The organism is Citrobacter sp. Cpo069 (assembly GCF_030332785.1).
In the GTDB taxonomy this organism is placed as follows: Bacteria; Pseudomonadota; Gammaproteobacteria; order Enterobacterales; family Enterobacteriaceae; genus Citrobacter; species Citrobacter portucalensis.
Map to the genome: position 1 here is coordinate 115343 of NZ_JAOWHD010000061.1, position 57671 is coordinate 173013.

57 protein-coding genes (2 of these 57 running past the window's edge) are annotated in these 57671 nt (G+C 52.7%); 29 read left to right on the forward strand and 28 right to left on the reverse strand.

Translation table 11 applies throughout. From position 1 onward, the window contains the following. The 7 genes in view from OGY08_RS20835 to OGY08_RS20865 are tightly spaced (at most 22 nt apart) and all read left to right on the forward strand, a layout consistent with a single transcriptional unit that may run on beyond the window. Positions 1–126, forward strand: partial view of a chemotaxis protein CheB gene (locus OGY08_RS20835; RefSeq protein WP_284884466.1) — the end only. Its footprint begins 942 nt before the window's first position; 126 of the gene's 1068 nt are visible here — the last part of the coding sequence; its start codon lies beyond the left edge, outside the window; it ends in the stop codon at positions 124–126. Continuing rightward, positions 123–1535, forward strand: coding sequence for a CheR family methyltransferase (locus OGY08_RS20840; RefSeq protein WP_008785650.1), 1413 nt, complete (start codon positions 123–125; stop codon positions 1533–1535). Before OGY08_RS20835 ends, OGY08_RS20840 begins: the two co-directional genes overlap by 4 nt. 11 nt (positions 1536–1546) lie before the next feature. Next, positions 1547–3679, forward strand: a complete 2133-nt coding sequence (locus OGY08_RS20845) for a hybrid sensor histidine kinase/response regulator (RefSeq protein WP_008785649.1) — start codon at positions 1547–1549, stop codon at positions 3677–3679. Between the two features lie 22 nt (positions 3680–3701). Further along, positions 3702–4061, forward strand: coding sequence for a response regulator (locus tag OGY08_RS20850; protein WP_284884465.1), 360 nt, complete (start codon positions 3702–3704; stop codon positions 4059–4061). A 17-nt stretch (positions 4062–4078) separates the two neighbouring features. Further along, positions 4079–5755 carry a diguanylate cyclase gene (locus OGY08_RS20855; protein ID WP_286566476.1) on the forward strand — a complete coding sequence of 559 codons (1677 nt, stop codon included), beginning with the start codon at positions 4079–4081 and terminating at the stop codon, positions 5753–5755. A gap of 11 nt (positions 5756–5766) precedes the next feature. Then, complete coding sequence (locus OGY08_RS20860) at positions 5767–6291, forward strand: chemotaxis protein CheW (protein WP_286566478.1); 525 nt, start codon at positions 5767–5769, stop codon at positions 6289–6291. Further along, the gene (locus tag OGY08_RS20865; RefSeq protein WP_003825861.1) at positions 6275–6634 is read left to right on the forward strand and encodes a hypothetical protein; all 360 of its coding nucleotides are present in this window, start codon (positions 6275–6277) and stop codon (positions 6632–6634) included. Before OGY08_RS20860 ends, OGY08_RS20865 begins: the two co-directional genes overlap by 17 nt. A gap of 59 nt (positions 6635–6693) precedes the next feature. Here the strand turns inward: OGY08_RS20865 and OGY08_RS20870 are convergent, their stop codons facing one another. From OGY08_RS20870 to OGY08_RS20905, 8 genes are all read right to left on the reverse strand, one after another. Beyond that, positions 6694–8316 (reverse strand): serine hydrolase, encoded by a 1623-nt coding sequence (locus OGY08_RS20870; protein WP_286566480.1) that lies wholly within the window; start codon positions 8314–8316, stop codon positions 6694–6696. 94 nt (positions 8317–8410) lie between these two features. After that, positions 8411–9133 carry a cysteine hydrolase family protein gene (locus OGY08_RS20875; protein WP_008785644.1) on the reverse strand — a complete coding sequence of 241 codons (723 nt, stop codon included), beginning with the start codon at positions 9131–9133 and terminating at the stop codon, positions 8411–8413. A 163-nt stretch (positions 9134–9296) separates the two neighbouring features. After that, positions 9297–10148 (reverse strand): iron/manganese ABC transporter permease subunit SitD, encoded by an 852-nt coding sequence (sitD, locus tag OGY08_RS20880; RefSeq protein ID WP_032944764.1) that lies wholly within the window; start codon positions 10146–10148, stop codon positions 9297–9299. Then, entirely contained in the window at positions 10145–11002 is an 858-nt protein-coding gene (gene sitC / locus OGY08_RS20885) for an iron/manganese ABC transporter permease subunit SitC (protein ID WP_008785642.1), read from the reverse strand. Before sitC ends, sitD begins: the two co-directional genes overlap by 4 nt. A gap of 2 nt (positions 11003–11004) precedes the next feature. Beyond that, positions 11005–11820 (reverse strand): iron/manganese ABC transporter ATP-binding protein SitB, encoded by an 816-nt coding sequence (gene sitB / locus OGY08_RS20890; RefSeq protein WP_003825870.1) that lies wholly within the window; start codon positions 11818–11820, stop codon positions 11005–11007. After that, the gene (locus OGY08_RS20895) at positions 11817–12734 is read right to left on the reverse strand and encodes a metal ABC transporter substrate-binding protein (RefSeq protein WP_008785641.1); all 918 of its coding nucleotides are present in this window, start codon (positions 12732–12734) and stop codon (positions 11817–11819) included. The genes sitB and OGY08_RS20895 overlap by 4 nt, the downstream gene beginning before the upstream one ends. Before the next feature lie 182 nt (positions 12735–12916). Next, complete coding sequence (locus tag OGY08_RS20900) at positions 12917–13690, reverse strand: SGNH/GDSL hydrolase family protein (protein ID WP_003825874.1); 774 nt, start codon at positions 13688–13690, stop codon at positions 12917–12919. A 10-nt stretch (positions 13691–13700) separates the two neighbouring features. After that, positions 13701–14741, reverse strand: a complete 1041-nt coding sequence (locus tag OGY08_RS20905; RefSeq protein WP_032944758.1) for a porin — start codon at positions 14739–14741, stop codon at positions 13701–13703. Between the two features lie 405 nt (positions 14742–15146). Between OGY08_RS20905 and OGY08_RS20910 the strand changes: the two genes are divergently transcribed. After that, entirely contained in the window at positions 15147–16517 is a 1371-nt protein-coding gene (locus OGY08_RS20910) for a class-II fumarase/aspartase family protein (RefSeq protein ID WP_125363118.1), read from the forward strand. Between the two features lie 46 nt (positions 16518–16563). Here the strand turns inward: OGY08_RS20910 and OGY08_RS20915 are convergent, their stop codons facing one another. Continuing rightward, on the reverse strand, positions 16564–17457 hold the full coding sequence (locus OGY08_RS20915) for a MurR/RpiR family transcriptional regulator (RefSeq protein WP_125363117.1): 894 nt from the start codon (positions 17455–17457) through the stop codon (positions 16564–16566). Positions 17458–17811: 354 nt separating this feature from the next. On the opposite strand from OGY08_RS20915, the gene dcuC reads away from it, so the two are divergent. The 3 genes from dcuC to OGY08_RS20930 all read left to right on the forward strand — a co-directional run bounded on the left by dcuC (position 17812) and on the right by OGY08_RS20930 (position 21356). Next, positions 17812–19179 (forward strand): C4-dicarboxylate transporter DcuC, encoded by a 1368-nt coding sequence (gene dcuC, locus OGY08_RS20920; protein WP_125363116.1) that lies wholly within the window; start codon positions 17812–17814, stop codon positions 19177–19179. A 51-nt stretch (positions 19180–19230) separates the two neighbouring features. Beyond that, positions 19231–20925 carry an NAD-dependent malic enzyme gene (locus tag OGY08_RS20925; RefSeq protein ID WP_286566485.1) on the forward strand — a complete coding sequence of 565 codons (1695 nt, stop codon included), beginning with the start codon at positions 19231–19233 and terminating at the stop codon, positions 20923–20925. Between the two features lie 86 nt (positions 20926–21011). Beyond that, positions 21012–21356, forward strand: coding sequence for a nitrous oxide-stimulated promoter family protein (locus tag OGY08_RS20930; RefSeq protein WP_003825888.1), 345 nt, complete (start codon positions 21012–21014; stop codon positions 21354–21356). A gap of 122 nt (positions 21357–21478) precedes the next feature. Here OGY08_RS20930 and OGY08_RS20935 read toward each other — a convergent pair whose 3' ends face one another. The 7 genes from OGY08_RS20935 to hypA form a co-directional block, all read right to left on the reverse strand. Next, positions 21479–21907 (reverse strand): TOBE domain-containing protein, encoded by a 429-nt coding sequence (locus tag OGY08_RS20935; RefSeq protein WP_003825890.1) that lies wholly within the window; start codon positions 21905–21907, stop codon positions 21479–21481. A gap of 44 nt (positions 21908–21951) precedes the next feature. Next, the gene (gene flhA / locus OGY08_RS20940; protein WP_032944751.1) at positions 21952–24030 is read right to left on the reverse strand and encodes a formate hydrogenlyase transcriptional activator FlhA; all 2079 of its coding nucleotides are present in this window, start codon (positions 24028–24030) and stop codon (positions 21952–21954) included. Between the two features lie 220 nt (positions 24031–24250). Beyond that, the gene (gene hypE, locus OGY08_RS20945; protein ID WP_125363114.1) at positions 24251–25261 is read right to left on the reverse strand and encodes a hydrogenase expression/formation protein HypE; all 1011 of its coding nucleotides are present in this window, start codon (positions 25259–25261) and stop codon (positions 24251–24253) included. Further along, a complete protein-coding gene (hypD, locus tag OGY08_RS20950) occupies positions 25258–26379 on the reverse strand; it encodes a hydrogenase formation protein HypD (protein ID WP_003825899.1) in 1122 nt (373 codons plus the stop codon). Before hypD ends, hypE begins: the two co-directional genes overlap by 4 nt. Further along, positions 26380–26652, reverse strand: a complete 273-nt coding sequence (gene hypC / locus OGY08_RS20955; protein WP_032944747.1) for a hydrogenase 3 maturation protein HypC — start codon at positions 26650–26652, stop codon at positions 26380–26382. Beyond that, complete coding sequence (gene hypB / locus OGY08_RS20960) at positions 26643–27515, reverse strand: hydrogenase nickel incorporation protein HypB (protein ID WP_003037409.1); 873 nt, start codon at positions 27513–27515, stop codon at positions 26643–26645. The genes hypC and hypB overlap by 10 nt, the downstream gene beginning before the upstream one ends. 103 nt (positions 27516–27618) lie before the next feature. After that, on the reverse strand, positions 27619–27990 hold the full coding sequence (gene hypA / locus OGY08_RS20965; protein ID WP_008785634.1) for a hydrogenase maturation nickel metallochaperone HypA: 372 nt from the start codon (positions 27988–27990) through the stop codon (positions 27619–27621). Positions 27991–28188: 198 nt separating this feature from the next. Between hypA and hycA the strand changes: the two genes are divergently transcribed. The 9 genes from hycA (at position 28189) to hycI (ending at position 36067) form a co-directional block, all read left to right on the forward strand. Further along, entirely contained in the window at positions 28189–28647 is a 459-nt protein-coding gene (gene hycA, locus OGY08_RS20970; protein ID WP_008785633.1) for a formate hydrogenlyase regulator HycA, read from the forward strand. A 143-nt stretch (positions 28648–28790) separates the two neighbouring features. Beyond that, on the forward strand, positions 28791–29402 hold the full coding sequence (hycB, locus tag OGY08_RS20975) for a formate hydrogenlyase subunit HycB (protein ID WP_003825909.1): 612 nt from the start codon (positions 28791–28793) through the stop codon (positions 29400–29402). Next, entirely contained in the window at positions 29399–31225 is a 1827-nt protein-coding gene (gene hycC, locus OGY08_RS20980) for a formate hydrogenlyase subunit 3 (protein WP_003825912.1), read from the forward strand. The genes hycB and hycC overlap by 4 nt, the downstream gene beginning before the upstream one ends. 2 nt (positions 31226–31227) lie before the next feature. Then, entirely contained in the window at positions 31228–32151 is a 924-nt protein-coding gene (locus OGY08_RS20985) for a respiratory chain complex I subunit 1 family protein (protein ID WP_003825914.1), read from the forward strand. Between the two features lie 17 nt (positions 32152–32168). Next, positions 32169–33878, forward strand: coding sequence for a formate hydrogenlyase subunit HycE (gene hycE / locus OGY08_RS20990; protein WP_003037393.1), 1710 nt, complete (start codon positions 32169–32171; stop codon positions 33876–33878). 9 nt (positions 33879–33887) lie between these two features. After that, positions 33888–34430: a formate hydrogenlyase subunit HycF gene (gene hycF, locus OGY08_RS20995; protein WP_125363113.1), complete on the forward strand. Its 543-nt coding sequence runs from the start codon at positions 33888–33890 to the stop codon at positions 34428–34430. Beyond that, positions 34430–35197 carry a formate hydrogenlyase subunit HycG gene (hycG, locus tag OGY08_RS21000; RefSeq protein WP_003037388.1) on the forward strand — a complete coding sequence of 256 codons (768 nt, stop codon included), beginning with the start codon at positions 34430–34432 and terminating at the stop codon, positions 35195–35197. The genes hycF and hycG overlap by 1 nt, the downstream gene beginning before the upstream one ends. Beyond that, positions 35194–35604, forward strand: a complete 411-nt coding sequence (locus tag OGY08_RS21005; protein WP_003037385.1) for a formate hydrogenlyase maturation HycH family protein — start codon at positions 35194–35196, stop codon at positions 35602–35604. Before hycG ends, OGY08_RS21005 begins: the two co-directional genes overlap by 4 nt. Continuing rightward, a complete protein-coding gene (hycI, locus tag OGY08_RS21010; protein ID WP_003037382.1) occupies positions 35597–36067 on the forward strand; it encodes a hydrogenase maturation peptidase HycI in 471 nt (156 codons plus the stop codon). Before OGY08_RS21005 ends, hycI begins: the two co-directional genes overlap by 8 nt. Before the next feature lie 56 nt (positions 36068–36123). On the opposite strand, the gene OGY08_RS21015 is transcribed toward hycI, so the two are convergent. From OGY08_RS21015 to ascF, 3 genes are all read right to left on the reverse strand, one after another. Then, entirely contained in the window at positions 36124–36363 is a 240-nt protein-coding gene (locus OGY08_RS21015; protein WP_008785630.1) for a SymE family type I addiction module toxin, read from the reverse strand. 172 nt (positions 36364–36535) lie between these two features. Beyond that, positions 36536–37960, reverse strand: a complete 1425-nt coding sequence (locus tag OGY08_RS21020; protein WP_008785629.1) for a 6-phospho-beta-glucosidase — start codon at positions 37958–37960, stop codon at positions 36536–36538. Positions 37961–37982: 22 nt separating this feature from the next. Continuing rightward, positions 37983–39437, reverse strand: a complete 1455-nt coding sequence (gene ascF / locus OGY08_RS21025; RefSeq protein ID WP_125363112.1) for a PTS cellobiose/arbutin/salicin transporter subunit IIBC — start codon at positions 39435–39437, stop codon at positions 37983–37985. 264 nt (positions 39438–39701) lie between these two features. Here ascF and OGY08_RS21030 point away from each other — a divergent pair, with 264 nt between their 5' ends. The 3 genes from OGY08_RS21030 (at position 39702) to hypF (ending at position 43790) form a co-directional block, all read left to right on the forward strand. Then, a complete protein-coding gene (locus OGY08_RS21030; protein WP_125363111.1) occupies positions 39702–40715 on the forward strand; it encodes a LacI family DNA-binding transcriptional regulator in 1014 nt (337 codons plus the stop codon). Positions 40716–40860: 145 nt separating this feature from the next. Then, positions 40861–41406, forward strand: coding sequence for an electron transport protein HydN (hydN, locus tag OGY08_RS21035; RefSeq protein ID WP_003037366.1), 546 nt, complete (start codon positions 40861–40863; stop codon positions 41404–41406). Between the two features lie 143 nt (positions 41407–41549). Beyond that, positions 41550–43790: a carbamoyltransferase HypF gene (hypF, locus tag OGY08_RS21040; protein WP_125363110.1), complete on the forward strand. Its 2241-nt coding sequence runs from the start codon at positions 41550–41552 to the stop codon at positions 43788–43790. A 161-nt stretch (positions 43791–43951) separates the two neighbouring features. On the opposite strand, the gene norW is transcribed toward hypF, so the two are convergent. Next, positions 43952–45085: an NADH:flavorubredoxin reductase NorW gene (norW, locus tag OGY08_RS21045; RefSeq protein WP_048215690.1), complete on the reverse strand. Its 1134-nt coding sequence runs from the start codon at positions 45083–45085 to the stop codon at positions 43952–43954. Further along, complete coding sequence (gene norV / locus OGY08_RS21050) at positions 45082–46530, reverse strand: anaerobic nitric oxide reductase flavorubredoxin (protein ID WP_008785624.1); 1449 nt, start codon at positions 46528–46530, stop codon at positions 45082–45084. Before norV ends, norW begins: the two co-directional genes overlap by 4 nt. A gap of 212 nt (positions 46531–46742) precedes the next feature. On the opposite strand from norV, the gene norR reads away from it, so the two are divergent. Continuing rightward, positions 46743–48263, forward strand: coding sequence for a nitric oxide reductase transcriptional regulator NorR (gene norR / locus OGY08_RS21055; RefSeq protein ID WP_048215691.1), 1521 nt, complete (start codon positions 46743–46745; stop codon positions 48261–48263). On the opposite strand, the gene gutQ is transcribed toward norR, so the two are convergent. The 7 genes from gutQ to srlA form a co-directional block, all read right to left on the reverse strand. Next, a complete protein-coding gene (gene gutQ, locus OGY08_RS21060; protein ID WP_003825938.1) occupies positions 48260–49225 on the reverse strand; it encodes an arabinose-5-phosphate isomerase GutQ in 966 nt (321 codons plus the stop codon). The two genes, norR and gutQ, sit on opposite strands and share 4 nt — an antisense overlap. Then, entirely contained in the window at positions 49218–49991 is a 774-nt protein-coding gene (srlR, locus tag OGY08_RS21065; protein WP_003037350.1) for a glucitol operon DNA-binding transcriptional repressor SrlR, read from the reverse strand. Before srlR ends, gutQ begins: the two co-directional genes overlap by 8 nt. 70 nt (positions 49992–50061) lie before the next feature. Continuing rightward, on the reverse strand, positions 50062–50421 hold the full coding sequence (gene gutM / locus OGY08_RS21070; RefSeq protein WP_008785622.1) for a transcriptional regulator GutM: 360 nt from the start codon (positions 50419–50421) through the stop codon (positions 50062–50064). Positions 50422–50476: 55 nt separating this feature from the next. Then, a complete protein-coding gene (gene srlD / locus OGY08_RS21075) occupies positions 50477–51256 on the reverse strand; it encodes a sorbitol-6-phosphate dehydrogenase (protein ID WP_003037345.1) in 780 nt (259 codons plus the stop codon). 17 nt (positions 51257–51273) lie between these two features. Then, complete coding sequence (gene srlB, locus OGY08_RS21080; protein ID WP_008785621.1) at positions 51274–51636, reverse strand: PTS glucitol/sorbitol transporter subunit IIA; 363 nt, start codon at positions 51634–51636, stop codon at positions 51274–51276. 13 nt (positions 51637–51649) lie between these two features. Continuing rightward, positions 51650–52621 (reverse strand): PTS glucitol/sorbitol transporter subunit IIB, encoded by a 972-nt coding sequence (gene srlE, locus OGY08_RS21085; RefSeq protein WP_125363109.1) that lies wholly within the window; start codon positions 52619–52621, stop codon positions 51650–51652. Then, complete coding sequence (srlA, locus tag OGY08_RS21090) at positions 52618–53181, reverse strand: PTS glucitol/sorbitol transporter subunit IIC (RefSeq protein WP_125363108.1); 564 nt, start codon at positions 53179–53181, stop codon at positions 52618–52620. Before srlA ends, srlE begins: the two co-directional genes overlap by 4 nt. Positions 53182–53445: 264 nt before the next feature. On the opposite strand from srlA, the gene mltB reads away from it, so the two are divergent. From mltB to alaS, 5 genes are all read left to right on the forward strand, one after another. Then, entirely contained in the window at positions 53446–54525 is a 1080-nt protein-coding gene (gene mltB, locus OGY08_RS21095; protein WP_286566494.1) for a lytic murein transglycosylase B, read from the forward strand. Positions 54526–54716: 191 nt separating this feature from the next. Then, positions 54717–55214, forward strand: coding sequence for a nicotinamide-nucleotide amidase (gene pncC / locus OGY08_RS21100; RefSeq protein ID WP_048225249.1), 498 nt, complete (start codon positions 54717–54719; stop codon positions 55212–55214). A gap of 92 nt (positions 55215–55306) precedes the next feature. After that, positions 55307–56371, forward strand: a complete 1065-nt coding sequence (gene recA / locus OGY08_RS21105) for a recombinase RecA (RefSeq protein ID WP_003037330.1) — start codon at positions 55307–55309, stop codon at positions 56369–56371. 86 nt (positions 56372–56457) lie between these two features. After that, the gene (recX, locus tag OGY08_RS21110; protein WP_125363106.1) at positions 56458–56958 is read left to right on the forward strand and encodes a recombination regulator RecX; all 501 of its coding nucleotides are present in this window, start codon (positions 56458–56460) and stop codon (positions 56956–56958) included. A gap of 128 nt (positions 56959–57086) precedes the next feature. Next, a protein-coding gene (alaS, locus tag OGY08_RS21115) for an alanine--tRNA ligase (RefSeq protein WP_103285682.1) crosses the window boundary here: on the forward strand, positions 57087–57671 show its beginning. Its footprint extends 2043 nt past the window's final position; 585 of the gene's 2628 nt are visible here — the first part of the coding sequence; it begins with the start codon at positions 57087–57089; the stop codon falls past the right edge of the window.

Sequence of the window (57671 nt, forward strand, 5' to 3'; positions counted from 1 at the left end):
GTATTCGGTATGAATAAGAACGCGATCGACAAGCAACTAATACACCGCACGATCCCTCTGAATGGTCTTGCTGCGGTACTGCTTTCGATGGCTTGCCACGGGCATGTTGAGAGTAAATTGCCATGATCCCTAATCTTCCTGACTATGCGCGCCTGATCAAAGAACGGGTCGGTTTGCACTTCGATAACGCCATGGAAGCATTGCTGAAAACGGCGCTGGGTCGGCGAATGGCCGAGCGAAAAATCAATGATTACTATGAATACTATGAACAACTGCGTAGCTCGCAGAATGAGTTTGATAGTTTCATCACGCTGATTACGATTAACGAAACCTATTTTTTCCGTGAAAGCGATACGCTGGATTTAATCTGCGATAAATGGATCCCGCGTCTGTTGCAACAGCGCAGCGGCCCGGTGCGAATTCTGAGTGCCGGATGCTCTTCCGGAGAGGAAGCCTACTCGTTGGCGATCAAGCTGCATGAGAAATACCTCGGCGGAATGGCCCAGCGCATTGAAATTTACGGCTGTGATATTGACCCGGCAATCCTGGCAAAAGCCCGCAACGCCTGCTATTCAAGCTACTCGTTTCGTGGCGTCGACCCGAGTATTCAGCAACGCTATTTTACCCGCTCGGGAAACCTCTACCGACTGCATGATGAGATCCGTGAGAAGGTCTCCTTCCATCGCACCAACATTATAAAAGAACAGTTACTGCCGGAAGTGGACATCATTTTGCTGCGCAATGTGTCCATCTATTTTGATACGCCAACGCGTCGCGAGCTGCACGGTAATTTGCTGAAGATGTTGCAACCGCAGGGAGCCTTATTTTTTGGCAATGCGGAAACGCTGGCTAACAATTTCGACATTCTGAAGCTGGAGCAGGAAGAGGGGATTTTCTATTTTTGCCACCATCGTGAAGCGGCAAGGGTTGTGCCTGTCCCCAGAGTTGCGGTGCGCATTCCGCAGTCGAGAGTGGTGGTTGAACAGGTTCCTCTGGTGCCCACGGCGCAGCAGAGTAATGACTGGCTGAAGAAAGCGCGCGCCAGTCTCGATGAAAAATGTTTTTCTGAAGCTGAAAAGTGTATCGCCTGTGTATTACGCGACGATCCCCGTAATCAGGATGCGCTTTTGATCCAGGGCGTTATTGCCCTCGAACAGCGTGAGTTTTCTCAAACAGCCGGAAACGCACAGCAGATCCTCGCCCAGGATGAGTGGTCGGCAGAGGCCAAAATGCTGCTCGGCCTGGCGATGATGTGGCAACACCAGACCCAGCAGGCCATCGCCTGGTTCAAACAGGTGGTTTATCAGGAACCTGGCTACTGGCCTGCACACTATTATCTGGCTGAAATGTACCGGCAAAGCGAGTTATACCAGCCTGCTCAACGGACTTATCGTGTGGTGATGCAGTTACTGAACGACGAGATAAACAATCCGTCCTCGGTTTGTCGTCTGCGTTTGCCAATGGTATTTCCTGGCAATACGTTTCGTTTCTTGTGTGAACATCAACTGGCGCAATTCGCCCACCAAAGTGGCTAATAAGAGCGATTATGGCTATCGATCTGAAAAAATTCGTTCTGCGCTTTATTGATGAAGGGAGAGGTCATTTGCAGACGATCAGCGAAGGGGCGTTTCTCCTCTCCGCTGATGAACATACCGACGCCTGGATAGGTGAGATGTTTCGCGCTGCGCATACCCTGAAAGGGGGCGCGCGGATGCTGAAGCTGCAAAGTATTGCCGATGTCACTCATCATCTTGAAGATGTATTGAGTGAACTGCGTGATAACAAACTGACGCCGGACAGGTCGCTGGGCAATCTGATCCATGAGTCTGTGGAGTATCTTTCTGGTCAGCTTACCCAGCTTTTTGTCAGCGAAGGGGATAATCAGTTGCCACCGGCGGATGCCGGGCTGTGCGAACGCCTTGCCCGCGCCAGTCGGGGAGAGGATATCACGCTGACTGTCGAAACTGCCGGGGCAACAGAAAAACCGGTAGTCCCTGCGCCCGCGACGCCAGCCAGCATGGATGCCGGTATTAAGCAGGCGGATTTCGTTCGGGTAAAGCTGAACAAGCTCGATGGACTGATCGACATTCTGGGGGAGGTGCTCGCCGGACATGATCGCCTGGAACAGCAGATACAAAACCTGAGTCAACTGGTACCACGGTTACCGGGATTAAGCGCTGAACAGCTTCGCCAGCAGATCCACGACTTTAGCGCCCAGCTAAAAGAAAGCGTTCAGCTCCAGCATTTGCAGATGTTTGAACTATACGATGTGGCGGCGCGGATCCGTATGCTGCCACTTTCAACATTGTTTGAACCCATTTCGCTGCAGGTCAGCGAACTGGCTTCCACACTGAACAAGCAGGTGGTGTGCCGCTTTGTTGGCGGAGAAGTGGAAATCGACCGCCAGCTCATTGATCGGCTTTCGGAGTCGCTGACGCATCTACTGCGTAATGCCGTCGATCACGGGATTGGTGAGATCGACGAACGTCTGGCGCTCGGTAAATCCACTCGCGGCACGATTACCATCACTACTCAGCAGGACGGCAGCGGGATACTACTGCGTATCGAAGATGATGGCCGTGGTCTGAACTATGAGGCCATCAGCGCGAAGGCGGTCAGTAAAGGTCTTGTTCCCGCTTCAATGGTCGGGCAGCTCTCCGAGCAAGAATGTAATGAGCTGATTTTTCATCCCGGCTTTTCGACCAGCAAGATAGTCTCCGAGCTTTCTGGTCGCGGCGTTGGTCTTGATGTGGTGCGCAAAACGGTGGTGACCGACCTGCAAGGCGATTTGCAGGTTTATAGCCGTCCGGGAGTCGGAACCAGCTTTAACCTGCGGTTGCCTGTTTCGTTAACCATGATGCGGATTTTGCAATTTGAAGAGCAGGGGCACCTGTTTGGACTGGCTGCGCAGTATGTGGTTGAGGTAGTGGAATGCACGCCACAGGGGATCAGCGATATCGCCGGACGTCCAGCCATTATCTTGCATAACGAGTTTATCCCGGTGGTTTGCGTAGGTAGCTTGCTGGGCATTCATGAACGCCAGAGCAGCTTTTCAACGCCTGGACAGCGATTAATCGTGGTGCAGAACCAGTACAGCAAAATGGCGCTGCAAGTGGATAAGCTGCTCGATGAACGCAAGATGATGATCAAACCGCTACCGAAGCATATGCAACAGCAGTCGCTGGTCTCCGGGATGGTACAAACACCGGATAACCAACTGGTCAGCATCCTGCACGTTCCTGCGTTGATGGCGATGGCGCAACAATCACGGCAAACCAGTACACCAGCGCCCGCCACGAGCGTAACGCAGGATGCCTGGCATGTGTTGGTGGTCGATGACTCACTGAATACCCGTGAGATAGAAAAGAACGTGCTGGAAGCGCACGGCTATCAGGTGACTCTGGCAGAAGACGGGCTGTCGGGGCTGCAAAAAGCGAAACTGACCCAGTTTGATGCCGTACTGACGGATGTCGAAATGCCGTTTATGGATGGTTTCACCTTCACCAAATCGTTGCGTGGGGAGAAAAACTACCAGCATACGCCAATCATCATCGTGACGTCCCGCGCGAAGGAAGAGGACCGGCGACGGGGGATTCAGGTGGGTGCGGATGCCTACATCGCCAAGGGCGATTTCGAGCAGGACAGTTTGATAAAAACATTAAAAATGCTTTTGTGCTGATGGCGCAAAATCGAGAGAGAAAATGCGAATTTTATTAGTTGATGATGATCTTTTTGCGGCTGAACTGGCATCCATATTTTTGCAAATGGACGGCTACGATGTGGTGATTGTGGAAAGCGCGATTTCCGCCCTGGCGTGCCTGGACTCGGATAACAACATCGACCTGGTGATTAGCGATCTGCATATGCCAGAGATCAGTGGGTTGGATTTGCTGGCGCTGTTACGCGCTCAGGATTGGGCTAAGCCTTTTATTTTACTGAGTGCCAATGAAGTAACGCGCAGCGACGCTCTGTACGACCGTTGGGTGAAAAAAGATGAAAACCTCGCGGAAAATCTGGGGGCTGCTGTCAATGCGCTACTGCAACCATCTGCGATTAACTGAATAAGCCTACGTGTTTGATGAAACAAGAAAATAAGCATATAGCGATGGCGGCAGCGCAGGAAAAAATAGCGCGTTTACGGCAGGGGTTTCTACGCCGAATTCCCGACATGCTGGCACAAGCGGAAAGATTACTCGTTCAACTGGTCGCAGAGCCTAGCGAAGCCTGTCGCAAACAGCTACATATCCTGCTGCACAGTATTCACGGTTCGGCAGGGTCCTTTGGCTTTAGCCCGCTGGCGAATGCCTCAGCAGAAGGTGAGCGTTTACTAACAGAACCGGAAACAGAGCAAAGCACATTGCATTACGATGAGCTGCGGCGAATCATCAGGTGGTTGTACACCCTGACTCAGGAGCAGCTCAATCTTGAACATCGTATCAGCGATACGGAGTTCACATTACCGATCGCCGCACAGCGCCCGGAAGAGAGATATGTTCGGCGGGCCAGTAAGCCTATCTACCTGTGTGATGATGATATTGACCAGGTCGAGCTGCTCGCGACCCAACTGCGCTGTTTTGGTTTTACCTGCCATGTGTTCGCGAACACGCAGGATTTCACTCAGGCCGTATTGTCGCAACCGCCCGCCGTGGTGATTATGGATGTTAGCTTTCCGGACAACGCCTACGGTGGACCGCTGGCGATGTCGGATTTGAAACAAAAAGTGGGCAAACCTTTCCCTGTGCTGTTCCTCTCGTGTCATAGCGATTTCAATGCCCGCGTCAACGCCATCAAATCTGGCTGCGATGGCTACTACGTAAAACCTGCGTCTATCACCGATTTAGTCCAGGAACTTCATCGCCTGACTCAACCGTCGCTGAAAAAGCCTTACCAGGTATTGTTGATTGATGACGAACCCGCGGTGGCGGAATATAACGCGGAGATGCTGCGCATGGCGGGCATGGAAGTGCATGTGCTGGAAAAACCTCACTATCTACTGCATGTACTGAATGCGCAGCCGATCGATTTGGTGTTGATGGATTACCACATGCCGGAGTTCAGCGGTGAGGAACTGACAAAACTGATTCGCCAAATACCGCAGCATATTGGCCTGCCTATCGCCTATCTCTCCAGCGAGACCAACAAGCATGCGCAGTTGGGAGCAATGAGCATCGGCGCGGAGGATTTTATCCTCAAACAGAGCGACCCTGAGGAGCTGATCCGCGCCGTATCGATTCGCGCGGAAAGAATGCGCGTCCTGCGTGCCCGTATGTCGCAGGACAGTCTGAGCGGGTTATATAACCACTCAACGACCACCCATTTTCTCAAAAGCGCGATTGCCGAGTCGAACTACAGCGGCAACCCATTTTGTATGGTAATGGTGGACCTGGATCGCTTCAAAAGCGTTAACGATACCTACGGTCATGCGGTCGGTGACCAGGTAATTGTCGGTATTTCGCAGTTGTTCTCCCATCGCTTACGCAGCACCGATATCGTTGGCCGTTATGGTGGTGAAGAGTTTGTCATCATTATGCCCAACACCAGCAGTGACAAGGCCGCGCGTGTGGTCGAACGATTGCGCAGGGATTACGAGCAGGTCACATTTTCCGTTAACGACGCCAGTTTTCACAGTACCTTCAGCGCGGGTATTGCCCAGTGGCAGTTTGGCGATCGGATTGAAACGCTACGCGAACGCGCCGATCAGGCGCTGTATGCCGCGAAACAAAATGGCCGTAACACTTTCTGCATTGCCGAGTAAAAGGAGTCAATATGAGCCAACAGCTGGAGCAGATTCTTGCGCTGAACCATGGTGAAAAGCCGGAGTGTGAAAACGTTGATGAACCCCAGCGTACGCTGGTGTTATTTCAACTGACGGGTAAAAATTTTGCCTTCTATGGGGCGCAAATTAAAGAGATCCTTGCAGAGCGCCCGATCTCCTGGGTTCCCTGTTGCGCGCCAATGCTTGAAGGGGTCATCAACTATCGTGGACGGGTGGAATCGGTAATGAGACTGGACAGCCTGATCGATAAACCTACCGTTAATTCGGCAGGTAAGCGCACTATTCTGATTGGTTGCGCCGAGAAAATGCAAAGTGGGATCCTGATAGATAAACTGATTGATGTGTTGGAAGTCGCCGAAAGCCAGATTCATTTGCCAGGAGATTCATTGCCCCCGGCGTTACAAAGCATCGCTGTGGGGGTGGTTAACGTGATAGAAACCTGGTACACGCTGCTCGATCTGAATCTGGTCTTTGAGCGTTATCAGGAGACCAGCGGTTATGACGGCACCCACTAATCTGGCGGCGGTACGTATTACTTTGGGAGCGCTAACGTTGTATATACCGGCAAACCAGGTTGGTGTGTGTTCGTTAGTGACTCAGGTTGTGCCTGAAATCCCCCGATTTAGCCAGTGGCTGGGGATTGCTGATGAGCCGCAGGAGGGATGGCATTTGCATTTGCGCGTCCCGGACAGTGGCGTTGAAACCGGCTGGTACCTATGGGGACAACTTGAGAATGTGATGCTCTCCGGCGACATTATTTTTGCCGTACCTCCGCTTCTGGCGCGTAACTGTCATCTGCCTGCGCTTCGTGCCCTGGTGGGACGTGAGGCGTTTAGCCCGCTATTAAGCTGGCGCTGACACGCTGCGGGAGCTTTAACGGTCCCGCAGCATGAGAAGGCTGGAAGTGCTATATCCCGTTACTGGATATAAGCATCAACAGCCCGACTGACCAGCTTAGTCATAAAGTTGTCAATCTTATCAATGGTCTGCTTGTCCTGAAGATCGTAGGTTTTTGCTACGTCATCCAGGTTTTCATAACCGACCCAAACTCGCCCGATCTTATCCTGCCATACGGAGACGCGTAACGGCAGATCCAGCGCGACCCCCTGTTTATCCTGCATCAGTTTTGTGCCGACTTTAGGGTTACCAAATACCAGGACTTTCGTTGGCCTGAGGTTCATTCCCGCGCCCTCGGCATTTTTCTCGTGATCAATTTCAGTGAATACCGGAACGCCTTCGCTTTTCAGAATGGCTTTCAGTCGGGAGACCGTTTCATCGACAGAGAATTTACTTTCCTGATTTTTGATTTTCTCTGAATTTAACCCAGAACCCAGCCCGGTTTTATAGGCTTCAGCGATATCACGAGCCACCTGAGTCATGTCTACGCCTTCTTTGTTGGTCAGCATTGTCACGCAAACCAGTTCATCACCGGCGGTAAAGCGGCTCAGATAGGCACTAAAGCCACCTGTGGTTCCTTTGATTTCCAGAAAACCAGGATGGCGGGTAAATTCCCAGCCGGCCATGGCAGGCACGACTTTGCCATTTTTCAGTTTTGCCGGGCTATAGATAATGTCGCGTAGCTTTTTGTCTTTAACCAGCGTGCTGCCGGCAAGACCGATATCCCACTTACTGATGTCTTCCGCTGACGACCACAGACCACCGTAGGCGAACAGATTATCAGTGGCGATCGCGCTGACAGGCGCCAGTTTGTCACCCGCTGCGACGTAACCTGTTGCAGGCTCAACAGGGTTGATCCAGTCAATTTCTGACTTAAATTTCGAATGCTGATTGTGTTGCTTATCAGGCGTCGGGCGATCAAGGAATGCTTTCGTTGGCATGTCTTTTGCGAACATGGTGCTTTGCAGACCTAACGGCGCAATTTGGTATTTGTTGACGAAGTCTACGTAACTCATTCCGCTGACTTTCTCGATAGCCAAACCTAACAGGATAAAGTCAGTTGCGCTGGAGTTGATATCCGTGCCGTTTTTAAATTCGAGCGGTTTATCTTTAACAAGATCCACCAGCTGCGCAGGTGTATATTTTTGCTCTTGTTTATAGCCGAAAGATCTGAAATCAGGGATCCCGGATGAGTGCTGCATTAATTCCAGAATCGTAATGTTATGCCAGCTTTCCGGCAGGCCAGGCAAATAAACACTCACAGGAGTATTAAGATCCAATTTACCTTGCTCTACCAGTTGCATTACTGCGACTGCAGTAAAAGCTTGCGTGATAGGGCCAATTCCCCACATGGTTTTGGTGGAAGCAAGCTCATCATTGGCAGCCGTTGCCAGACCGTATCCCGCTGAACGCGGAATATAAGGCGCCTGAACAATCGCCATGGATAAACCCGGCAGATTATTTTTCGCCATTACCTCGGCAATGATCTGATCGATATATTTGCCGTTGACCTTTAATTGTGGATCACCACGGTTAACTAAGTAAGTTGTCTCATTTGTACTGGCAGCGGCCAATACCTGAGTAGCTGAAACAGACATGGAAAGTAAAATACATGCCGAAATAACCTTTAACTTAAGATTCATGGAAAAGCTCCGCGCTTAATGAAATTTATTTTGATGGCTAATGGATGAGCGATGTTGTACATATAATTACCCTCGGTAACCGTACTCATAGCTATTACTTAGCTGCTGCCTTTACCTTTTCAACCGTGGTGTCGGTGTCCCATAAATCATTGGCAATGATGCGGTAGTTGGTTAGAGCGGCGAGATAACCGTCACCTTCTGGAATGCGCGGACCCGCTGTCGCATCTTTAACGACGACAACTTCAAAACCTTGCTCAATCAATTCACGCATATGGGATTCAATACACAGATTGGCAGCCATACCGGCGAGAATGACCTGTGAGACACCGCGTTTTCTTAATTGCAGTACCAGGTCGTTGGTTTCTGGTCCGAAAATCTTATGCGGTGAGGCAATGACCGTTTCGCCATCATAAATATATGGCTTAAACTGCGGTAAAAAGTCTGCGCCGGAATTTTCAAAATTCTCCATCGTCAGTGGACCTTTACGACTGAACATTCCAGTGCCGTGCATAAATGTTTCTCCCGGTGCGGTAGATTGCCATTTATGGTCGTGCGGAAAGTAATAATGTGGAGAAATAAAAACAGGCATTTGTGCTTCTTTTGCCATTTTGAACAACGTCTCGAGATTTTCTACAGTATTATTTTCAATAATGCTGTCTTTAAAAACCTCCCAGCCAATACCCTGAGGACTTAAAAAATCGATCTGTGGATCGACTACCACCAACGCAGCTTCCTTATTATTAAGTGTTATACCTTTGCGTGGTAAGCCATAGGCCTCTGGTTCAGAATAGATTTCTGACATGCTCATCTTGCTCATAAAATTTACCTGTATTTTTATCTAATGTGATAGTGACTATCTGATTATTAAATAGCGCTGGTAAATATGGCATGGTTTCAGAACGGGGCATTTGTTCAGGACGCTGGGAATATTGTCATTACGTATTCTAATAACGATAGTGGGCATATCACTGCCCACTCCGTTAGAGGTCGTATTGCTGGCGTCGCCGTTCTAAACGACGGTCGCGCAGGGTGGAATAAATAAAGGTCATCACAAACAGTAGTGAAAATAGTACGACGATGGTGGGGGCCGGTGCACTGTCGATGAAAAAAGACAGGTACACGCCCATAAACGAGGTAACGACCGACATAATCACCGCCAGCCACAAGGCGTGGGAAAATTTCCGCGTCATTAAAATCGCAATGGCGCCAGGCGCAATCAGTAAGGAGATCGACAAAATAATCCCTACTGATTTTAGCGTGGCGACAATCGTCAGGGCGATCATGCACAGCAGGCCGTAATGTAGCAGTGCAGTGTTAAGCCCACTGGCCTTTGCCTGATGCGGGTCGAACGCATGCAGCAGCAGATCTTTCCACTTAAGCCCAATAATAAGCGCTATCCCAAGCGTAATAACCGCGGTTTGTATGATGTCGCTGAACGATACGCCCAGCATGTCGCCGAACAGAATATGATCGAGATGGACCTCTGACTGGATAGAGACGTACAGCACCAGCCCTGCGCCAAACATGCCGGAAAAGACGATTCCCATCAGGGTATCGCGTTTGATGCGGCTGTTATCGTCGAGATAACCCGTCGCCACCGCACAGAACAGCCCGGCGATAAATGCGCCAATTGCCAGTGGGATGCCCGCAATCCACGCCAGTACAATTCCCGGGAAAACCGCGTGGCTCATTGCATCGCCCATCAGCGCCCAGCCTTTGAGTACTAAAAATACAGACAGCAGCGCGCAGGGCACGGCGACAATGGTGGAGATGACCAGCGCATTGACCATAAAACCAAACTGAAAGGGTTCCAGCAGCGTTGTTAAGATCATACTGACTCCTTGTTCACCAGACGGGCGCGGCGGCGATTCGCCAGCAGACCGTGTTTTGGCGCGAAGACAAATGCCAGCAGGAACAGCAGCGTTTGCAGAACGACAATAATTCCGCCGGTTGCACCGTCCAGCCAGTAGCTCAGCCAGGCGCCGAAAAAGCTGGTCAGGCTGCCAATAGCTACGGCGATAGTGAGCAGGCGTGGAAAACGATCGGTCAGCAGCCAGGCCGTTGCACCGGGCGTAACCACCAGGCATATCACCAGAAATGCCCCGACGGTTTGCAGCGCGGCGACCGTGGAAACGGAGAGCAGCGTAAAAAATAACAGCTTCAACCGGCCCGGATTCAGACCGATAGAGCGCGCGTGGTTTTCATCAAAAAAAACCACCATCAGATCTTTCCACTTCAAAAACAGGATGGTTAGCGAAATAACCCCGATGATGGCCAGTTGCAGAATATCTTCTGGCGCAATCGCCAGCACGTTGCCGAGAATAATGGTCTGAATATTCACCGACATCGGATTGAGCGACACCATAAACAGCCCGATACCGAAAAAAGACGAAAAAATCAGTCCGATAATCGCATCTTCCTTCAGGCGCGAACGTTGATTAAGAAACAGCATACTGCCCGCCGCCAGTCCGCCGGAAAGGAATGCGCCGAGCGCGAAGGGAAGCCCTAACATATAAGCGCCTGCCACGCCCGGCACGATAGAGTGCGACAGCGCATCGCCAATCAGCGACCAGCCTTTGAGCATCAGATAGCAGGAGAGAAACGCACACAGGCCGCCGACCATTGCCGAGACCCACATGGCGTTGAGCATGTACTGGTAGCCAAACGGCTCCGTTAGCCAGTTCATGGTTATTCCCCCTCGTTTGCCGTGCGTCGCGAAATAAACGGACGTTCATCATCGGTAATTACGTGCTGTTCACCGCCGCTCAGCGCAACGTGACGCAGTACACCGCTGAATGCCAGTTCGAGATTCTCGGGGGTAAAGGTGGTTTCGGTGGGTCCACTTGCCAGCACCGTGCCCTTAATCATCACCGTGTAATCACAAAACTCGGTGACGGATCCCAAATTATGGGTAGAGACCAGCATGGTTCGACCCTCATCACGCAGTTCACGCAGCAGGTCGATGATCCGGGCCTCGGTTTTTACATCCACACCGGTAAAGGGTTCATCCAGTAAAATAACCTGTCCGTCCTGTGCGATGGCCCTTGCCAGAAAAACACGCTTTTTCTGCCCACCGGACAGTTCACCTATCTGACGATGGCGATAATCCAGCATATCAACCCGCGCCAGCGCCGCATCTACGCAGGCGTGGTCAATTTGTTTTGGTCGACGCAGCCAGCCCATATGGCCAAAGCGTCCCATCATCACCACATCTTCCACCAGTACCGGAAACGACCAGTCCACCTCTTCTGACTGGGGGACATAGGCGATCAGATTCTGTTTGAGCGCCTTATTTACCGGCTGTTGCAGAATTGAGATTTCCCCCTGCGCCAGGCGGACAAAACCCATCAGCGCTTTAAAAAGCGTTGATTTTCCCGAACCGTTTACGCCGACCAGAGCGGCAATTGAGCCGCCCGGAACCTGAAAAGTGGCGTCCCGCAATGCGGTATGACCGTTGCGATACGTCACCGTAACCTGATTTACGGTAATCGCAGAGTGACTCATGGTTGGCTCTCCAGACCCTTGTTGATGCCGTTAACAATGGTTTGCGTGGTGACGCGCAGTAAATCCAGATAGGTCGGTACCGGACCGTCGGCTGCACTGAGCGAATCGACATACAGCACGCCGCCGTAATGTGCGCCAGACTCACGGGCAACCTGACGCGCTGGTTTGTCGGACACGGTGCTTTCGCTAAATACCGTCGGGATATGATGCTCTCTGATGGCATCGATAACCTTGCGTACCTGCTTGGGCGTACCCTGCTGATCGGCATTGATCGGCCACAGATACAGCTCCTTGAGATTGTTATCACGAGCTAAATAAGAGAATGCGCCTTCGCTGGTGACCAGCCAGCGTTTATCAGCAGGGAGCTTTGCCAGTTCTGTATGCAATGGCGCCAGGGTCTGCTGGATTTTCGCTTTATAATTCTGCGCATTATTCTGGTAGGTTGCGGCATTGTCCGGATCATATTTGATCAGCGCATCGCGAATGTTATCCACGTAGATAAGCGCGTTCTCCGCTGACATCCAGGCATGCGGGTTTGGTTTACCGTTGTACGGCCCTTCGCTGATGCCCATTGGCTGCACGCCGTTTGAGACCATCACTTCAGGTACGCCGGACAAATTTTGGTAGAAGCGGGAAAACCATAGTTCGAGGTTTAGACCGTTAGAGAGAATAAGCTGTGCGCCTTGCGCCCGTTTAATATCGCCTGGGGTTGGTTGATATTCGTGAATTTCAGCACCCGGTTTGGTGATAGAACTAACGTCCGCCGCGTCACCTGCTACATTGCTTGCCATATCGGCAATCACCGTAAAGGTGGTCACCACTTTGAATTTTTCTTTCGCCCAGGCGGGTGACAGCGTCAGCGCTGTTAACACGCTGGCAAGGAGAAATGACTTCAGATGGGGCAGATGCGGCATAGTATCCCTCGCAACAAAATGGTTAATTTATCATCGAATATAGCCTTTGCTATGTTATATAGCACATGGCATAAACAAATGAAAATAATTCTTATTTGCGTAGGTTGCTAAGGAATAGACGGGGGATAATGTATTTTACGCCGGCACGATTGCCGGCGTGTTGGGGATGAATAACCCGGTGATTATGACTTTTGGAACTCAGTAACGGTTTCCCATGCTACCTGTTGTAACGCTTTGGCGGTGGCAGGGGTCATGTCCGTATCAACAGGAAGCGCGCCGCCGACAGGAGACTGGTTGTACAGGGTGGCGAAGAATACGCAGGCGGCGAGATACGTACCAGAAATAGAAGGGTGTACACCATCATGATAATACAAGTTAATTTCCGGATGGGTCTTGCGCGCTTTCTCGAAAGCGAGACCTACCGGAGCCACATATCCCCCCGTTTTTTGCGCAATGGAGATATAAGCATCCGCCAGCTTTTGGCTATCTTCGGGTTTAGCTTTCTTCGGCCAGGTCATGAAATAGACAACTTTTGCACCTGCTTTATGCGCCATCTCAGCCATTTGGGTTGCAGAGTCAACGAAATTTTGCCGGGTACTTTCTTTCTTTGAAATTGTTTCTGTGGAGTTCCCCTGTAATACCACTACATCCCATTTCTGTAACGTGTTCTGGTAGCGCATATTCTCAATTTGCCAGCCTAAATGACCGCTGGAAATCGTGATCCCCCGATATTTATAGCCTTTGGCATGATCAGGCAGTAAAGACTGCGTCAAATCCCGTAATCGGGTATTGATATTATTGTTATAGAACGTGAACGAGTTTCCATAAAGCGCGACGATTTTATTCTCGCCATCCATTTTAGCATGTGCTGAAGGCGCTAATAACGTATCCGCGTGAGCGCAGATACTGCTCAGTGCCAGGGCCGTTGCGGCAGCAAGTAAAGTTATCTTTTTCATCGGTTATCTCTTAGAAGTCGTAACGGAGTCCAACGATGAGCGCATCATCATTGGTTTTTTTGTTCTTACTGGCGAATTCTTTATCGTAAGTAAATGATAACCACGTATCCTCAGCCAATGTTAATTGCGCTTCAGCACGCCAGTCTTCTTTTTCAGCAATATCTTTACCATCTTCATTTAAAAAACTATATCCGGTGAGAACCTTGACGGTGCCAAAATTGTAGGAAATGAGTGAATCCATCCCTTTATAATTATTATCACTTTTGTTATCGCGAGAAATAGAAGTACGCAATGCGGTTACCGCGACTTCATAGGCTTTATAACTGAGTTGTAATCCTCCCATAATTTGATCGTTTTGATTACGCCCATCGGTGGTCACTACGCCATCCTGTCGTTTGTAACGACTGGCCGCGAGTGCTGGTGTAATTCTAAAATCACCAAATTTGAAAGACTTGCGATAGCTGGCCATCGCGCCGTAATCCAGGGCTTCGTTATCGCTGTTGCCATTCCCAGAAACCCACGCCAGCTGAATCTCATTGCCAGCAAATTTGGCGTTCCACTGTACGGTGCCGTCCTGGCGGTTGAACTGGTATGAATCATCAATGGTTGTAATGCCATAGCTATAGATGTTAGGGGTGAAATTTTTGTACTTATCGGTCATTTTCATTACCTGATACAACGGATTTTTGGTTCTCCCGGTGATCAGTTCACCCCATGTTTTATTTGACAGACCGACATAAGAATAACGGGCCTCCATATCGCTTTCACCGGTATTGTTATCATTTTTTTCGGTACGTACCTGCCATTCCAGGCGACCCACGATTTTGGTATCTGGCAGAAGATCCAGATCTCGGGTGAGGTAAATACCTACACGGCCACCCAGATCGCTTCGGCTTTCACTGCCAGCAAATGAATTCTGGCCACTTGCTATTTTTCCCTCAACGCGGCCATAGATATCCAGAGTATTGCCATCCTTATTATAGACGTTTAAGGCGAACGCCGAGGAACTCATACCCATAAGTAATATTAGTGAATAATTTTTTAGCTTCATGTCATCCCTCAAACCAGCATTAGTTTCCTGACCATAAAATAAAGTTCACAGCGGGGTAATTGTTTGTGGAAAAGGAATGTCAGCGGTATGGGAATTATTTTTTCTCGTAATGAAATGTGATTATTCACGCATAAATATCACTAATTTCACTATTGTATTAATGGTTCTTATATTTAATGTACATTCCTGCTGAAATATTACGCCTTCTTGGAATGTAATTCACAAATTACTGTTAAGTACATCTCATTTCTACTTGGTGGAAAAACCGAAAATGGGAATATTGTATTCTCATAGCCGTTTTTGGGGTGGGAATACTATTTTCCCCTATAATCTGGAAAACAGATCCTGCAAAATTGATTAATCACATTTCGATTATGACGCATTCATTGGCCGGAGAGGCGCTGTATGTTCGGTAAGCAAACAACGGTATTTGATTCTGATCTTTATTCTTCATTGTTCACCCAGGGGCGGATGCGGGAAATATGGTCTGACGACAATCTGCTGCGGTGTTGGTTGCGGTTTGAGGCAACAGTCGCTCGCGTGCAAGGCGAGCTGGGCATTATCCCTGAGCAAGCCGCCGTCGAAATTGAAAAAACGTGCAGGGAAATACAGATAGATTGGCCAGCCCTTGCACAGGAAACGCAGACGGTTGGTATGGCGATAAAACCGCTGATCGATCAGATCTCTGCTTGCGGCACACCGTTAGTAAGTCAGTTTCTGCACTGGGGGTGTACTACTCAGGATCTGCTGGACTCTGGCATGGCGATGAGACTGCAACAAACGTTGCAGCTGCTGCGCGAGCAATTGCTCGATGTTGGCGAGGCAATGAAAGCGATGGCAATACGTCATACCCGAACGGTGATGGTTGCACGCACCAATTCAGTGGATGCTTCTGCGACAACGTGGGGACTGCATGTTTGCAGTTATCTGGCGGAGATTAACCGCCATCTGATAAGACTTCAGCAACTGTACCCGCGAGCTGTAACCGGGCTCTTTGGCGGTGCGGTAGGTAATTTGGCCTCCGTGGGCGAGCAGGGAATGGATACGCGTGAACGGCTGATGCGAGCACTGGGTCTGAACGTACCCTGCGGCATTAATAATGCCAGCCAGGATGCGGTTGTTGAAGTTGTGCAGTTTTTTGCCCTTGTTCACGGCACGCTATGTCGTCTGGCCAACGATGTCGAAACAATGGGACGCACGCCGATTGCTGAAGTGCTTGAGGGAGAAGGTGGTGGAGGGTCGAGCACGATGCCGCACAAGGTTAATCCGCGCGCCAGTAACATGATGCAAACGCTGGCAAGGATGGGATGGATGTATGCGTCTGGCGCCCCAGCAATGCTGGATCAACAGGATGTGCGAGCCGCCTCAATGAGGGTATTAAACTGGACAATCCTCCCGGAGGCCTCAAATGCTTTATCGACCAGCCTGACACGCGCAAAGAATCTGCTTTCGCATCTCATCATTAATGAAGAGAAGATGCGTGCTAATTTCGATTGCTCAAAGCACTTTATTATGTCGGAATCACTGACGATGAGACTTGCCGCCAAAATCGGCAGAGAGTCCGCCTATAACTTAGTGAAAAACCTGCTAAAGCATGCAACTGGAGAGCACAGCTTCATGGAGATCGTGCAGGCTAGCCCGGAAATCCGCGCATCATTGTCTGTAGAGGAAATTACCGCCGCCTGCGAGCCGCTGTCATATATCGGGGCTAACGACGCGCTAATCACTGAAACTTTAGCTGAGTTCGAGCGCGTGAAAACGGTAGAGATTGCCTGATTTGTCTTGCGGCCGGGAGGGATAACTCTCCTGGCGGTTGGCGGTGCTAAGTGTTGTGTGCTGATGCAGAAAACGTTTCGAAAAAGACAAATAACTCTTCCAGTTGTGCAAAATTCCCCTCGTTATCTCCTTTCTCATAAGCCAGATGCAATATGAGTTCGATAAAAAAGAAGCCGAGTATACGGCTTTGAAAAATGGACTGTACGTCGCTGGGAAGAACAAACTGCAGATCGCAAAATTTACCGTAAGGGTTCGCTTCTGAGTTGGTAACCAGTACCACGACGGCGTTCTTTTTTCTGAACCACTTTGCAATATTGAGGGCAACCCGATTAAATCGATAGTAGGAGAACACAATCAGGACATCCTCTTCCTCAATATTGATGAGACATTTGGGGAGTTCGCTGATGTCCGTCGGTAAAAGGGTGATGTTACTGCGAAAGTACTTTAGCAGTGTACAAAAATGCGTTGCCATTGCATGAGATGATGACGGGCCGACGACATAAATATGACGTTGATTGTTCAGTACCAGATCGATAAACGCATTAAGGCTTTCAATGTCGATATTATTTTTAAATTGATTAAATAATTCTGATACTTTATGGGTGAAATCAGTAACGATACTTTCAGTGGTAATGCTGGGATTGTTACGTAGTTTGATGTTTTTCTCAAAAGGTGCGGATATTTTATTTTTTGACAGCGTAATGTCTAATGCTTTGCGAAAAGCGGCGTAACCCGTAAACCCAATCTTATTTAAAAATCGGCCAATGGTTGCTTTGCTTACCATCGCATTTTGCGAGAGGTCAACAATGCCATGATAGGGAAGTTCATTGAAGTGTTTATTAATGTACTCATTGAGTCGGCACTCAGATTCAGTTAGATCACCCATATTAAGAGTAAGTAAGTTATACTCATCCAGACTTAACGTGTTTTTTTTGTACATGGATAACACCCGATGACTATTGTATATCAACGTTGTTATAGGGTAATACACTTTCGACGTCAATCATAGAATGAATATGTTGGAAACACGCATCCAGCCTTTTCTGAGGTCTGCGACTACATTCAGATGTAGTTGCGATCTTACTCACAAAAAGAGGTGGGAAAACACCTTTCCCGTATTTTACAACCACACAACCCATTACAATTAAATCTCAATATTTGAGTATGTAATACGATAAATTTACGTACATATTATATCTGCTTATATATGGGGGTGATTTTTTACTATCCTATATAAGTTATGATGATATGACAGGTAACCCTACCCGATTTGTATGGCATAGGAATTGTTATTATGACAGCGTTTATTATAGCAATAGTGATAACAGTTATTGCTGCATGGTTAATTGTGAAAAATTATCAGCCGCAAACTGTTTTATTACTCGCTGGACTGACATTATTGACCATTACCGTACTGTTTTATCCTGAAAACAGCATTCTCTACGATAAAGCAAAATCCACGGGGTCAACCTGGTTGGATATCTTTAGCTTTGCAAAAGAATCGCTCACCACACAAATTGCAGGTATTGGTCTTATCATCATGGCTGCGGGTGGATTTGCCAGCTATATGGATCACATTAAAGCGTCGAATGCGATGGTCAATATGTGCATTCGACCGCTGCAGGTGATTAAAGCGCCTTACCTGATCCTTGCGCTGGGGTATATCTGCGCACAGCTTCTGCATGTGGCAATTTCAAGTGCGGCGGGACTGGCGATGTTGCTGCTGGTGACATTCTTCCCGGTTCTGGTTCGTCTGGGGGTCAGTAAAGCCTCTGCGGCCGCGATGATTGGTCTGTGCGCGTTTATGGATCTAGGGCCCGCGGTAGGTACTGCGAATCTGGCGGCTAAACATGCTGGCATGGAAAGCGCGATCTACTTTGCGCATTACCAGATGCCGGTGGCGGTGGTGGTGATGCTGGCCGTTGCGGTGGTGATTTACTTTACCGCGAAGTATTTCGACAAAAAAGATGGCTTCGTACCGGGGGCGCAAAGTGTGGCGCAAGCGGAAGAAGAAGGCCGAAAGGTACCCGCTATTTACGCGCTGTTACCCGTCCTGCCTGTCGTACTGGTGCTGGTCTTTAGCCCTTTGGTTATCAAGTCCATCAAAATAGACGTGGTCACGGCGATGATCCTTGGCGCTGTCGTCGCATTTTTCTTTGAACTGGTGGCTACCCGAGATTTCAAAAGCTGCTGCAAAGGGATACAGGTCTTTTTCAAAGGGATGGGCAGCATGTTTACCAGCATCGTTTCCTTGCTGGTGTGTGCGGATATCTATGCCCAGGGGCTGCAGAAAATTGGTGCGGTGGACTACCTGTTACAGTCAGTGCAAAACGCAGGACTGGGCTTTACCAGCATGACCCTGGTGATGACCGCACTGGTGGGTGTAACCGCCGTCCTGACGGGCTCTGGCGTTGCCGCCTTTTTCTCCTTCTCCGGCCTGGCCCCCTCCATTGCAGCAAAATTTGGTGAGAGTGCAGTCAATATGATCCTGCCTATGCAGTTAATGGCGGGAATGGGGCGCTCAATGTCCCCAGTGGCTGGAATCATTATTGCGGTGAGTAAAGCGGGAGAATGTTCACCGTTTATGATCGTCAGAAGAACGCTGCTTCCAGCGCTGGCCGGTATCGCGGCGATGCTGGTTGCCAACTATGTCCTGATTTGAATCCCTGGAGCCTGCTAATGCAGGCTCTTATTTTTTATCTGGTTGTAATTTATGGATGGCAACGTGACAAACGATGTTTTATACGTCCCGTTTACGGGGAAGTTACTGCTTGAATCTCCGTTATTAAACAAGGGAAGCAGCTTCACGCAGCAAGAAAGGTATGACTTTAACCTGAGTGGGCTACTGCCTTGTGCCATTGAGAATATTGATGAACAAGCCGAACGGGCGTATCAACAATATCTTGAGGCTGAATCCCACAACGCTCGACATATTTACTTGCGTAATATCCAGGATACTAACGAAACGTTATTTTATTACCTGTTGAAAAAGCATCTTCCAGAGATGCTGCCCATCGTTTATACCCCGGTAGTCGGGGCCGCCTGTGAAAAATTCTCGTGGATATATCGTCGTGCACGCGGTGTCTTTATCTCCTGGCCCGATCGCGATCGTATTGACGATATTTTGCATGATATTCCGCGGCACGATATCAAGGTCATCGTCGTCACCGATGGTGAGCGCATTCTGGAGCTAGGTGACCAGGGCGTTGGCGGTATGGGGATTCCTATCGGGAAACTGTCGCTCTATACCGTCTGTGGTGGGGTTAATCCGGCGAATACGCTACCCATTCTACTGGATGTCGGCACGAATAACGCGCGACTGCTGGACGATCCGCGCTATATCGGCTGGCGTCATCCGCGCATAACTGGTGAAGACTATTTCGCATTTATTGGAATGTTTATTGCTGCCGTAAAACGGCGCTGGCCTAACGTTCTGCTGCAGTTTGAAGATTTTGCCCAGCATACTGCGGTGCCGCTGCTGGACCTTTATCGCGATGAGCTGTGCTGTTTTAACGATGATATTCAGGGCACGGCGTCGGTGGCTCTGGCGACTCTGGTTGCTGCCTGCCGGGGCAGCGGTCGTGACTTCCGTCAGCAATCAATCGTAATTGTGGGGGCGGGGGCTGCAGGATGTGGGATCGCCCGTCATATTATTGCCTGCCGCATCAGTGAAGGAATGAGCGAGGCCGAAGCCAGACGGACCATTTTTATGGTGGATCGCGACGGTCTGGTGATGACCAGCAATAATGCCTTAGCTGATTTCCAGCAGCCGCTGGCGCAGTCTCCCGAGGCCGTATCTTACTGGCAGTTTGAGGGGCTGGCACCGTCGCTACTGGAGGTTATCCACAATGCCAAACCCACGGTGATGCTGGGTGTGTCGGGTCAGGCTGGATTGTTCTCGCAGGAGGTCATTAGCACGATGTACCAATACTGCGGCCGCCCGATCGTTATGCCGTTGTCGAATCCCACTTCGAGAATGGAAGCGCGACCAGAAGATATCATTCGCTGGACCGAGGGACAGGCCATTATCGCGACCGGTAGTCCCTGCGGTGTGATTGAATTTAATGGACGCTCCATTCCGGTGGCGCAGTGTAATAACGTGTATGTTTTCCCGGCCATCGGTCTGGGGGCTATCGCCAGTGGTGCGACACGCGTAACAGAGGCTATGCTGATGGCGGCAAGCCGTGCGCTAGCCGATGCTTCCCCGTTGGTGCGTAACGGGGAAGGTGCTCTGTTGCCGGAGATTGAGACAATCTGTGAGGTGACCCGCAGCATTGCCTTTGAGGTCGGTAAGGCAGCGCAGCTGTCGGGCGTGGCAGAGAAGATGAGCGACGACGCGCTGTTGCAAAGCATAAAAGATAACTTTTGGTTACCACACTACCGTCCTTATAAACGCAGGGCAATTTAGCCGTTGTGACGAGTAAGTGGTACTCGGGTCTTGGTTGCCTTCATGATTAAGGTGTATTATTTATGCAACTTAATTGTGGAGGCATCATGTCCGGCAAACGCATTGCACGTGAAAAAATGACGATCCAGAGAATGATTTCGCTCTACGAGAGCCAGTGCCCGCAGGCTTCAGACGAGCCGGGGCATTACGATGCGTTATTTGCCTATGCGCAAAAGCGCCTCGACAAGTGCGTATTTGGTGAGGAAAAACCGGCCTGTAAACAGTGTCCTGTGCACTGTTATCAACCTGCTAAACGCGAAGAGATGAAGCAAATTATGCGTTGGGCTGGGCCGAGAATGCTCTGGCGTCACCCGATTCTGACCGTACGTCACCTGATTGATGACAAACGTCCAGTGCCGGAGTTACCCGAGAAGTACCAGCGGAAAAAATAAGGTCGCTGTGCGCCGGATGGTGGCTGCGCCTTATCTGGCCTACGAGAATAAGTGCATCTGTCGCGTAGGCCCGATGCGCATTGCGCCATCGGGCAACTTAGCCATGTGGTGATGAATGGCGACTACGCTTTGGTGGCAATCAGAATAGCTGAGGCTTTGATCAGCGCAACAACACGGCTTCCCTGACTCAGTTTCATCTCTTGCTGACTTTCGTTGGTGACGACGGCAACAATCTCGAAGCCTGCGTCAGTTTTGATATGTACCGTGGCGTTGACTGCGCCTTCTGTGACCTGGGAAACACTGCCAGCAAACTGGTTGCGGGCAGAGAACTTCAGACCACAGTCTTCAGTTGCCAGCGTCACCCATGGCGCTTTAATCAGGGCAATTGCTTCTTTCCCTTTCGCCAGACCCAGCGCCTGCTGGCTGCTATGGGTTACAATCGCGACCAGTTTTGCGCCGCCAGCCAGCGTCAGTTCAACTTCATCATTCACTGCGCCCGTAGCGACTGCGCTCACCGTACCGGTTAATTGATTACGTGCTGATACCGCCATACTGCCTCCTTTCGTTGAGATATCACCCAGTATAGCCACACTGGCTAAACCAGTGCATCCTTATCAATGCCTAATCGCTTCATGCGTGAGAGTAACGTTGTACGTTTCAACCCCAGCCTTTGTGCCGCGCCTTTGGGACCGGCAACCACCCCGTTGGTTTCTTTCAGTACGCGCATAATCAACTGGTATTCATCTTCACCGTCCTGTGCGACTTCGGTTGCCACCGGAGGCGTGGACGGCGTCAAAGGGGCAATATCCGGAAGGGACAGTTGCAGCACGTTGCCCCGGGTAAGCAGAACCGCACGTTCTACCACGTTTTCCAGCTCACGCACGTTACCCGGCCATTCCATACAGCTCAGCGTGCGCAGAGCCTCGGCAGGAATACTGTCGATATTGCGTCCCATCCGACGAGCAATTTTGAAGGTGAAGGCTTTTACCAGCAGCGGAATATCTTCCGGGCGCTCACGCAGCGGCGGCAGATGGATCGGGAAGACGTTCAGCCGGTAATACAGATCGTTACGAAATTCGCGATCGGCAACCATCTTCTTCAGATCGCGGTTGGTAGCTGCGATCAAGCGCACATCGGTCTGGATCAGCTTATTACTGCCCAGACGTTCAAATTCCTGCTCTTGTAGAACGCGCAGTAGCTTAGGCTGAAGCTCCAGCGGCATATCGCCAACTTCATCGAGGAACAGCGAACTTTTATCTGCCAGCTCGAAACGACCAATCCGCTGCGTGCTGGCACCGGTAAACGCGCCACGCTCGTGACCAAACAGATCGCTTTCCAGTAATCCGGCAGGCATTGCCGCGCAGTTCATCTTCACCATCCGACGGGCGTTACGTCCGCTCAGGTTGTGAATGGCTCGTGCGATCAGCTCTTTACCCGTTCCGGTCTCACCCAGAATCAATACGGTGCTGTCGCTTTGCGCCACCATTTCGACCTGCTTGAGTACGCTGTACATCGCTTCGCTGCGACCAATGATTTCGCCGAACTCACTCTCTACGTTGTTGAGTTGTTCAGTCAACGCCAGGTTTTCATCGACCAGACGTTCCTTCAGGCGGTGGATCTCCTGATAGGCAAGGGCGTTATCCACGGCAATTGCCACACGCTCGGCAATCTGGCGCAATAGCTTGAGGTTGGCGGTAGTGAAAACTTTCTCTTCGCACTGTGCCAGCTTGAGTACGCCGAGCATAGTATTGCCGGACATCAGCGGTAGCAGACACAGGGTTTGTAGCTGGTTGCCCCAGGTTTCGAACAGCATCCGTTCGTAAGGGGCAAGGATGTCACGTTCGCTCAGGTTGATCAGCAGCATCTCTTTGCTTTTGAAGACCCGTTCAGAGAGCGTGCCCGCTTCGTCCACTTCACTCTGTTCGTGTGCCGGATGATGTTCATCCAGATAGTGAGTGGAATAGATACTGAGTTTATTTTTGCGATCGCTGCGTAACACGATGCTGATGGCATCGATGTCGAAGTAGTGGTGGATCTCTTTGGCGACTTCGCTGACCAGCTCATCAATATCCAGTCGGGAGAGCACGGCATTGGTGATGGCGACCAGGATGCGAAAGTTGTCACGCTCACGACACAGCAGATCGTAATCGACGTTGTTGCTGACTCTGCTTTGAATTTGTTCAGCAACAACGCCGACTATCTGAGTGAAGGTCTGTAGACGGTTATATTCTTTTTCACTCCACGGACGGTCTTCGTTACGGATGAATTCGCAACCGCCAAAGATGCGCCCATCTGCCGCCAGTGGCAGCAGGCAGTAGTGGCCAAATTCAGAATACAGTCCACCTGAAGCCAATTGTGGCCATGTTTCCGTAAACTCATGATAGTTGCAGTGCAACGCATCAGGGCGAGACAAAATACGGCGTACCGGACCATGTGCCAGCACCGTTTCGTCTTCATAATCGATGGGTTTACCATTTTCACGCGTTGCAAAATAACGCGCACGTTGCGTTTGTGCCTGCCATAAGACAATAGCCGCGCAGTCGGCCAGCGCTGAACGCTTGACCAGCTGCGAAAGCGCCTCGCTAAGAGACGGGAGATCGGGCTGCTGTAATAATGTACGAGTAATATCGAACAGGCCTTGCTGTCCGAGGTCACTCATCGGTGTATACGACATATTGCTTTTCCAGGGAAAGCACCGCAGAACGGTGCGAAAACGGTAAATGAATTATAGGTATAAGTCGTAAATTATTGCCGGATGGCCTGCCACTGAACTGGCCAGGATATACAATCCGTTGGCCCGATCAGCAAAGCGGTATCAGGCATAATGCAGCATTAACGCCGGATGTTGACGCTAATGCGTCTTATCCGGCCTACAGCATGCTGCCAACCGGCTGCTAGCATATACGAGGTAATGGTTCGGCGTGTGGTAAATCGAGGGTTCGTTTCACGCCGTAGAGTCCGGCAAGACGAACACCTTTGCGTTCGACCACTTCACCAATCATTGCGGCATCGCACCCTAACGGATGCGCGCGCAGCGCGGTAAGCACGGTTTCAGCGGCCTGGCGTTCAACGGCAATCACCAGTTTGCCTTCGTTAGCAAAGTTGAGCGCATCCAGACCCAGCAGCTCGCAAACGCCACGCACCGCTGGCTTCACGGGCAGAGCAGCTTCCGACAGCTCAATACCAAATCCGCATGCAGCGGCAAATTCATGCGTGACCGCATTCACGCCGCCACGGGTGGCGTCACGAAGCGCCTTCACGCCAGGAATATCACGCAGCGTCTGGATAAGAGGTGTTAACACCGCGCAGTCGCTGACCAGTTCGCCATCCAGACCCAATTGCTCGCGTAGGTTAAGGATAGTTGCGCCGTGATCGCCAAGAGAGCCACTGACCAGCAGCACATCACCCACGCTGAGAGTCTGTGCACCCCAGTGAATGTTGGCGGGAATTGCCCCCATTCCGGCAGTGTTAATGAACAGCTTGTCTGCTGCACCACGCTGCACGACTTTGGTATCGCCAGTCACGATGGCGATGCCTGCTTCGCGCGCGGTTGCTGCCATGCTGTTAACAACGGTTTTCAGTGTCTCCATCGGCAGACCCTCTTCGAGGATAAAACCGCAGGAGAGGTAGCGTGGAATAGCCCCGCTGACCGCTACGTCGTTAGCCGTACCGCAGATGGCCAGCTTGCCGATATTGCCGCCGGGGAAGAACAACGGATCGATAACGTAGCTGTCAGTTGAAAACGCCAGACGATCGCCTTCTGCCACCAGTTGTGCCAGTTCCAGACGCGCTTGATCTTCTTGTTCCGCCAGCCACGGATTCGCGAAAGCCTCCATAAACAGACTGTTGATCAACTGCTGCATAGCCTGACCGCCGCTACCGTGGGCGAGTTGTACGCTGCTCATGCTTCACACTCCTGCTGACGATACTGATACCAGGCGGCACATGCGCCTTCTGAGGAGACCATCAGGGCGCCAAACGCGGTCTCCGGGTTACACGTTTTGCCAAACAACGGGCACTGATGTGGTTTACATCTGCCTGTCAGCACTTCCCCACAACGCGCGCGCGGATCGTCATACACCTGCTGCGGCGCTGGCTGGAAATGTGCTTCGGCATCAAAGCGCTGATAGTCCGGCGTCAGGTGAACGCCAGAGGATTCGATAACGCCCAGACCGCGCCATTCGCTGTCACCATTGACGCAGAACACCTCGGCAATGGCCTGTTGCGCTAACGCGTTACCGGCATCCGGTACCACGCGGCGGTACTGGTTTTCTACCTGGCTTTGGGCTGCAATTTTCTGCTCAATTAACATCACTACGCCTTGCAGGAGATCGAGCGGTTCAAAACCGGCGACCACCAGCGGGCGATGGAAATCTGAAGCAATGAAATTATAGGCGTCGGTGCCAATCACCATGCTGACGTGGCCCGGCGCTAAAAAGGCGTCGATACCGTTGTCCGGCTGTTCCAGAAGGCTGCGCAGCGTAGGGATAAGCGTGATGTGCTGGCAGAAAAAGTAAAAGTTCTGCACGTCACGCTGCTTTGCCTGTTGCAGGGTGATAGCGGTCGTTGGCATTGTGGTTTCAAAACCCAGGCCAAAGAACACCACTTTACGCGTTGGGTTTTCCTGCGCCAGCTTCAGTGCATCCATCGGTGAATAGACAATACGGATATCCGCACCGCGCGCCTTGGCTTGCAGCAGGGAGCCTTGCTTACCCGGGACGCGCATAGCGTCGCCAAAGGTGCAGAAAATCACTTCTGGATGGCTGGCAATTTCTACACAGCTGTCGATTCTGCCCATCGGCAGAACGCAAACCGGGCAACCCGGACCATGAATAAACTCCACGTTTTCCGGTAGCAACTGGTCGAGCCCGAATTTGAAGATAGCGTGGGTATGACCACCACAAACTTCCATGATCCGCAGCGGGCGTTCAGCCGTGTAGGAGAGGTGGGCGGCACGTTCGCACAGGTGCTCTATCAACTGCATCACCTGTTCTGGTGCGCGGTATTCGTCAACAAAACGCATTTATTTTTCCTCGCCGTACAGCAACGCGCCGACATCCGGCTCAACGTCAAACATGTTTTGCAGCGCGTCGAGCGTATCGCGCGCTTCAGCTTCATTAATGATGCTCATGGCAAAACCGACGTGGACCAGTACCCACTGGCCGATGCGCGGTTGACCATGTTCATCACAGCTACCGACCAGCGTCAGGTCGACGTCGCGCTGAATACCGCAGACGTCGACTTTGGCCTGGTTGCCATCAATGGTGCGGATTTGACCCGGAACACCTATGCACATCGCTGCGTCTCCAGCCAGGAGAGCCATTGATCCATCCCTTCACCACTGGTGGCGGAAATTAGGATAATCTCAATCCCCGGGTTCACTTCCCGGGCGCTGGCGATGCATTTTTCAACGTCAAAATTGAGGTACGGCAATAGATCCACTTTGTTGAGCAGCATCAGCGATGCGGCGGCAAACATATGCGGGTATTTCAGCGGTTTGTCTTCACCTTCGGTTACTGAAAGCACGGCCACTTTATGGCGCTCGCCGAGGTCGAAGCTGGCCGGGCAGACCAGGTTGCCGACGTTTTCAATGAACAGAATACCGTTATCGTCAAGCGGCAAACGCGGCGCGGCGTCAGCAATCATTTGTGCGTCAAGGTGGCAACCTTTACCGGTGTTGACCTGAATGGCGGGTGTGCCTGTGGCGCGAATACGGGCGGCATCGTTCACCGTTTGCTGGTCACCTTCAATAACGGCGCACGGCACGCTATCTTTCAGCTTCATCAGCGTTTCGGTCAGCAGGGTAGTTTTACCAGAGCCCGGGCTTGAAACAAGGTTCAGCACCAGATGCTGACGGGCCGCAAAGCGGGCACGGTTGCGCTCGGCGAGGCGGTTGTTTTTGTCCAGTACGTCAATTTCCACTTCCAGCATACGGCGTTGGCTCATACCTGGTGCGTGGGTTCCGGCCTCACCGTGACCGTAGTGCAAATCGCCTTCTTCAGTCTGGCTCGGGGTGAAATTTGAGGTCTTCACACCGGTAATATTCAGCGCCGGACGAGCCGCCGGGGCAAATGGCGCGCTGCGAAACGCCGAGTGGGGATTATGCTCATCACCCTCTATATATAGGTTGCCTTCAGCGCAACCACATGTCGTACACATCGCTCACTCCTGATCTTTTTACTTGCGATACATCTGTTGCCGGATGGCTGCGTTGCCTTATCCGGCCTACAAACGAGCTGTTTCTGTAGGCTGGATAAGACGCTTAAGCGTCGCCATCAGGCGCTGGAGTTTCATCTATTTCAATACGTCGAATCTGTAAGCCGTCATCGGCCACAATTCTCAGCATATCGCTGTTGCATTGCGGGCATCGGCGCACGCGTTGCGTCAGTAACGTGACGTATTGCTGACAAGATTCGCACCAACATTCGGCTTCTTGTTCTTCGAGGTGGAGTTTACAACCTTCTGCAAGGGTCCCGCGGCATACCAGATCAAAACAAAAGGAGAGAGCGCTGGTTTCTACGCAAGAAAATGCGCCAATTTTGAGCCAGACCCCAGTTACTCGCTTAGCACCGTGTTGCGTGGCCTGTTGTTCAATCAATTCCAGTGCCCGTTGGCAGAGGGTTATTTCGTGCATACCGCCTCCTGTGAAGTTGCCGTATTAAAAGCAATAAGCATGCCAGGTTGAATTTTTTCATTCGTGACAATGACGACGATGACGAAATGACATGTCGTCACCCGCCTTTGATTTTTTATCTATATGAAAATTAAGTGATTTAATTTTGGCATGAAATGTGCTTAAGGCTGTTCATCTCTGCTAAACGGGTAACCTGACATGACTATTTGGGAAATAAGCGAAAAAGCCGATTACATCGCTGAACGGCATCGTCGCCTACAGGACCAGTGGCGTATTTACTGCAACTCGCTGGTTCAGGGGATCACCCTGTCAAAAGCGCGTTTGCATCATGCGATGAGCTGCGCACCGGACAAGGATCTCTGCTTCGTCCTTTTTGAACACTTCACTATCTACGTCACGCTGGCGGACGGCTTTAACAGCCATACCATCGAATACTACGTCGAAACGAAAGACGGTGATGATAAGCAGCTGATTGCACAGGCAGAATTGACTATCGACGGTAAGGTCGATGAGCGTATTAGCAACCGCGATCGCGAGCAGGTGCTGGAGCACTATCTCGAAAAAATCGCCACCGTCTACGACAGCCTGTACACCGCGGTTGAGAACAATATGCCGGTGAATTTAAGCCAGCTGGTTGAGGGACATAGCCCGGCTTAAGCCTCGGGTGCTGCCCACTTTGTCATGGTGCGGTCTACATACCGCGTCACGACGTTTTAGGGAATGGGCATGTCGAAAAATGTCGAAATGACATTTGGTAGACATGTTTTCGTCAAAAATGACTATCACCTGAGGAATGCCTGGTGAATCGTTTTGTAATTGCTGACTCCACTCTTTGTATTGGCTGCCACACCTGTGAAGCCGCCTGCTCAGAGACACATCGCCAGCATGGCCTGCAGTCAATGCCGCGCCTGAAAGTGATGTTAAATGAAAAAGAATCCGCGCCGCAGCTTTGCCACCAGTGTGAAGATGCGCCTTGCGCCACCGTGTGTCCGGTTAATGCCATTAACCGCGTTGATGGCGCCGTACAGCTGAACGAAAGCCTGTGCGTAAGCTGCAAACTGTGCGGGATCGCTTGTCCGTTTGGCGCGATAGAGTTTTCCGGTAGCCGTCCGCTACACATTCCGGCAAACGCCAATACGCCAAAAGCGCCTCCGGCTCCGCCAGCGCCTGCTCGCGTGAGTTCGCTGTTGGACTGGGTTCCTGGCGTTCGTGCCATCGCGGTGAAATGCGATCTGTGTAGTTTTGACGAGCAAGGTCCTGCCTGCGTGCGCATGTGTCCGACCAAAGCCCTGCATCTGGTGAGCAACATGGATATCGCCCGCGCCAGCAAACGTAAGCGAGAGCTGACTTTCAATACCGATTTCGGCGATCTCACCTTGTTTCAGCAGGCTCAGAGTGGGGATGCAAAATGAGCGCAATTTCACTGATTAACAGCGGCGTAGCCTGGTTTACAGCGGCTGCGGTTCTGGCATTTCTGTTTTCATTTCATAAATCGCTGAGCGGCTGGATTGCTGGGGTTGGCGGTGCAGTCGGCAGCCTGTGTACGGCAGCCGCGGGTTTTACCGTTCTGACTAATGCGCTGGCAGTGAGCGGCGTGATGCCGTTTATTGGTCACAGTCTGCAAATTACTCCGCTTAATGCTATCTGGCTGATTACACTGGGCCTGTGCGGCCTGTTTGTCAGCCTGTACAACATTGACTGGCATCGTCATCCGCAGGTGAAAGCTAACGGCCTGCTGGTGAATCTGCTGATGGCCGCGGCGGTATGTGCGGTGGTTGCCAGCAACCTCGGTACGCTGGTGGTGATGGCGGAAATCATGGCGCTGTGTGCCGTGTTCCTTACCGGATGCAGTAAAGAAGGCAAACTGTGGTTTGCACTGGGGCGTATTGGTACGCTGCTGCTGGCGGTCGCCTGCTACCTGGTGTGGCAACGTTACGGCACACTGGAGCTGCGTCTGCTAGACCTGCGCACCCAGGAGCTGCCGCTCGGGTCTGACATCTGGCTGCTGGGCGTGGCAGGTTTTGGCCTGCTGGCCGGGATTATTCCGCTGCACGGTTGGGTGCCACAGGCACACGCCAATGCCAGCGCACCGGCTGCGGCGCTGTTCTCTACCGTCGTCATGAAGGTTGGTCTGCTGGGTATTCTCTCCCTGTCGCTGCTGGGCGGTAACGCGCCGCTGTGGTGGGGGATTACGCTGCTGGTGCTGGGCATGATCACCGCGTTTGTTGGTGGTCTGTATGCGCTGATGGAACACAATATCCAGCGCCTGCTGGCGTACCACACGCTGGAAAACATCGGCATTATTCTGCTGGGTCTGGGCGCTGGCGTGACCGGAATTTCCCTGAATCAACCGGCGCTGATCGCGCTGGGTTTGACCGGCGGTCTGTACCACCTGGTAAACCACAGCCTGTTCAAAAGCGTTCTGTTCCTGGGGGCTGGCAGCATCTGGTTCCGTACCGGTCATCGTGATATCGAAAAACTGGGCGGTATCGGTAAACGTATGCCGGTTATCTCGCTGGCGATGCTGGTTGGTCTGATGGCGATGGCCGCACTGCCGCCGCTGAACGGTTTTGCCGGTGAGTGGGTTATCTACCAATCCTTCTTTAAGCTTGGCAACAGCGGCGCGTTTGTCGGTAGCCTGTTAGGACCGTTGCTGGCGGTAGGGCTGGCAATTACCGGCGCGCTGGCGGTGATGTGTATGGCGAAAGTCTATGGCGTTACGTTCCTTGGCGCACCGCGCACGAAGGAAGCTGAAAATGCCTGCTGCGCGCCAATCCTGATGGGAGTGAGCGTCGTCGCGCTGGCTATCTGCTGCGTGATTGGCGGCGTTGCTGCGCCGTGGCTGCTGCCGATGATCTCCTCTGCCGTTCCGCTGCCGTTGGAAACCGCGAACACCACCGTTTCTCAGCCAATGATCACGCTGCTGCTGATCGCGTGTCCGCTGCTGCCGTTCATCATCATGGCCATTTTCAAAGGCAACCGTCTGCCGTCGCGTTCACGCGGTGCTGCATGGGTGTGTGGTTACGATCACGAGCAGTCAATGGTGATTACCGCGCACGGTTTTGCTATGCCGGTGAAAGAAGCCTTTGCCCCGGTACTCAAACTGCGTAAATGGCTGAACCCGGTATCACTGGTTCCGGGCTGGCAGAATGCGGCTGCACCGGTGCTGTTCCGTCGCCTGGCGCTGATTGAGCTGGCGGTGCTGGTGGTGATTGTGGTTTCACGAGGAGCCTGAGAATGAGTGTTTTATATCCGTTAATTCAGGCGCTGGTGCTGTTTGCCGTTGCGCCGCTGCTGTCCGGTGTTACCCGCGTGGCGCGTGCGCGTTTGCACAATCGCCGCGGTCCGGGCGTTTTGCAGGAATACCGCGACATTATCAAACTGCTGGGCCGTCAGAGCATTGCGCCTGCGGATTCCAGCTGGGTTTTCCGCCTGACGCCGTTTGTGATGGTGGGCGTGATGCTGACTATCGCCACTGCGTTGCCGGTAGTGACCGTTGGCTCGCCGCTGCCACAACTGGGCGATCTGATCACCTTAATTTACCTGTTCGCCATCGCCCGTTTCTTCTTCTCTATCGCGGGACTGGATACCGGTAGCCCGTTTACCGCCATTGGCGCCAGCCGTGAAGCGATGCTCGGCGTGCTGGTTGAACCTATCCTGCTGCTGGGGCTTTGGGTAGCGGCACAGGTTGCGGGTTCAACCCATATCAGCAATATCGCCGATACCATTTACCACTGGCCTGCTGCGCGCAGCATCCCGCTGATTCTGGCACTGTGCGCCTGTGCTTTCGCCACCTTTATCGAAATGGGCAAACTGCCGTTCGATCTGGCGGAAGCAGAGCAGGAGCTGCAGGAAGGTCCATTGACTGAATACAGCGGCAGTGGTTTTGCCGTGCTGAAGTGGGGCATTAGCCTCAAACAGCTGGTCGTTCTGCAAATGTTCGTTGGCGTGTTCCTGCCGTGGGGACAGATGGAAACCTTCACCGCTGGTGGACTGCTGCTGGCGCTGGTGATTGCCGTCGTCAAGCTGGTCCTCGGCGTGCTGGTCATCGCCCTGTTCGAAAACAGCATGGCGCGTCTGCGTTTTTGCGCCACTTCACGCGTGACCTGGGCCGGTTTTGGGTTTGCGTTTTTAGCGTTCGTCTCCTTGCTGGTGGCGTGATTTAAGAGAGTTTGAGCATGTCTGAAGAAAAATTAGGTCAACAATATCTCGCTGCGCTGCACCAGGCCTTTCCGGGCGTGGTGCTGGATGAAGCCTGGCAGACCAAAGATCAGCTGACGATCACCGTCAAGGTGAACTACCTGCCGGAAGTGGTGGAGTTCCTGTACTACAAACAGGGCGGCTGGTTATCCGTGCTGTTTGGTAACGACGAACGTCAGCTGTGCGGTCATTACGCCGTTTATTACGTGATGTCGATGGAGCAGGGCACCAAGTGCTGGATAACCGTCCGCGTTGAAGTCGATGCCAATAAACTGGAGTTCCCGTCCGTCACGCCGCGCGTTCCAGCAGCGGTCTGGGGCGAGCGTGAAGTGCGCGACATGTACGGTTTGATTCCGGTTGGTTTACCGGATGAGCGCCGTCTGGTGTTACCGGATGACTGGCCGGACGAACTCTATCCGCTGCGTAAAGACAGCATGGATTATCGTCAGCGCCCGGCGCCGACTACCGATGCTGAAACCTACGAGTTCATCAACGAACTGGGCGACAAGAAAAATAACGTGGTGCCGATTGGCCCGTTGCACGTCACCTCCGATGAACCCGGTCACTTCCGCCTGTTTGTTGACGGTGAGAACATCATCGACGCCGATTACCGTCTGTTCTATGTCCACCGCGGCATGGAGAAACTGGCGGAAACCCGCATGGGTTACAACGAAGTGACGTTCCTGTCAGATCGCGTGTGCGGCATCTGCGGCTTTGCGCATAGCACCGCTTATACCACCTCCGTTGAGAATGCGATGGGCATCGTGGTGCCGGAACGTGCGCAGATGATCCGCGCCATTCTGCTGGAAGTTGAGCGTCTGCACTCGCACCTGCTCAACCTCGGCCTGGCCTGTCACTTCACCGGTTTTGACTCCGGCTTTATGCAGTTCTTCCGCGTGCGTGAAACGTCGATGAAGATGGCGGAGATCCTCACCGGGGCACGTAAAACCTACGGTCTGAACCTGATCGGCGGTATCCGTCGTGATCTGCTGAAAGAAGATATGATCCAGACCCGTCAACTGGCGCAGCAGATGCGTCGTGACGTGCAGGAACTGGTCGATATGCTGCTCAGCACGCCGAACATGGAACAGCGTACCGTTGGTATTGGTCGTCTTGATCCGGAAATTGCCCGTGACTTCAGTAACGTCGGCCCGATGGTTCGCGCCAGCGGCCACGCGCGTGACACCCGCGCCGATCACCCGTTTGTCGGTTATGGTCTGCTGCCGATGGAAGTTCACAGCGAGCAGGGCTGCGACGTTATTTCTCGCCTGAAAGTCCGTATCAATGAAGTCTACACCGCACTGAATATGATCGACTTTGGTCTGGACAACCTGCCGGGCGGTCCGCTGATGGTGGAAGGCTTTACCTATATTCCTCACCGTTTCGCACTGGGCTTTGCTGAAGCGCCGCGTGGAGATGACATCCACTGGAGCATGACCGGCGACAACCAGAAACTGTATCGCTGGCGCTGCCGTGCGGCGACCTACGCCAACTGGCCGACGCTGCGCTACATGCTGCGTGGCAATACCGTTTCCGATGCCCCGCTGATTATCGGTAGCCTCGATCCTTGCTACTCCTGTACTGACCGTATGACTGTGGTCGATGTGCGTAAGAAGAAGAGCAAAGTCGTGCCGTACAAAGAACTTGAGCGCTACAGCATCGAGCGTAAAAACTCGCCGCTGAAATAAGGAATCGCCATGTTTACCTTTATCAAAAAAGTCATCAAAACCGGGGCGCCGACGTCGTCGTATCCGCTGGAGCCGATTGCGGTCGATAAAAACTTCCGTGGCAAACCGGAACATAATCCGCAGCAGTGCATCGGCTGCGCGGCCTGTGTGAATGCGTGCCCGTCGAACGCGTTGACGGTGGAAACCGATCTGGTCACCAATGAGCTGGCGTGGCAGTTCAACCTTGGGCGCTGCATTTTCTGCGCCCGCTGCGAAGAAGTCTGCCCGACAGCGGCGATCAAGCTGTCGCAGGAGTATGAGCTGGCGGTGTGGAAGAAAGATGATTTCCTGCAGCAGTCCCGCTTTGCGCTGTGTAATTGCCGCGTATGTAACCGTCCTTTTGCGGTGCAAAAAGAGATTGATTACGCCATTGCGCTGCTCAAGCACAACGGTGACAGCCGCGCGGAAAACCACCGTGAAAGCTTTGAGACCTGCCCGGATTGTAAGCGCCAGAAATGTCTGGTGCCGTCTGACCGTATTGAACTGACTCGCCATATGAAAGAGGCCAGCTGATGAGCAATTTATTAGGCCCACGTGACGCCAACGGTATTCCGGTACCGATGACGGTGGATGAATCCATTGCCAGCATGAAAGCATCGCTGCTGAAAAGCATCAAGCGTTCAGCGTATGTTTACCGCGTGGACTGCGGCGGCTGCAACGGTTGCGAAATCGAAATCTTTGCTACGCTTTCTCCGCTGTTTGATGCCGAACGTTTTGGCATCAAAGTCGTCCCGTCACCGCGCCATGCGGATATTCTGCTGTTTACCGGCGCGGTAACCCGTGCCATGCGCTCTCCGGCGCTGCGTGCCTGGCAGTCTGCGCCAGATCCGAAAATTTGTATCTCTTACGGTGCTTGTGGGAACAGCGGCGGTATCTTCCACGATTTATACTGCGTATGGGGCGGCACGGACAAAATCGTACCGGTGGACGTGTATATTCCAGGTTGTCCGCCGACGCCTGCGGCAACGCTGTATGGTTTTGCCATGGCGTTGGGTCTGCTGGAGCAAAAAATTCACGCGCGTGCACCGGGTGAACTGGACGAACAGCCGGCGGAAATTCTGCATCCGGACATGGTTCAGCCGCTGCGCGTGAAGGTGGATCGTGAAGCTCGCCGCTTGGCGGGATACCGCTATGGTCGCCAGATTGCTGATGACTATATGACGCAGTTAGGGCAGGGTGAACATCAGGTGGCGCGCTGGCTGGAAGCGGAAAACGATCCGCGTCTGACCGAAATCGTCACGCATCTTAACCATGTAGTCGAAGAGGCGCGTATCCGATGAGTGAAACGGTGGTGTTCAGTCAACTGAGCCGTAAGTTTATTGATGAGAACGATGCGACGCCCGCTGAGGCTCAGCAGGTTGTCTATTACAGCCTGGCGATTGGTCACCACCTTGGGATCATCGATTGCCTGGAAGCGGCGTTAACTTGTCCATGGGACGAATATCTGGCATGGATTGCTACCCTTGCTGAGGGAAGCGAAGCCCGCCGGAAAATGGAAGGCGTGCCGAAATACGGCGAGATCGTTATCGATTTCAACCATGTACAAATGCTGGCGCGCGCGTTCGATGATGCGCGTGCCGTGCAGACCCCGCAGCAGCAGGAGTGGAGCAAGCTGATGCTTAGCATGCTGCACGACATACACCAGGAAAGCGCCATCTATCTGATGGTGAGGAGACACCGTGACTGACGTTTTATTATGTGTGGGTAACAGCATGATGGGCGATGACGGCGCGGGCCCGCTGCTGGCTGAAATGTGTGCTGCAAATCCTCAAGGCAACTGGGTTGTCATCGACGGCGGTAGCGCGCCGGAGAACGATATTGTCGCCATCCGTGAACTGCGTCCGCAACGTTTGTTGATTGTTGATGCCACCGATATGGGGCTGAACCCCGGTGAAATCCGCATTATCGATCCTGATGACATTGCCGAGATGTTCATGATGACCACCCACAACATGCCGCTGAACTACCTGGTAGATCAGCTGAAAGACGATGTTGGTGAGGTGATTTTCCTCGGCATTCAACCGGACATCGTCGGTTTTTACTACCCGATGACACAGCCGATCAAAGATGCGGTTGATACCGTCTATCAACGATTAGCCGGTTGGGAAGGACACGGCGGATTCTCCGAGCTGGAAGCACCAGAAGAGTAAACCGTATCAGTGCCGGATGTGAACGACATCCGGCCTGTTTTCCCAGTGTATCCTCGTCATTCAATTGCCTGCTCAATAATTAATTTCCCCTGCATCACTGATACATTCACTGCTGTACCGGTCGGAAATCCAGCTTGTTCCAGCCAGTCGCCGTTCAGCGTGAGTGAGGCGTGACGACTGATTCGTCGCGTATAACCCGTTTTTGGATCTTCATGGCGTTTTCTGACATAGCTGACTTTCAAGCGACGTACCGGTTTGGTGATTGCCACCGCTGTTTTGCCCTTTTTATCAAACATGCACGCTTCCTTGTGGTGAATGGCCAGGATTAAAAATTACTGAATAAAATGCCAGTAAAAAAGGGGGAGGGCAAACCTGAAACTGGAAGGACGATTCCACATCCGGAATGTAATAAATGAAATGAAAATAAGCACTTCTGCCGGAAGGCTGTAACCCCCTCCGGCAGATTCGTCATGCCAGATCGGCACCGTTACTGGCGATGACTTTTTTGTACCACCAGAATGATTTCTTACGGGTGCGCGCCAGCGTGCCGTTGCCCGCGTCATCGCGGTCCACATACACAAAACCGTAGCGTTTGCTCATCTCACCGGTTGAGGCAGAAACCAGATCGATACAGCCCCAGGAGGTGTAACCCATCAGCGGCACGCCATCTTCAATCGCGTCTGCCATGGCGCGAATATGTTCGCGTAAATAGCTGATGCGATAGTCGTCATTGATCTCACCGTTAGCATCGATTTCATCTTTCGCTCCCAGCCCGTTTTCCACCAGAAACAGCGGTTTCTGGTAGCGGTCATACATCATATTCATGGTGATGCGCAGGCCGAGCGGATCGATTCCCCAGCCCCATTCACTGGCGGCAATGTACGGATTACGCAGCGACTTCACCACGTTGGCAGCGCTGGTATTGCCCGTGTTCATTTCAGCGGAGGCGCAGCGCGATGCGTAATAGCTGAAAGAGACGAAATCGACGGTATTTTTCAGGATGTCGTCATCTTCCGGGGCTTTTTCGATTACCACGCCTTTTTCGCGAAAAACGCGGGCAGAGTATGCCGGGTAGGCCCCGCGCGCCTGCACATCAATGAAGAACAGGTTTTCACGGTCTTTTTCCAGTGCGGTCCACACATCTTCCGGCTTACACGAGTAAGGATAAAAATTACCGCCAGCCAGCATACAACCGACCTGGTTTTGCGGATTAATTTCATGGGCTATTTTAGTCGCCAGGGCGCTGGCTATCAGTTCGTGGTGAGCGGACTGATATTTCACCTGATCCTGATTTTCACCTTCTTCAAATACCAGCCCGGCGCCTGAAAAGGGGCTGTGCAGCATGATGTTGATTTCGTTGAACGTCAGCCAGTACTTCACCAGACCGTCAAAGGCCTCGAAGCAGGTACGGGCGTAGCGGGTAAAGAACTCCACCATTTTGCGGTTACGCCAGGAGCCGTACTCGGTGACCAGATGCATAGGCACATCGAAGTGACACAGCGTGACTAATGGCTCAATACCGTATTTTTTACACTCGGCAAACACGGCGCGATAAAACGCGATTCCGTCTTCATTCGGCGTCAGCTCGTCGCCGTTAGGGTAGAGGCGGCTCCAGGCAATGGAAGTACGAAAAACCGTAAACCCCATTTCCGCCATCAGTGCGATATCTTCTTTATAGCGATGATAAAAGTCGATCGCCTGATGGCTGGGATAAAATTCGTCATCCCGCAGCGTAAAGCGCTTTTCCTGACCCAGTTTGACTGGCATGCGGTGTGTGCCGTGGGGGATCATATCGACGGTAGTCAGCCCTTTGCCGCCTTCCCGGTATGCCCCTTCAGACTGGTTGGCGGCCAGTGCGCCGCCCCATAAAAATCCTTGCGGAAAAACAGACATAATTAACCTCAGTTCATACCAGTCAAATGCTGGCTCCATTGATATTGCCCGGTTGTGCGGCCTGGTTTTTTCTGGCCTGCGCGGCTGCATCTTCGACAGGAATATCTTCAAAGCCGAGAATCAGCGTTAGTACAAAAGAAAGCACTACCGCCAGCGCCATCACGCCAAATACCCAAACGATGGTCATCGGATTGGCCGGATCGAAAAACTGGACGCTGGTGAACAGACCTGGAGCCGCCATGGAGTGGCTTGCAAGCCCGGCCATTCCAGCAACAGCACCGCAGATAAAACCGCTGATAAGGCTCGCAATCAGCGGACGTTTCAAGCGGATTGCCACGCCATATAGCGCGGGTTCGGAAATGCCCGCCATGATGGCTGAGGCGGCAGCTGCTAACGCCGTCTGGCGCAGCTCCGGGTTTTTGGTTTTCCATGCCACTGCCAGCGATGAACCACCTAACGACAAGTTGGCACCGATTTCCGACGGCATCACCATGCCTTCTTTTCCGGTTTCGGCAATGGTCTGAATAATGGTTGGCGTAAAGACACGGTGCATACCGGTCATTACCAGCAGCGGCCACAGAGCGCCCATAATGGCCACTGACAGCCAGCCGAGATAGCCGTGGATGGTATAGACCAGCGCTGAAATCGCGCTACCGATCCAGATACCGATCGGGCCAATGATGACGATGGCGAGCGGGGCGGCGATCAGCACGATCAGCATCGGTTTGAGGAAGTTTTTGGTCACCGCCGGAGTTATACGATCGACCCAACGTTCGATGTATGACAAGCACCAGGTCATGACCAGCGCCGGGATCACCGTGTAGGTGTATTTCACCGCCGTCACTGGGATCAGGGCAAACTCAACGTGCTCACCCTGCGCGGCCTTCGCCATCAGGTCGATAAAGCTGGGATGCACCAGTACGCCCGCGATGGCGATAGCCAGCGACATGTTGGTTTTGAATTTGATAGCGGCCGACGCGGCGACCATCAGCGGCAGGAAGAAGAATGCACCGTCGCCAATGACGGTCAGAATGGTGAGCGTGGACGATCCTTTCACCAGCACGCCGGTCATTTCCAGAACCATCGCCAGCAGCTTGAGCATTGATCCGCCGATAATCGCCGGGATCAACGGCGACATTGTGCCGATCAGCGCATCAAGGATCCCCGCGCCAATCCGCTTCAGCGTCAGTCGGGGTTTGATTTGCGGCTCAGCAGGCTGCATGTTGGCAGGCAACAGGCAGACCACTTCACGATACGCCTGCGAAACGGTGTTGCCGATAATCACCTGGCACTGGTTCTCGTTGCGCACCACGCCCAGCACGCCAGTGAGGGTTTTCAGCGTCGCGCTGTCGACCTGCGAGTCATCTTTGATAACGAAACGCAAACGGGTCATACAGTGGGTCACTGCTGTGATGTTGTCGACGCCTCCCAGAGCCGTCACAACGGAGCGCGCCAGCGCTGCATAATTCTTGGACATCGGATTTAATCCTGTTTTATCAGTAGAGTACGTTATTTTTTATCCGTTTACGTGGATCGCTTTTCTGGGTTGATGAAACGCAGATAGGAAACCGGTTCCACAAAATCATGTTTAAATTGCATTAACTGATCAAGATCTAATTTTGATCAATTTTTGTAATTGTGACTCCGATCACCAGATGTCAGCGTCTGCGATTTAGCAGCAAGGACAGCGGCAAAACGGTGCAGTACACTGCGTCACATCGAGATAAAAGGGATGAGTAATATGACCACGATGCTGGAGGTGGCGAAGCGTGCCGGAGTGTCGAAAGCGACGGTTTCCCGGGTGCTTTCCGGAAACGGCTATGTCAGCCAGGAAACCAAAGACCGCGTGTTTCAGGCCATTGAAGAGAGTGGTTACCGCCCAAATTTGCTGGCGCGCAGTCTCGCGGCGAAAACCACGCAGACACTGGGTCTGGTGGTAACAAACACCCTTTATCACGGCGTCTATTTCAGCGAACTGCTGTTTCATACCGCGCGGATGGCGGAAGATAAAGGGCGCCAGCTGTTACTGGCTGACGGTAAGCATAGCGCTGAGGAAGAGCGCCAGGCGATCCAGTACCTGCTCGACCTGCGCTGTGACGCGATTATGATTTATCCGCGTTTTCTCAGCGTGGATGAGATAGATGACATCATCGATGCCCACAGCCAGCCGATTATGGTGCTTAATCGACGCCTGCGGAAAAACAGTAGCCACAGCGTATGGTGCGATCAAAAGCAGACCAGCTTTAACGCCGTTACTCAGCTCATTGCCACCGGGCATAAAGAGATTGGTTTTATTACCGGCTCGATGGATTCGCCAACCGGCGTGGAGCGACTTTCAGGCTATAAAGACGCGCTGGAACATCATGGGATCGCGCTAAATAATGATCTGATTGTTAAAGGGAAATGGACGCCAGCCTGCGGCGCAGCGGGTGTGGATACTTTGCTTTCGCGCAAGGTCAATTTTACCGCATTGGTGGCCAGCAATGACGATATGGCGATCGGCGCGATGAAGCAGTTGCACGAGCATGGTGTGAGCGTTCCCGCACAGGTGTCGGTGATTGGCTTTGATGATATCGCCCTCGCGCCATACACTATTCCGGCGCTTTCCAGCGTTAAAATTCCGGTAACAGAAATGATTCAGGAAACGATTGGGCGTCTGATCTTTATGCTAGGTGACGGGGCGTTTACGCCGTCAAAGACCTTCACCGGTGAACTCATTGCGCGCGACTCAGTTGCGCCGCCCGTTTCGCGCTGACGGCTGTCATTTGTCATCGTCACTAGTGACGATGACACGCCCTTCTTGCGTTTTTCAGAATAAAATTCCTTTAATAACAGTAAATTAAATTTTGGCACGATTTGTGTATGCTTCGGCAGATATTCTGTCATTGCTGGAGAAATTGATGAACCGTTTCATCATTGCAGACGCCAATAAATGCATTGGTTGCCGTACCTGTGAAGTGGCCTGCGTGGTATCCCATCAGGATAACCAGGACTGCGCATCGCTGACCCCTGAAACCTTTTTACCCCGCATTCACGTCATCAAAGGCGTTAATGTCTCCACGGCGACGCTGTGCCGCCAGTGCGAAGACGCGCCGTGCGCTAACGTCTGTCCGAACGGTGCGATCAGCCGTGATAAAGGTTTTGTTCATGTAATGCAGGAACGTTGCATTGGCTGTAAAACCTGCGTTGTGGCTTGTCCTTACGGCGCAATGGAAGTGGTCGTGCGTCCGGTCGTGCGTAACAGCGGCGCAGGTCTGAACGTCCGCGCAGAAAAAGCTGAAGCCAATAAGTGCGACCTGTGCCACCATCGTGAGGCCGGTCCTGCCTGTATGGAAGTGTGCCCGACTCACGCGCTGATATATGTGGATCGCAATAAGCTTGAGCAACTGAGCGCGGAAAAACGTCGTCGCGCCGCGCTGGATTCCACCGCATCTTTGCTGTTCTGATATCTGAAAATCCGCGTAAAATACGGTAGTACTTATGCCGGATGGCGGCTTTGCCTTATCCGGCCTACTGTTCGCATCCACGTAGGCCTGATAAGCGTAGCGCCATCGGGCAAACCGGGATAGATGACTGCGGGAACGACTTAATGACAATAAACAACCACTCCGGCGTACAGCTGCGTATTCGCGGCAAAGTACAGGGCGTCGGATTTCGCCCCTACGTCTGGCAACTGGCGCAGCGCTTACAACTGCATGGCGATGTGTGTAACGACGGTGACGGTGTGGTTGTGCGCTTACAGGAAGAACCGGCGGAATTTATTGCGCAGTTGCATCAACACTGCCCACCGCTGGCGCGCATTGACAGCGTTGAGAGCGAACCATTCGCCTGGACGCAGCAGCCTGCCGATTTCTCGATTCGTCAAAGTGCTGGCGGTACGATGAATACGCAAATCGTTCCGGACGCCGCGACCTGTCCCGAATGCCTTGTTGAAATGAACACCCCCGGCGAACGTCGTTACCGCTACCCCTTTATCAACTGCACCCACTGTGGTCCGCGTTTTACGATTATCCGCGCGATGCCCTACGATCGTCCGTTTACCGTAATGGCGTCATTCCCACTCTGCGCGCAATGTGACAAAGAGTATCGCGATCCGTACGACCGTCGATTCCACGCCCAGCCAGTGGCTTGTCCGGCATGCGGCCCTCATCTGGAGTGGTTCTGTGCGGGTGAGCGAGCGGAGAAAGAAGAGGCGCTGCAGGCGGCGGTATCGCGGCTGAAAGCAGGCGGTATTGTGGCGGTTAAAGGCATTGGTGGGTTTCATCTGGTATGCGATGCGCGAAATGATAACGCCGTAGCGCTACTCAGGCTGCGCAAACACCGTCCGGCGAAACCTCTGGCAGTGATGCTGCCCTCTGATGAAGGATTGCCTGAACCCGCTCGTCGTTTGCTGACTACCCCTGCTGCGCCGATCGTGCTGGTGCAGAAACGCTATGTCGCTGCATTGAGCGAGGGTATTGCGCCAGGGTTAACGGAGGTTGGCGTCATGCTGCCAGCGAATCCGTTACAGCATTTACTCTTACAAGAGATGAATTGTCCGCTGGTGATGACCTCTGGCAACCTCAGCGGCAGGCCTCCGGCCATTACCAACGCCCAGGCGCTGGAAGATTTACACGACATTGCCGACGGTTTCCTGCTGCATAATCGCGAAATTGTGCAGCGGATGGATGACTCTGTGGTGCGTGAAAGTGGGGAAATGCTGCGTCGTTCCCGGGGTTATGTGCCGGATGCGGTCGCACTACCGCCAGGATTTCGCGACGTGCCGCCGATGCTGTGCTTAGGCGCGGATCTGAAAAATACTTTCTGTCTGGTGCGCGGCGAGCAGGCGGTTATCAGCCAGCATTTGGGTGATCTTAGCGATGACGGCATTCAGCAACAGTGGCGTGATGCGCTACGCCTGATCCAGAACATTTATGACTTTACGCCGCAGCGTATCGTGCATGATGCACACCCAGGCTATGTTTCCAGCCAGTGGGCCAGTGAAATGGAGCTGCCAACTGAAACGGTGCTGCATCACCATGCGCATGCCGCTGCGTGTCTTGCGGAGCACGGCTGGCCGCTCAATGGCGGTGATGTGATTGCTCTGACGCTAGACGGTATCGGTATGGGGGAAAACGGCGCGCTGTGGGGTGGAGAGTGTTTGCGGGTTAACTATCGTGAATGTGAACACCTTGGCGGCTTACCGGCGGTAGCGCTGGCGGGCGGCGATCTGGCGGCAAAACAGCCGTGGCGTAATCTGCTCGCGCAGTCCCTGCGTTTTGTTCCTGACTGGCAGCGTTATCCGGAAACATCGGTGCTGCAACATCAAAACTGGAACGTGCTGGCGCGCGCTATTGAACGGGGAATTAACGCTCCGCTGGCGTCATCGTGCGGACGACTGTTTGATGCCGTTGCCGCCGCGTTGCAATGTGCACCGGAATCATTGAGTTATGAAGGTGAAGCTGCCTGTGCGCTTGAGGCGATGGCATCGCAATGTGATGGCGTTGATCACCCAGTCACGGTGCCGCTTGATGACAATCAGCTGGACTTAGCAGTTTTTTGGCAGCAATGGCTGAACTGGCAGGCCAAACCAGCGGAAAGGGCGTGGGCGTTTCACGACGCGCTGGCGCGTGGATTTGCCACTCTGATGCGAATGCAGGCCGAAGCGCGCGGGATTAAGACGTTAGTATTTAGCGGTGGCGTGATGCATAACCGCTTATTGTCGGCCCGTCTGGCGTTTTATCTGCGTGATTTTACCTTACTGTTCCCGCAGCGTTTACCGGCGGGCGACGGCGGGTTGTCATTGGGGCAGGGCGTGATTGCCGCAGCGCGAGCATTGGCGAAAAAATAAAAAAAGCCCCGGGACTGGCGGGGCAAGGAAAACATGTCGGGGCATACCGACAAGTGGCAACGCACATCCATGTGCGTGAGGTTAATAAATCAGTAGCAGCGTTGCCGGGCAAAGTCGCAGGCCGGATAAGACGCGAAGCGGCACCATCCGGCATCCCAGACTTACACAGGCAACGTTTTCAGCAGCGCAAAGGCCTCTTTCATGCGGTCTTCACTGACGACAAACGCACACAGCTGGCCTTCGTCGTTCATCCCTCTGGCAACCATTCCCTGCGCTTCGGCGGCGATGTGCCAGTTTAGATCGCGGCGCTGGGTTTCCCCGGCCAAATGCAGAGGCAGTTCTGGCGTTTTGACTTTTACCAGCATGGCTGGCAGTTTCAATGGCGCATTGCCGCCGAGCAGGTTTTTCGCCAGATACATGGCGCTCAGCTGAATCGGCTGCAGGAACGGGAGCACCTGACCGTTAATCTCCGCACAGTCGCCGAGAGCATAAATGTCCGGGTGGCTGGTTTGCAGGTAGCTATCGACGCAGACGCCACGATTGATGTTCAATCCGGCACGACGCGCCAGTGCGGTCTCCGGGCGTAAGCCGGTGGCGGCGATCACCGCATCGACTTCTACGCTGCGGCTACGATCGAGCGTGGCACGAATACCTGACGCCGTTTTCTCCAGCCCCTGAAGCTGTGATTTCAACAGCAGGTGTACGCCCATATCGGTCAGACGATGCTGTAAGCGACTGCTAACTTCCGGTGGCATCAGCGAAGCCAGAATGCTGGCGGCGTTGTCGATAAGCGTTACCGCTTTACCGGCACGACAGAAATCCATCGCCAGTTCACTGCCAATCAAGCCGCCGCCGACAATCAGCACCCGCTGGGCGTCACGCAGCTGCGTTTCACAAGCGCGATACTCTTGTTGGCTGTTCAACGTGAGCATTAACTCACGTCCGGTAACCGGCGGTACAAAGGCTGACGCGCCCGTCGCCAGCACCAGTTTGTCGTACTGCCACTGCTGATCCTGGCTTTTCACTACGTGGGCATCAGCATCGATGTCGGTTACCCAGGTGTGCGGAAATAGACGCAAGTTAAACTGTTCGGCAAACTCCCCCGCCGACTGGCGGGTGAGGTCGTCTGCACGCTGTGACTGACTGATAACATGGCTGAGATCGGGCTTGTTGTACTCATCCATGCTGTCCGCAGCAATCAGGGTCAGCGGGACATTTGCATCCTGCTTACGGATATTTTTGACTAACTGGCGGGCGGCGAAGCCCGAACCAATAATGACAATTCCGCGGCTCATTTTGCCTCCGTTGCCAGGACGTCGAAGACGTCTTTACCTAATGAACATTCCGGGCACAGGAAGTTGTCAGGCACGTCGCTCCACGGCGTTCCCGGCGCAACATCCTGCAGCGGTTCACCTTTTGCCGGGTCGTAAATCCACTGGCACACGCTGCACTGCATGCTAGGGCCAAGATCGGCGGCAGCCGCAGCGGCGCAAGCGCATTCTTCTTCTTTGGATGCGGCTTTTACGGTTGTTTCCGGCAGTGGAGCAAGCGCCCACTGACGCGCGATTTCACGGCCGTGCTGGCGGCATAGTTCCAGCGCATCCAGGTCCGGACGCCATTTCGCTTTCAGGCTCAGCGACATTTCGAAACCAGCATCCTGCAAACGCGTAGACAAACGGTCTACTGCGCCGCCGCTCCAGCCGTGTGAGCCAAAGGCGCTGGCGCGTTTGTTACGAAAACGCAGGCCGGTCATCTCTTCCACCAAACCGGCGATTTTTGGCATCATCACGTTGTTCATCGTCGAAGTACCGACCAGCACGCCTTTAGAGCGGAAGACGTTAGTCAGAACTTCGTTCTTATCGCTACGGGCGACGTTAAAGATTTTCACCGCCACGTTCGGGTCAACTTCGTTGATGCCCTGGGCTATAGCGTCCGCCATCATGCGGGTGTTGTTGGACATGGTGTCGTAGAAAATGGTGATGCGGTCTTCCTGATAATCCGCCGCCCATTTCAGATACATTTCCACGATTTGCGTCGGGTTGTCGCGCCATACCACGCCGTGGGAAGTAGCAATCATATCGACAGGCAGGTTGAAGCCGAGGATCTCAGTAATTTTCGGTGTAACCAGACGGCTGAACGGCGTCAGAATGTTGGCGTAGTAACGCTGGCACTGTTCGAACAGTTCGGTCTGGTCAACTTCGTCGTTAAACAGACGTTCGTCGCAGTAGTGCTGACCGAAGGCGTCGTTACTGAACAGCACCGCGTCGCCGGTCATGTAGGTCATCATGCTGTCAGGCCAGTGCAGCATTGGCGTTTCAACGAAGATCAGCTGTTTGCCGTTACCAATGTCCAGTGAATCACCGGTTTTCACCACGTTAAAGTTCCACTCCGGGTGATGGTGATGCCCGTTGATGGAGTCAATGGCGTTGGCTGTGCAGTAAATCGGCGTGTCCGGGATGCAGGACATCAGCTCAGTCAGCGCCCCTGCATGGTCTTCTTCCGCGTGGTTAATGATGATGTAGTCGATATCCGCGAGGTCAATTTCACTGCGCAGGTTCTGCACGAATTCACGGCTAAACTTGTGGTCTACTGTATCGATCAGGACATTTTTTTCTTCACGGATGAGATAGCTGTTGTAGCTGCTGCCGCGCAGCGTTTTGTATTCAGTCCCGTGGAAATCACGAACTTCCCAGTCACGTTGGCCAACCCAATGAATGTTATTTTTAACCAGAATAGACATAGCAACCTCAGTAATTAATTCAGCGTTTTTCTAAAAAAGATGTTTTGCTTATTGCAGGTTGCGTGCCAACTTTTTATCTTTTTGATTTTAATGGTTTTATTGTTTCCTGCTTATTAAGTGGTAGTCAAAATGACTATTCATTTTATTGTCAATATGACAATATGAATTGTCAATATGACAATATGAATTGTCAAAATGACAATGAGGTAGTCATGAGCTTTTCCGTAGACGTGCTGGCGGGCATCGCCATTGAATTACAAAGCGGTATTGGACATCAGGACCGTTTTCAACGTCTGATAACCACTTTGCGTCAGGTGCTGGAGTGCGACGCGTCAGCACTGCTGCGCTATGAGTCGCGACAGTTTATTCCGCTGGCGATCGATGGGCTGGCGCAGGATGTTCTCGGCAGACGCTTTACTCTGGAAGGGCATCCGCGTCTGGAGGCGATTGCCCGCGCCGGAGACGTGGTTCGTTTCCCTGCCGACAGCGATTTGCCAGACCCATATGATGGTCTGATTCCGGGGCAGGAGAGTCTGAAGGTGCATGCCTGTATTGGGCTGCCGTTGTTCGCCGGTCAAAATTTGATTGGTGCGTTAACCCTGGATGGCATGGAGCCCGATCAGTTCGATGTTTTCAGCGATGAGGAGCTTAGGCTGATTGCCGCGCTGGCGGCGGGTGCGCTGAGCAATGCGCTGCTGATTGAACAACTGGAAAGCCAGAATATGCTGCCAGGTTCGTCAACCAACTTTGAGCAGGTGACGGAAACCCAGATGATTGGCCTGTCGCCCAATATGATGCAGTTGAAAAAAGAAATTGAGATTGTGGCGGGGTCCGATCTCAACGTGCTGATTAGCGGCGAAACAGGAACCGGGAAGGAGCTGGTGGCTAAAGCTATCCATGAAGGTTCGCCGCGCGCGGTGAATCCACTGGTGTATCTGAACTGCGCGGCGTTGCCGGAAACCGTAGCCGAAAGTGAGCTGTTTGGTCACGTAAAAGGTGCATTTACCGGGGCTATCAGCAATCGTAGCGGTAAGTTTGAAATGGCCGACAATGGGACGCTGTTTCTCGACGAGATAGGCGAACTCTCGCTGGCGCTACAGGCTAAGCTGCTGCGCGTATTGCAGTACGGCGATATTCAGCGCGTGGGTGACGATCGCAGCCTGCGCGTGGATGTGCGGGTGCTGGCGGCGACGAACCGTGATTTACGCGAAGAGGTGCTGGCCGGGAATTTCCGCGCGGATTTGTTCCACCGTCTGAGCGTTTTCCCCCTTTCTGTACCGCCTCTTCGTGAGCGCGGCGAAGATGTGGTGCTGCTGGCCGGCTATTTTTGCGAGCAATGCCGACTACGGCTGGGTCTTTCCCGCGTGGTGCTAAGCCCTGGCGCGCGTAGTCATCTGCTGAATTACGGCTGGCCCGGAAACGTGCGCGAGCTGGAACATGCCATTCACCGGGCGGTTGTTCTGGCCAGGGCTACCAGGGCAGGGGATGAAGTGGTGCTGGAGGCGCAGCATTTTGCCTTGCAGGATGAAGGTCCGGCTCCGCAGGTGGCGGAAGTTGTTGCGGAGATCCCACAACATCACAATCTGCGTGAAGCAACAGAGTCGTTCCAGCGGGAGATGATCCGCCGGGCACTGGCGCAAAATAATCACAGTTGGGCGGCAAGCGCGCGGGCGCTGGAAACAGACGTCGCCAACCTGCACCGGCTGGCGAAACGTCTGGGTCTGAAGGATTAGATAATACCGGCCTGATAGAAATCCTGCAGGTTGATAGCACCGGTGAGTTTACCGTTTTCATCGACCACCGGTGCGGCAGTGATTTTACGCTTCATCAGGATCTCTTTGGCGTCAATCGCGCGGCTCTGCGCCTGTAGCGTAATGCCATTCTGAGTCATAGCTTCGCTAACCTGGGTGGTGAGCGCTCCGCCGCCAACCAGCCAGCGGCGCAGGTCACCGTCGGTAAAGACCCCTTTCACCAGTGACTGGTCGTCGCAGACCGCGACCAGGCCAAGACCCGTACGGCTGAGTTCCAGCATCGCGTCCATAACGCTGGTGGTGAGCTTCACCTGAGGTATGGCATCGTCACGGCGCATCAGATGATGCACTTTATTTAACAGACGAGCGCCCAGCGCACCTGCCGGATGTGAGCGGGCAAAATCTTCTTCGTTAAAGCCGCGCGCCTGCATTACGGCGATCGCCAGCGCGTCGCCCATCATCAACGTATTTACGGTGCTGGACGTCGGTGCCAGGCGCATCGGACAGGCTTCGCGCTCAACGGAAATATCCAGCACGGCTTTGGCGGCCAGACCCAACGGTGAGGTCGGTTTTCCGGTCATTGCCAGCAGTGCGACGGATTTGTCTTCCAGGCGCGGAATGATGAGATCCAGCTCTTTCGCACCGCCGGAGTAGGAGATAAACAGCATGACATCACGGCTTTCGATCATCCCTAAGTCGCCGTGCAGCGCTTCCGCCGGATGCACAAAAAAGGCGGGCGTGCCGGTACTGGCGAGGGTCGCAGCAATTTTTTTGCCAATATGACCTGATTTACCAATACCGGAGACAATGACTTTGCCTTCACAGTGGATAATCGTATTAGCGGCGCGGACAAAATCATCGCCCAGTCGCTCTGGCAGTCGGCTGGCTTCCTGTAGTTCCAGCATTAACGTCTGACGGCCCGCGTTCAGTAGTGCATCACTCATTGGTTTCTCCGGTTATGATCACTTCAATCCCTTTTGCTTCCAGCGCCTGACGAAACGCAGGGTCGATGCCCGCATCGGTAATCAGCTTGTCGACGCTTTCCAGACTGCATACAACATTAGGGCTTTTGCGCCCAAATTTTGACGAGTCAGCCATCAGAATCACTTCGCGAGCGGCATTGCACATCGCTTTACTGACGCTAAACACCTCATTAAAGGTGGTCACGCCGGCATTAAGGTCAATGCCGTCGGTGCCCATGAAGAGTTTATCAAAGCTGAACTGCTCAAAGGCGTTTTCTGCCAGCTGACCGTGAAATGACGCAGATTTTTTGCGAAAGGTCCCGCCGGGCATCAGGATAGTTTGCTCGTTGTCCAGCTCCGAAAGGGCGTTAACAATGTGCAGACTGTTGGTCATGACGGTGATGTTGCTAAAGCGCGTGAGCATCGGCACCATCTGCAGTACGGTGCTACCCGCATCCAGAATAATAGAGTCGCCATCGTGTATAAAACGGACGGCGGCTTCGGCAATCTGCTCTTTTTTATGCGTATTGATTAGCGTTTTGTGATCGATTGGCGGGTCGGATTCGTCTTTATTTAATACCACACCGCCATAGGTACGAATGACGGTTCCGGCATTTTCCAGAATGACCAGGTCTTTGCGAATGGTCGTGCCGGTCGTGTCAAAGTAGTGGGCCAGTTCTTCAACCGAGCATTTGCCCTGCTTTTGCAGATGCTCCAGTATGGCAGCCTGACGCTGACGAGGTTTCATAGGCGTGATTACCCTGACTTAATAAGTTGCAAAATGATAATTTCGCAAGCTATTAGCATTCACAACGAAATTACCCATGTTTCAGTTTAAGCGCCAATGATAGTGCATTCTGTGATAACGGATCATGGGGAAAGATCACATCAGGCTGTAAATCATCAAGATGTTTGCCCATTATCGTGGCAATTTTGCCTGGTCGGGCGAATACCGTAAGACCTTTCATAAATAACGTGTCCGTCACCCGTTGCTGCTCATCCAGCGCGATGGCTACCACCACGCGCGGTTTAAAACGCCCACCGGAGCGACCAACACCAACCCGACCTTGCTGGCAGAGTTGATCAAACGCCCGGTTAAAGCGGGATATTTGCCAGCCACCAAGCGCCAGTTGCAGGCACCAGGCGATAGCGGCGACGGTAATCAGTGCGGAAACCATTATGTACTCCTTTGATTTTGCCGGATAAGCGCAGCCGCCATCCGGCAATTCAACATTAAAACATCACCTGACCGCCGGTCACGTTGATGGACTGCCCGGTGCAGTAAGAGGCTTTTGGACTGGCGTAAAACAGCAGCATGTTCAGTACGTCCTGATAATCGCAGCCGCGTTTAAGCGGAACCTTATCAATGTAGTACTGCTCCACCTCATCTGGCTTAAGGCCCAGCTTGGTCGCATATTGCGGTAATAACGACTGAAACATTGGTGATTTCAGCAGGTTGCCGAGCATCAGCGAATGTACGGTGATCCCATACTCCGCCAGATCCAGCGCCAGCGACTGGGTTAAGCCCACGCCGCCAAATTTTGCCGCGCTGTAGCCTGAATTGTGTTTGCTGCCCACTTTCCCTGATTTTGAGTTGATCTGGATAATGCGTCCCTGCACGCCATCGCGGATCATCAGGCGTGAAAATTCACGAGCACAGAGGAAGTAGCCGACCAGATTGACCTGCAGCGAGCGGTCGAAATCCCCAAGCTGAAAGTCGCTGATAAACGCGGCTTTAGCGATACCCGCGCTGTAAACCAGCAGATCGACACGACCGAATATTTCATCCACTCCGCGCGACAGCGCCAGCACGCTCTGTTCGCTGGTGGCATCTGCGCCAAAACCGTACGCGGTACCTTCGCCAAACTCGGCGTTAATTTCTTGCGCGACGTTGGCAGCTTTATCGCTTTGAATATCCACCACCGCGACGCGGTATCCTTCTGTCGCAAGCCCACGGCAAAGGAATGCCCCCAGGGTCTGGCCTCCACCAATGACAACGGCAACCTGATTCATTTTTATCTCCTTCAATCTTAAGCAACAAACTTCAAAATACAGCCCGGGGTGATACCGTCCGGGACGGGGCCCGCAACGTGTACAGTGCCGGGGAATTCCGCTTCGCTCTGCCCGTCAAAGCGCAGGGTGATATGCCCGAGTTCACGTAAGTTTTGTTCCGCCACGCTGCCAACGGCGGTGACCGGGTAGTGGTGCTGGCCCAGTTCAAACTGGATCCCTGCTTGTAAAGAGCCGTTCAGGTCCCCGTGGCAATGGATGAAACAAAACTCTTCGATATCCGCTGGCGCGCCTTCACGAAAGGTAATCAGCATCTGGTCGCACAGTGCATCCGGGGCGCTCTGGCCGATACGGGTGATGGTGGTTTGATAAATTACGGTCATTTTTGAGTGCCCCTTATTGGTAAATAAAGCCAGAAACAAACCAGGCGATGAGAACGGTAGGCGCGCCGGTCAGAAAACGGCTCACCAGTACGGATGGCACGCCGACGCGGACAGTGTCCTGACGTGCTTCGGCCAGCGACAATCCGACCGGAATAAAGTCACATGCAGCCTGGGCGTTAATGGCGAACAGGGCAGGTAGCGCCAGATGCGGAGGAATGTTCCCCAGACCAATCTGTACACCGATCAGCACGCCGATAACCTGGGCGATAACCGCACCGGGGCCGAGGAAAGGCGACAGCAGCGGGAAAGAGCAGATCAGCGCCAGAGTAACCAGTCCCAACGGATGGCTGGCCAGCGGCGCGAGTCCATGGGCAATCCAGTCTCCCAGACCCGAAGCCATAATGATGCCGATCAGTGCCGAGACGAACGCCATAAATGGCAGAATAGTTTTCAGGACGGTATCGATGGTGTCACGTCCGGACTGGAACAGAACCGCAACGGCTGAACCCATGCCCATTCCCACTTTTGCCAACAGGCCGTCGCTTTGTTCGGTAATCTTTTTACTGGTGTCGTAATCGCGACCGATAGTGCTGCTTGCAGGTTGCGGCGCAGCGGATACCTCGCCGACTATCGTGATGTTTTCTTCTTTCACGCCAGAGACATAGATATCTTCGACAATGTACTGAGCCAGCGGGCCGGATTTACCCGTAGCGTGAATATTCACCGTCGGTATACGGCGTTTGGGATAGATACCACAGCGCAGCGTGCCGCCGCAGTCGATGATCGCCACACCAATTTCGTTCTCCGGCGGCTCGCCTTCTTTGAAGCCATCAACTGCCTGCCAACCGGTCAGGCTTGCTATCCTGTCGACTATTGCGGGGCGAGTTCCGGCGGTGATATAGACAATTTTCTTGCCCGGTACGGCATCCAGTTCAAGGGGGCCACCCCAGCCACCGGTGCCTTTTTCAATACGAATACGTGTCATGATGTTGCTCCCGCCAGATGCACCTTCTGCTCAAGTTGAATGCCCATTTTTTTCTCGAAGATAGTGGTGGTGAAATCGGTCACCCAGCCGCGGAAGAAGTTAGTCACCAAACCGACCAGCAGGTAGCTCACCGCCAGTGGGCCAAGCGGAAGCCCCTGCGTGGTCAGGCCGCTGGCGATCCCCAGATAGACAAACAGTTCGCCGGGGTTGATGTGCGGGAATAAGCCGTTCATTGAATGGCAACTGTAAGAGGCGGCGGCGTAGTAGCTGGGCTTGTATTTTTCTGGCATAAAGCGACCCAGACTCAGCGTCATCGGGTTACAAAATACAAATGTGCCGATGCACGGCAGTAGCAAATAGCGGGACAGTGGATTTCCGGCGCAGCGCTGAGCAAAACGTTCAATACGTTGCTGGCCGATAAAGTTAATCAGCGCATTCATGATGACCAGCAGGCTAATCAGCAGGGGAAGAATACCGGTCACCATACCGGTAAACACTTCTCCGCCTTTCTGGAACAGCCCGATAAACCACTCAGCACCGAGTGTGATGGTGTCGATCATTATTCTCTCCTGTAGGGATTTTAGTTATCTTGCCAAACGGTGGCTAATTTTAATCAGATCGAAAGATATAAAAGTGTTATTTTGATCTCAAAATGAAAGATAAATATTTTAATTTGAAAGTTATTGCGTGAAAGCTCGCAAATGTGAAGGTCAGAGATGAAAGGGGATGTAAATTCTGTGAAGGAGAGCGACTACCGCTTCCTTGTATGCCGGAGGATGCTTTACCATACTTCTCCCAGGCTGAATTTGTTTAATGGATGTCTCATGTTCAAGCGTCGTTATGTAGCGTTACTCCCCCTTTTCGTACTGCTCGCTGCCTGTAGCAGCAAACCTAAACCTTCAGAGACTCAAACGACTACGGGTGCGCCATCCGGCGGCTTCCTGTTTGAGCCACAGCACAACGTCATGCAAACGGGCGGTGATTTTGCCAATAATCCGAACGCGCAGCAGTTCATCGAAAAAATGGTGAACAAGCACGGCTTTGACCGCCAGCAGCTGCAGGAGATCTTGTCGCAGGCCAAGCGTCTGGACTCGGTATTGCGTTTGATGGACCGCCAGGCACCGACGACTCAACCGCCAGCCGGTCCTAACGGCGCATGGCTGCGCTACCGCAAACAGTTCATCACGCCTGACAACGTGCAAAATGGTGTGACCTTCTGGAATCAATATGAAGATGCGTTGAACCGTGCGTGGCAGGTCTATGGTGTTCCGCCGGAAATTATCGTTGGCATTATCGGCGTTGAAACGCGTTGGGGCCGCGTGATGGGTAAAACGCGGATTCTGGATGCTCTGGCGACGCTGTCGTTTAACTATCCTCGTCGTGCGGAATACTTCTCTGGTGAACTGGAAACCTTCCTGCTGATGGCGCGAGATGAAAGCGACGATCCGCTCGATTTGAAAGGTTCTTTCGCCGGCGCGATGGGCTACGGCCAGTTTATGCCGTCTTCCTATAAGCAATATGCCGTTGATTTTAATGGTGATGGCCACATTAACCTGTGGGATCCGGTTGATGCCATTGGTAGCGTGGCGAATTACTTCAAGGGCCACGGCTGGGTGAAAGGCGATACGGTCGCGGTGCCGGCAAATGGTCAGGCACCTGGGCTGGCGAACGGCTTTAAAACCCAGTACAGCATTTCTCAGCTTGCTGCGGCGGGTCTGACGCCACAGCAGTCGTTGGGTAATCATCAGCAGGCCAGCCTGCTGCGCCTGGATATTGGTACCGGCTATCAATACTGGTATGGGCTGCCGAACTTCTACACCATCACCCGCTACAACCACAGTACCCACTACGCGATGGCCGTGTGGCAGTTGGGTCAGGCGGTCGCGCTGGCGCGCGTGCAGTAATCGCTCCACCGGCCTACAGGAAGAAATCTCTTGTAGGCCGGATAAGATGCCCTGACATTGTCATCCGGCAGGTCTTATTAATGCAACGGAGCAATTTTTGGAATCCCCCTCGTAAAACGTTCTCTCCATCCCCACATCGGTTATGAAAGTGCTATCTTGTCCGGCATATTTTTTAACTGACAGAGGCTGAAATGACCGACAGTGAACTGATGCAGTTAAGTGAGCAGGTTGGCCTGGCGCTGAAAGCGCGTGGGGCGACCGTTACGACGGCGGAGTCCTGCACCGGCGGCTGGGTGGCCAAAGCGATTACGGATATTGCCGGAAGCTCCGCCTGGTTTGAACGCGGGTTTGTGACCTACAGCAACGAAGCCAAAGCACAGATGATAGGCGTGCGCGAAGAGACGCTGGCCCAGCATGGGGCGGTGAGCGAGCCTGTAGTGGTGGAGATGGCGATTGGCGCGCTAAAAGCTGCCCGCGCGCATTTCGCGGTCTCGATCAGCGGTATTGCCGGGCCGGATGGCGGCAGTGAAGAAAAGCCCGTGGGTACCGTATGGTTCGCCTTTGCCAGCGCGAGCGGCGAGGGGATTACGCGTCGGGAATGCTTCAGCGGCGATCGCGACGCGGTACGTCGACAGGCGACCGTCTACGCGTTACAAACCCTGTGGCAACAATTTCTACAAAATACTTGATACTGTATGAGCATACAGTATAATTGCCTCAACAGAACATTATCTATCACGTTTCGCGGTTTAACCCGAAAGCGGCATGACAGGAGTAATTAATGGCTATCGACGAAAACAAACAGAAAGCGTTGGCTGCAGCGCTGGGTCAGATCGAAAAGCAATTCGGTAAAGGCTCCATCATGCGCCTGGGTGAAGACCGCTCCATGGATGTGGAAACTATCTCCACCGGTTCGCTTTCTCTGGATATCGCATTGGGCGCGGGCGGTTTGCCAATGGGCCGTATCGTCGAAATCTACGGGCCTGAATCCTCCGGTAAAACAACGCTGACCCTGCAGGTTATTGCCGCTGCACAGCGTGAAGGTAAAACCTGTGCATTTATCGATGCGGAACACGCGCTGGATCCGGTCTATGCACGTAAGCTTGGCGTTGATATCGACAACCTGCTGTGTTCTCAGCCGGATACCGGTGAACAAGCGCTGGAAATCTGTGATGCGCTGGCGCGCTCCGGTGCGGTTGACGTTATCGTTGTCGACTCCGTTGCCGCATTGACGCCGAAGGCAGAAATCGAAGGCGAGATTGGCGACTCTCACATGGGCCTTGCGGCGCGTATGATGAGCCAGGCGATGCGTAAGCTGGCCGGTAACCTGAAGCAGTCCAACACGCTGCTGATTTTCATCAACCAGATCCGTATGAAGATTGGCGTTATGTTTGGTAACCCGGAAACCACCACCGGTGGTAACGCCCTGAAATTCTATGCGTCTGTTCGTCTGGATATCCGTCGTATTGGCGCGGTGAAAGAAGGCGACAATGTGGTCGGCAGCGAAACCCGCGTTAAGGTTGTGAAAAACAAAATTGCAGCGCCGTTCAAACAGGCTGAATTCCAGATCCTTTACGGTGAAGGCATCAACTTCTACGGCGAACTGGTTGACCTGGGCGTGAAAGAGAAGCTGATTGAAAAAGCCGGTGCATGGTACAGCTACAACGGTGAGAAAATCGGTCAGGGTAAGGCGAATGCGACCAACTGGCTGAAAGAAAACCCGGCAACTGCGAAAGAAATTGAGAAGAAATTACGTGAGTTACTGCTCAATAACCAGGATTCAACGCCTGATTTCTCCGTTGATGACAGCGGCGAAGACGTAAAAGAAACGAACGAAGATTTCTGATAATCTGTTTTGAATCGCATGTTGTGAATCACATATAGTAAAGGGCTGCATATCATGCAGCCCTTTTTCATTTCTGAAGGCTTACTATGACAGAAGCAACTTCCCGCCGTTCCGCTTATTCCCGACTGCTTGACCGCGCCGTACGCATTCTGGCGATGCGCGACCACAGCGAGCAGGAACTGCGGCGCAAGCTGGTCGCTCCGGTGATGGGGAAAAATGGACCAGAAGAAATTGATGCCACGCCGGAGGATTACGACAAGGTCATCGCCTGGTGTATTGAAAGTCGTTATCTGGATGATGATCGTTTCGTGCAGCAGTTTATCGCCAGCCGTAGCCGCAAAGGTTATGGACCAGCCCGAGTGCGCCAGGAATTAAACCAAAAAGGGATCGCACGTGAAGCTATCGAGCGGGCCATGCGTGAGTGCGAAATTGACTGGGCAGTGCTTGCACGCGAGCAGGCCATTCGGAAGTACGGTGAACCTTTACCTGTCGATTTTTCAGATAAAGTAAAGGTCCAGCGTTTTTTGCTCTATCGCGGCTATCTGATGGAAGATATTCAGGCAATATGGCGAAATTTTGACGATTGACCGCATACGGGATTTTACTTCCCAGTAAAGAAAACTTATCTTATTCCCACTTTTCGATTGCCAGAGGCGCAGTTTGCGTGCCGATGCTGGTAATGACATTTCGTTAGCTTGATTTCTTCAGGATAATTATGAGCAAGAGCACCGCTGAGATCCGTCAGGCGTTTCTCGATTTTTTCCATAGTAAAGGACACCAGGTAGTTGCCAGCAGCTCCCTGGTACCGAACAATGACCCTACTTTGTTGTTTACCAACGCCGGGATGAACCAGTTCAAGGATGTTTTCCTTGGCCTCGACAAGCGTAATTATTCCCGCGCAACCACCTCGCAGCGTTGTGTACGTGCGGGCGGTAAGCACAATGACCTGGAAAACGTCGGTTACACTGCACGTCACCACACTTTCTTCGAAATGCTGGGCAACTTCAGCTTCGGCGATTACTTCAAACACGACGCTATTCAATATGCATGGGAACTGCTGACCGGTGAAAACTGGTTTGCCCTGCCAAAAGAGCGTCTGTGGGTAACCGTCTATGAAACTGACGATGAAGCCTATGAAATCTGGGAAAAAGAAGTCGGTATTCCGCGCGAACGTATCATCCGTATCGGTGATAACAAAGGTGCGGCTTATGCTTCAGACAACTTCTGGCAGATGGGTGATACCGGTCCTTGCGGTCCATGTACCGAAATTTTCTACGACCACGGCGACCATATCTGGGGT

Excerpts from the sequence above, each read along its gene's own strand:
- OGY08_RS20840 (WP_008785650.1), top strand. The coding sequence starts at position 123 with ATGATCCCTAATCTTCCTGACTATGCGCGCCTGATCAAAGAACGGGTC.
- OGY08_RS20845 (WP_008785649.1), top strand. The coding sequence starts at position 1,547 with ATGGCTATCGATCTGAAAAAATTCGTTCTGCGCTTTATTGATGAAGGG.
- OGY08_RS20850 (WP_284884465.1), top strand. The coding sequence starts at position 3,702 with ATGCGAATTTTATTAGTTGATGATGATCTTTTTGCGGCTGAACTGGCA.
- OGY08_RS20855 (WP_286566476.1), top strand. The coding sequence starts at position 4,079 with ATGAAACAAGAAAATAAGCATATAGCGATGGCGGCAGCGCAGGAAAAA.
- OGY08_RS20860 (WP_286566478.1), top strand. The coding sequence starts at position 5,767 with ATGAGCCAACAGCTGGAGCAGATTCTTGCGCTGAACCATGGTGAAAAG.
- OGY08_RS20865 (WP_003825861.1), top strand. The coding sequence starts at position 6,275 with ATGACGGCACCCACTAATCTGGCGGCGGTACGTATTACTTTGGGAGCG.
- OGY08_RS20870 (WP_286566480.1), bottom strand. The coding sequence starts at position 8,316 with ATGAATCTTAAGTTAAAGGTTATTTCGGCATGTATTTTACTTTCCATG.
- OGY08_RS20875 (WP_008785644.1), bottom strand. The coding sequence starts at position 9,133 with ATGAGCAAGATGAGCATGTCAGAAATCTATTCTGAACCAGAGGCCTAT.
- sitD (WP_032944764.1), bottom strand. The coding sequence starts at position 10,148 with ATGATCTTAACAACGCTGCTGGAACCCTTTCAGTTTGGTTTTATGGTC.
- sitC (WP_008785642.1), bottom strand. The coding sequence starts at position 11,002 with ATGAACTGGCTAACGGAGCCGTTTGGCTACCAGTACATGCTCAACGCC.
- sitB (WP_003825870.1), bottom strand. The coding sequence starts at position 11,820 with ATGAGTCACTCTGCGATTACCGTAAATCAGGTTACGGTGACGTATCGC.
- OGY08_RS20895 (WP_008785641.1), bottom strand. The coding sequence starts at position 12,734 with ATGCCGCATCTGCCCCATCTGAAGTCATTTCTCCTTGCCAGCGTGTTA.
- OGY08_RS20900 (WP_003825874.1), bottom strand. The coding sequence starts at position 13,690 with ATGAAAAAGATAACTTTACTTGCTGCCGCAACGGCCCTGGCACTGAGC.
- OGY08_RS20905 (WP_032944758.1), bottom strand. The coding sequence starts at position 14,741 with ATGAAGCTAAAAAATTATTCACTAATATTACTTATGGGTATGAGTTCC.
- OGY08_RS20910 (WP_125363118.1), top strand. The coding sequence starts at position 15,147 with ATGTTCGGTAAGCAAACAACGGTATTTGATTCTGATCTTTATTCTTCA.
- OGY08_RS20915 (WP_125363117.1), bottom strand. The coding sequence starts at position 17,457 with ATGTACAAAAAAAACACGTTAAGTCTGGATGAGTATAACTTACTTACT.
- dcuC (WP_125363116.1), top strand. The coding sequence starts at position 17,812 with ATGACAGCGTTTATTATAGCAATAGTGATAACAGTTATTGCTGCATGG.
- OGY08_RS20925 (WP_286566485.1), top strand. The coding sequence starts at position 19,231 with ATGGATGGCAACGTGACAAACGATGTTTTATACGTCCCGTTTACGGGG.
- OGY08_RS20930 (WP_003825888.1), top strand. The coding sequence starts at position 21,012 with ATGTCCGGCAAACGCATTGCACGTGAAAAAATGACGATCCAGAGAATG.
- OGY08_RS20935 (WP_003825890.1), bottom strand. The coding sequence starts at position 21,907 with ATGGCGGTATCAGCACGTAATCAATTAACCGGTACGGTGAGCGCAGTC.
- flhA (WP_032944751.1), bottom strand. The coding sequence starts at position 24,030 with ATGTCGTATACACCGATGAGTGACCTCGGACAGCAAGGCCTGTTCGAT.
- hypE (WP_125363114.1), bottom strand. The coding sequence starts at position 25,261 with ATGAGCAGCGTACAACTCGCCCACGGTAGCGGCGGTCAGGCTATGCAG.
- hypD (WP_003825899.1), bottom strand. The coding sequence starts at position 26,379 with ATGCGTTTTGTTGACGAATACCGCGCACCAGAACAGGTGATGCAGTTG.
- hypC (WP_032944747.1), bottom strand. The coding sequence starts at position 26,652 with ATGTGCATAGGTGTTCCGGGTCAAATCCGCACCATTGATGGCAACCAG.
- hypB (WP_003037409.1), bottom strand. The coding sequence starts at position 27,515 with ATGTGTACGACATGTGGTTGCGCTGAAGGCAACCTATATATAGAGGGT.
- hypA (WP_008785634.1), bottom strand. The coding sequence starts at position 27,990 with ATGCACGAAATAACCCTCTGCCAACGGGCACTGGAATTGATTGAACAA.
- hycA (WP_008785633.1), top strand. The coding sequence starts at position 28,189 with ATGACTATTTGGGAAATAAGCGAAAAAGCCGATTACATCGCTGAACGG.
- hycC (WP_003825912.1), top strand. The coding sequence starts at position 29,399 with ATGAGCGCAATTTCACTGATTAACAGCGGCGTAGCCTGGTTTACAGCG.
- OGY08_RS20985 (WP_003825914.1), top strand. The coding sequence starts at position 31,228 with ATGAGTGTTTTATATCCGTTAATTCAGGCGCTGGTGCTGTTTGCCGTT.
- hycE (WP_003037393.1), top strand. The coding sequence starts at position 32,169 with ATGTCTGAAGAAAAATTAGGTCAACAATATCTCGCTGCGCTGCACCAG.
- hycF (WP_125363113.1), top strand. The coding sequence starts at position 33,888 with ATGTTTACCTTTATCAAAAAAGTCATCAAAACCGGGGCGCCGACGTCG.
- hycG (WP_003037388.1), top strand. The coding sequence starts at position 34,430 with ATGAGCAATTTATTAGGCCCACGTGACGCCAACGGTATTCCGGTACCG.
- OGY08_RS21005 (WP_003037385.1), top strand. The coding sequence starts at position 35,194 with ATGAGTGAAACGGTGGTGTTCAGTCAACTGAGCCGTAAGTTTATTGAT.
- OGY08_RS21015 (WP_008785630.1), bottom strand. The coding sequence starts at position 36,363 with ATGTTTGATAAAAAGGGCAAAACAGCGGTGGCAATCACCAAACCGGTA.
- OGY08_RS21020 (WP_008785629.1), bottom strand. The coding sequence starts at position 37,960 with ATGTCTGTTTTTCCGCAAGGATTTTTATGGGGCGGCGCACTGGCCGCC.
- ascF (WP_125363112.1), bottom strand. The coding sequence starts at position 39,437 with ATGTCCAAGAATTATGCAGCGCTGGCGCGCTCCGTTGTGACGGCTCTG.
- OGY08_RS21030 (WP_125363111.1), top strand. The coding sequence starts at position 39,702 with ATGACCACGATGCTGGAGGTGGCGAAGCGTGCCGGAGTGTCGAAAGCG.
- hydN (WP_003037366.1), top strand. The coding sequence starts at position 40,861 with ATGAACCGTTTCATCATTGCAGACGCCAATAAATGCATTGGTTGCCGT.
- hypF (WP_125363110.1), top strand. The coding sequence starts at position 41,550 with ATGACAATAAACAACCACTCCGGCGTACAGCTGCGTATTCGCGGCAAA.
- norW (WP_048215690.1), bottom strand. The coding sequence starts at position 45,085 with ATGAGCCGCGGAATTGTCATTATTGGTTCGGGCTTCGCCGCCCGCCAG.
- norV (WP_008785624.1), bottom strand. The coding sequence starts at position 46,530 with ATGTCTATTCTGGTTAAAAATAACATTCATTGGGTTGGCCAACGTGAC.
- norR (WP_048215691.1), top strand. The coding sequence starts at position 46,743 with ATGAGCTTTTCCGTAGACGTGCTGGCGGGCATCGCCATTGAATTACAA.
- gutQ (WP_003825938.1), bottom strand. The coding sequence starts at position 49,225 with ATGAGTGATGCACTACTGAACGCGGGCCGTCAGACGTTAATGCTGGAA.
- srlR (WP_003037350.1), bottom strand. The coding sequence starts at position 49,991 with ATGAAACCTCGTCAGCGTCAGGCTGCCATACTGGAGCATCTGCAAAAG.
- gutM (WP_008785622.1), bottom strand. The coding sequence starts at position 50,421 with ATGGTTTCCGCACTGATTACCGTCGCCGCTATCGCCTGGTGCCTGCAA.
- srlD (WP_003037345.1), bottom strand. The coding sequence starts at position 51,256 with ATGAATCAGGTTGCCGTTGTCATTGGTGGAGGCCAGACCCTGGGGGCA.
- srlB (WP_008785621.1), bottom strand. The coding sequence starts at position 51,636 with ATGACCGTAATTTATCAAACCACCATCACCCGTATCGGCCAGAGCGCC.
- srlE (WP_125363109.1), bottom strand. The coding sequence starts at position 52,621 with ATGACACGTATTCGTATTGAAAAAGGCACCGGTGGCTGGGGTGGCCCC.
- srlA (WP_125363108.1), bottom strand. The coding sequence starts at position 53,181 with ATGATCGACACCATCACACTCGGTGCTGAGTGGTTTATCGGGCTGTTC.
- mltB (WP_286566494.1), top strand. The coding sequence starts at position 53,446 with ATGTTCAAGCGTCGTTATGTAGCGTTACTCCCCCTTTTCGTACTGCTC.
- pncC (WP_048225249.1), top strand. The coding sequence starts at position 54,717 with ATGACCGACAGTGAACTGATGCAGTTAAGTGAGCAGGTTGGCCTGGCG.
- recA (WP_003037330.1), top strand. The coding sequence starts at position 55,307 with ATGGCTATCGACGAAAACAAACAGAAAGCGTTGGCTGCAGCGCTGGGT.
- recX (WP_125363106.1), top strand. The coding sequence starts at position 56,458 with ATGACAGAAGCAACTTCCCGCCGTTCCGCTTATTCCCGACTGCTTGAC.